This is a genomic window from Serratia sp. root2, assembly GCF_031931805.1.
Classification (GTDB): domain Bacteria; phylum Pseudomonadota; class Gammaproteobacteria; order Enterobacterales; family Enterobacteriaceae; genus Serratia; species Serratia inhibens.
Window position 1 is genome coordinate 56,616 of sequence record NZ_JAUJXB010000008.1, and the last position, 57,671, is coordinate 114,286.

General features: G+C 57.0%; 48 protein-coding genes (2 of these 48 cut by a window edge). 24 read left to right on the forward strand and 24 right to left on the reverse strand.

Going from position 1 to position 57,671, the window contains the following annotated elements; translation table 11 throughout:
• The 5 genes from QZQ97_RS23030 to QZQ97_RS23050 form a co-directional block, all read right to left on the reverse strand.
• Nucleotides 1-489: the 5' portion of a YqgE/AlgH family protein gene (locus QZQ97_RS23030; protein WP_065506517.1), read on the reverse strand. The gene continues 75 nt to the left of window position 1, outside the view; the window shows 489 of its 564 coding nt (coding positions 1-489); its start codon is at nucleotides 487-489; its stop codon lies beyond the left edge, outside the window.
• A 318-nt stretch (nucleotides 490-807) separates the two neighbouring features.
• A complete protein-coding gene (gene gshB / locus QZQ97_RS23035) occupies nucleotides 808-1,758 on the reverse strand; it encodes a glutathione synthase (protein ID WP_311995322.1) in 951 nt (316 codons plus the stop codon).
• Nucleotides 1,759-1,768: 10 nt separating this feature from the next.
• Nucleotides 1,769-2,500 carry a 16S rRNA (uracil(1498)-N(3))-methyltransferase gene (gene rsmE, locus QZQ97_RS23040; RefSeq protein ID WP_311995323.1) on the reverse strand — a complete coding sequence of 244 codons (732 nt, stop codon included), beginning with the start codon at nucleotides 2,498-2,500 and terminating at the stop codon, nucleotides 1,769-1,771.
• Between the two features lie 184 nt (nucleotides 2,501-2,684).
• Entirely contained in the window at nucleotides 2,685-3,380 is a 696-nt protein-coding gene (endA, locus tag QZQ97_RS23045; RefSeq protein ID WP_311995324.1) for a deoxyribonuclease I, read from the reverse strand.
• Nucleotides 3,381-3,481: 101 nt separating this feature from the next.
• On the reverse strand, nucleotides 3,482-3,994 hold the full coding sequence (locus QZQ97_RS23050; RefSeq protein ID WP_311995325.1) for a SprT family zinc-dependent metalloprotease: 513 nt from the start codon (nucleotides 3,992-3,994) through the stop codon (nucleotides 3,482-3,484).
• A 546-nt stretch (nucleotides 3,995-4,540) separates the two neighbouring features.
• Between QZQ97_RS23050 and fumA the strand changes: the two genes are divergently transcribed.
• Both fumA and QZQ97_RS23060 read left to right on the forward strand, forming a co-directional pair.
• Complete coding sequence (fumA, locus tag QZQ97_RS23055; RefSeq protein ID WP_311995326.1) at nucleotides 4,541-6,187, forward strand: class I fumarate hydratase FumA; 1,647 nt, start codon at nucleotides 4,541-4,543, stop codon at nucleotides 6,185-6,187.
• A gap of 169 nt (nucleotides 6,188-6,356) precedes the next feature.
• On the forward strand, nucleotides 6,357-7,223 hold the full coding sequence (locus QZQ97_RS23060; protein ID WP_311995327.1) for a helix-turn-helix domain-containing protein: 867 nt from the start codon (nucleotides 6,357-6,359) through the stop codon (nucleotides 7,221-7,223).
• Here the strand turns inward: QZQ97_RS23060 and QZQ97_RS23065 are convergent.
• Both QZQ97_RS23065 and QZQ97_RS23070 read right to left on the reverse strand, forming a co-directional pair.
• A complete protein-coding gene (locus QZQ97_RS23065; RefSeq protein ID WP_311995328.1) occupies nucleotides 7,159-8,196 on the reverse strand; it encodes an XdhC family protein in 1,038 nt (345 codons plus the stop codon). The two genes, QZQ97_RS23060 and QZQ97_RS23065, sit on opposite strands and share 65 nt — an antisense overlap.
• Nucleotides 8,197-8,204: 8 nt before the next feature.
• Nucleotides 8,205-8,789 (reverse strand): nucleotidyltransferase family protein, encoded by a 585-nt coding sequence (locus QZQ97_RS23070; RefSeq protein ID WP_311995329.1) that lies wholly within the window; start codon nucleotides 8,787-8,789, stop codon nucleotides 8,205-8,207.
• 203 nt (nucleotides 8,790-8,992) lie between these two features.
• On the opposite strand from QZQ97_RS23070, the gene QZQ97_RS23075 reads away from it, so the two are divergent.
• Genes QZQ97_RS23075 through QZQ97_RS23085 form a run of 3 tightly spaced genes read left to right on the forward strand, consistent with a single transcriptional unit; the run spans nucleotide 8,993 to nucleotide 13,571 of the window.
• Nucleotides 8,993-11,782: a xanthine dehydrogenase family protein molybdopterin-binding subunit gene (locus QZQ97_RS23075; RefSeq protein ID WP_311995330.1), complete on the forward strand. Its 2,790-nt coding sequence runs from the start codon at nucleotides 8,993-8,995 to the stop codon at nucleotides 11,780-11,782.
• On the forward strand, nucleotides 11,779-12,333 hold the full coding sequence (locus QZQ97_RS23080; RefSeq protein WP_311995331.1) for a (2Fe-2S)-binding protein: 555 nt from the start codon (nucleotides 11,779-11,781) through the stop codon (nucleotides 12,331-12,333). The genes QZQ97_RS23075 and QZQ97_RS23080 overlap by 4 nt, the downstream gene beginning before the upstream one ends.
• Nucleotides 12,330-13,571 (forward strand): cytochrome c, encoded by a 1,242-nt coding sequence (locus QZQ97_RS23085; RefSeq protein WP_311995332.1) that lies wholly within the window; start codon nucleotides 12,330-12,332, stop codon nucleotides 13,569-13,571. Before QZQ97_RS23080 ends, QZQ97_RS23085 begins: the two co-directional genes overlap by 4 nt.
• Before the next feature lie 39 nt (nucleotides 13,572-13,610).
• Here QZQ97_RS23085 and QZQ97_RS23090 read toward each other — a convergent pair whose 3' ends face one another.
• The 3 genes from QZQ97_RS23090 to QZQ97_RS23100 all read right to left on the reverse strand — a co-directional run bounded on the left by QZQ97_RS23090 (nucleotide 13,611) and on the right by QZQ97_RS23100 (nucleotide 17,545).
• The gene (locus QZQ97_RS23090; protein ID WP_311995333.1) at nucleotides 13,611-14,561 is read right to left on the reverse strand and encodes a glycoside hydrolase family 43 protein; all 951 of its coding nucleotides are present in this window, start codon (nucleotides 14,559-14,561) and stop codon (nucleotides 13,611-13,613) included.
• A gap of 10 nt (nucleotides 14,562-14,571) precedes the next feature.
• The gene (locus QZQ97_RS23095) at nucleotides 14,572-15,972 is read right to left on the reverse strand and encodes an MFS transporter (protein WP_311995334.1); all 1,401 of its coding nucleotides are present in this window, start codon (nucleotides 15,970-15,972) and stop codon (nucleotides 14,572-14,574) included.
• Between the two features lie 196 nt (nucleotides 15,973-16,168).
• Complete coding sequence (locus QZQ97_RS23100; protein WP_311995335.1) at nucleotides 16,169-17,545, reverse strand: amino acid permease; 1,377 nt, start codon at nucleotides 17,543-17,545, stop codon at nucleotides 16,169-16,171.
• Nucleotides 17,546-18,178: 633 nt separating this feature from the next.
• Between QZQ97_RS23100 and pdhR the strand changes: the two genes are divergently transcribed.
• The 4 genes from pdhR (at nucleotide 18,179) to lpdA (ending at nucleotide 25,334) form a co-directional block, all read left to right on the forward strand.
• Nucleotides 18,179-18,943, forward strand: a complete 765-nt coding sequence (gene pdhR, locus QZQ97_RS23105) for a pyruvate dehydrogenase complex transcriptional repressor PdhR (protein ID WP_004947949.1) — start codon at nucleotides 18,179-18,181, stop codon at nucleotides 18,941-18,943.
• 165 nt (nucleotides 18,944-19,108) lie between these two features.
• Nucleotides 19,109-21,772: a pyruvate dehydrogenase (acetyl-transferring), homodimeric type gene (gene aceE, locus QZQ97_RS23110; RefSeq protein ID WP_311995336.1), complete on the forward strand. Its 2,664-nt coding sequence runs from the start codon at nucleotides 19,109-19,111 to the stop codon at nucleotides 21,770-21,772.
• Nucleotides 21,773-21,785: 13 nt separating this feature from the next.
• Complete coding sequence (gene aceF, locus QZQ97_RS23115) at nucleotides 21,786-23,675, forward strand: pyruvate dehydrogenase complex dihydrolipoyllysine-residue acetyltransferase (protein ID WP_311995337.1); 1,890 nt, start codon at nucleotides 21,786-21,788, stop codon at nucleotides 23,673-23,675.
• Between the two features lie 234 nt (nucleotides 23,676-23,909).
• Nucleotides 23,910-25,334, forward strand: coding sequence for a dihydrolipoyl dehydrogenase (lpdA, locus tag QZQ97_RS23120; protein WP_004947933.1), 1,425 nt, complete (start codon nucleotides 23,910-23,912; stop codon nucleotides 25,332-25,334).
• 99 nt (nucleotides 25,335-25,433) lie between these two features.
• On the opposite strand, the gene QZQ97_RS23125 is transcribed toward lpdA, so the two are convergent.
• Nucleotides 25,434-25,556: a hypothetical protein gene (locus QZQ97_RS23125; protein WP_006327883.1), complete on the reverse strand. Its 123-nt coding sequence runs from the start codon at nucleotides 25,554-25,556 to the stop codon at nucleotides 25,434-25,436.
• 910 nt (nucleotides 25,557-26,466) lie between these two features.
• Here QZQ97_RS23125 and acnB point away from each other — a divergent pair.
• Both acnB and yacL read left to right on the forward strand, forming a co-directional pair.
• Nucleotides 26,467-29,064, forward strand: a complete 2,598-nt coding sequence (gene acnB, locus QZQ97_RS23130; protein ID WP_311995338.1) for a bifunctional aconitate hydratase 2/2-methylisocitrate dehydratase — start codon at nucleotides 26,467-26,469, stop codon at nucleotides 29,062-29,064.
• 138 nt (nucleotides 29,065-29,202) lie between these two features.
• On the forward strand, nucleotides 29,203-29,565 hold the full coding sequence (yacL, locus tag QZQ97_RS23135) for a protein YacL (protein WP_311995339.1): 363 nt from the start codon (nucleotides 29,203-29,205) through the stop codon (nucleotides 29,563-29,565).
• A 41-nt stretch (nucleotides 29,566-29,606) separates the two neighbouring features.
• Here yacL and speD read toward each other — a convergent pair whose 3' ends face one another.
• The 3 genes from speD to QZQ97_RS23150 form a co-directional block, all read right to left on the reverse strand.
• Complete coding sequence (speD, locus tag QZQ97_RS23140) at nucleotides 29,607-30,401, reverse strand: adenosylmethionine decarboxylase (protein ID WP_004947924.1); 795 nt, start codon at nucleotides 30,399-30,401, stop codon at nucleotides 29,607-29,609.
• 26 nt (nucleotides 30,402-30,427) lie between these two features.
• Nucleotides 30,428-31,291 (reverse strand): polyamine aminopropyltransferase, encoded by an 864-nt coding sequence (speE, locus tag QZQ97_RS23145; RefSeq protein ID WP_004947920.1) that lies wholly within the window; start codon nucleotides 31,289-31,291, stop codon nucleotides 30,428-30,430.
• Between the two features lie 111 nt (nucleotides 31,292-31,402).
• Nucleotides 31,403-31,750 carry a YacC family pilotin-like protein gene (locus QZQ97_RS23150; protein WP_311995380.1) on the reverse strand — a complete coding sequence of 116 codons (348 nt, stop codon included), beginning with the start codon at nucleotides 31,748-31,750 and terminating at the stop codon, nucleotides 31,403-31,405.
• Nucleotides 31,751-32,019: 269 nt separating this feature from the next.
• Between QZQ97_RS23150 and cueO the strand changes: the two genes are divergently transcribed.
• On the forward strand, nucleotides 32,020-33,654 hold the full coding sequence (cueO, locus tag QZQ97_RS23155) for a multicopper oxidase CueO (protein ID WP_311995340.1): 1,635 nt from the start codon (nucleotides 32,020-32,022) through the stop codon (nucleotides 33,652-33,654).
• An 87-nt stretch (nucleotides 33,655-33,741) separates the two neighbouring features.
• The gene (gene hpt / locus QZQ97_RS23160) at nucleotides 33,742-34,278 is read left to right on the forward strand and encodes a hypoxanthine phosphoribosyltransferase (protein ID WP_004947911.1); all 537 of its coding nucleotides are present in this window, start codon (nucleotides 33,742-33,744) and stop codon (nucleotides 34,276-34,278) included.
• A gap of 50 nt (nucleotides 34,279-34,328) precedes the next feature.
• On the opposite strand, the gene can is transcribed toward hpt, so the two are convergent.
• A complete protein-coding gene (gene can / locus QZQ97_RS23165; protein ID WP_013814459.1) occupies nucleotides 34,329-34,991 on the reverse strand; it encodes a carbonate dehydratase in 663 nt (220 codons plus the stop codon).
• Between the two features lie 189 nt (nucleotides 34,992-35,180).
• Here can and QZQ97_RS23170 point away from each other — a divergent pair, with 189 nt between their 5' ends.
• The 3 genes from QZQ97_RS23170 (at nucleotide 35,181) to QZQ97_RS23180 (ending at nucleotide 38,327) form a co-directional block, all read left to right on the forward strand.
• Nucleotides 35,181-36,104: an ABC transporter ATP-binding protein gene (locus QZQ97_RS23170; protein WP_004947905.1), complete on the forward strand. Its 924-nt coding sequence runs from the start codon at nucleotides 35,181-35,183 to the stop codon at nucleotides 36,102-36,104.
• Nucleotides 36,101-36,871, forward strand: coding sequence for an ABC transporter permease (locus QZQ97_RS23175; protein ID WP_006321086.1), 771 nt, complete (start codon nucleotides 36,101-36,103; stop codon nucleotides 36,869-36,871). The genes QZQ97_RS23170 and QZQ97_RS23175 overlap by 4 nt, the downstream gene beginning before the upstream one ends.
• Nucleotides 36,872-37,046: 175 nt before the next feature.
• Nucleotides 37,047-38,327: a polysaccharide deacetylase family protein gene (locus tag QZQ97_RS23180; RefSeq protein ID WP_311995341.1), complete on the forward strand. Its 1,281-nt coding sequence runs from the start codon at nucleotides 37,047-37,049 to the stop codon at nucleotides 38,325-38,327.
• 161 nt (nucleotides 38,328-38,488) lie between these two features.
• Here QZQ97_RS23180 and panD read toward each other — a convergent pair whose 3' ends face one another.
• The 3 genes from panD to panB all read right to left on the reverse strand — a co-directional run bounded on the left by panD (nucleotide 38,489) and on the right by panB (nucleotide 40,800).
• The gene (gene panD / locus QZQ97_RS23185) at nucleotides 38,489-38,869 is read right to left on the reverse strand and encodes an aspartate 1-decarboxylase (protein WP_004947897.1); all 381 of its coding nucleotides are present in this window, start codon (nucleotides 38,867-38,869) and stop codon (nucleotides 38,489-38,491) included.
• Between the two features lie 259 nt (nucleotides 38,870-39,128).
• Complete coding sequence (gene panC / locus QZQ97_RS23190; RefSeq protein ID WP_311995342.1) at nucleotides 39,129-39,983, reverse strand: pantoate--beta-alanine ligase; 855 nt, start codon at nucleotides 39,981-39,983, stop codon at nucleotides 39,129-39,131.
• A gap of 22 nt (nucleotides 39,984-40,005) precedes the next feature.
• Nucleotides 40,006-40,800 (reverse strand): 3-methyl-2-oxobutanoate hydroxymethyltransferase, encoded by a 795-nt coding sequence (gene panB / locus QZQ97_RS23195; RefSeq protein WP_311995343.1) that lies wholly within the window; start codon nucleotides 40,798-40,800, stop codon nucleotides 40,006-40,008.
• A gap of 159 nt (nucleotides 40,801-40,959) precedes the next feature.
• On the opposite strand from panB, the gene qseB reads away from it, so the two are divergent.
• Together qseB and qseC are read left to right on the forward strand one after the other, a co-directional pair.
• Nucleotides 40,960-41,622, forward strand: coding sequence for a quorum sensing response regulator transcription factor QseB (qseB, locus tag QZQ97_RS23200; RefSeq protein WP_311995344.1), 663 nt, complete (start codon nucleotides 40,960-40,962; stop codon nucleotides 41,620-41,622).
• Nucleotides 41,619-42,977, forward strand: coding sequence for a quorum sensing histidine kinase QseC (gene qseC / locus QZQ97_RS23205; RefSeq protein WP_311995345.1), 1,359 nt, complete (start codon nucleotides 41,619-41,621; stop codon nucleotides 42,975-42,977). Before qseB ends, qseC begins: the two co-directional genes overlap by 4 nt.
• Before the next feature lie 30 nt (nucleotides 42,978-43,007).
• Here the strand turns inward: qseC and folK are convergent, their stop codons facing one another.
• The 6 genes from folK to thpR form a co-directional block, all read right to left on the reverse strand.
• The gene (gene folK, locus QZQ97_RS23210; protein WP_311995346.1) at nucleotides 43,008-43,499 is read right to left on the reverse strand and encodes a 2-amino-4-hydroxy-6-hydroxymethyldihydropteridine diphosphokinase; all 492 of its coding nucleotides are present in this window, start codon (nucleotides 43,497-43,499) and stop codon (nucleotides 43,008-43,010) included.
• Nucleotides 43,499-44,818: a polynucleotide adenylyltransferase PcnB gene (gene pcnB, locus QZQ97_RS23215; RefSeq protein ID WP_311995347.1), complete on the reverse strand. Its 1,320-nt coding sequence runs from the start codon at nucleotides 44,816-44,818 to the stop codon at nucleotides 43,499-43,501. The genes folK and pcnB overlap by 1 nt, the downstream gene beginning before the upstream one ends.
• 295 nt (nucleotides 44,819-45,113) lie before the next feature.
• A complete protein-coding gene (gene gluQRS, locus QZQ97_RS23220; RefSeq protein ID WP_311995348.1) occupies nucleotides 45,114-46,013 on the reverse strand; it encodes a tRNA glutamyl-Q(34) synthetase GluQRS in 900 nt (299 codons plus the stop codon).
• A 195-nt stretch (nucleotides 46,014-46,208) separates the two neighbouring features.
• Nucleotides 46,209-46,664, reverse strand: coding sequence for an RNA polymerase-binding protein DksA (gene dksA, locus QZQ97_RS23225; RefSeq protein ID WP_006321065.1), 456 nt, complete (start codon nucleotides 46,662-46,664; stop codon nucleotides 46,209-46,211).
• A gap of 182 nt (nucleotides 46,665-46,846) precedes the next feature.
• A complete protein-coding gene (gene sfsA / locus QZQ97_RS23230) occupies nucleotides 46,847-47,554 on the reverse strand; it encodes a DNA/RNA nuclease SfsA (protein WP_311995349.1) in 708 nt (235 codons plus the stop codon).
• Nucleotides 47,551-48,093, reverse strand: coding sequence for an RNA 2',3'-cyclic phosphodiesterase (gene thpR, locus QZQ97_RS23235; protein WP_311995350.1), 543 nt, complete (start codon nucleotides 48,091-48,093; stop codon nucleotides 47,551-47,553). The genes sfsA and thpR overlap by 4 nt, the downstream gene beginning before the upstream one ends.
• Before the next feature lie 56 nt (nucleotides 48,094-48,149).
• Between thpR and hrpB the strand changes: the two genes are divergently transcribed.
• The 6 genes from hrpB to fhuB all read left to right on the forward strand — a co-directional run.
• Nucleotides 48,150-50,612: an ATP-dependent helicase HrpB gene (hrpB, locus tag QZQ97_RS23240; RefSeq protein WP_311995351.1), complete on the forward strand. Its 2,463-nt coding sequence runs from the start codon at nucleotides 48,150-48,152 to the stop codon at nucleotides 50,610-50,612.
• 221 nt (nucleotides 50,613-50,833) lie between these two features.
• A complete protein-coding gene (mrcB, locus tag QZQ97_RS23245) occupies nucleotides 50,834-53,332 on the forward strand; it encodes a bifunctional glycosyl transferase/transpeptidase (protein ID WP_311995352.1) in 2,499 nt (832 codons plus the stop codon).
• Nucleotides 53,333-53,578: 246 nt separating this feature from the next.
• Nucleotides 53,579-55,777: a ferrichrome porin FhuA gene (gene fhuA / locus QZQ97_RS23250; RefSeq protein ID WP_311995353.1), complete on the forward strand. Its 2,199-nt coding sequence runs from the start codon at nucleotides 53,579-53,581 to the stop codon at nucleotides 55,775-55,777.
• A 47-nt stretch (nucleotides 55,778-55,824) separates the two neighbouring features.
• The gene (gene fhuC / locus QZQ97_RS23255) at nucleotides 55,825-56,622 is read left to right on the forward strand and encodes a Fe3+-hydroxamate ABC transporter ATP-binding protein FhuC (RefSeq protein ID WP_004947844.1); all 798 of its coding nucleotides are present in this window, start codon (nucleotides 55,825-55,827) and stop codon (nucleotides 56,620-56,622) included.
• Nucleotides 56,622-57,530, forward strand: coding sequence for a Fe(3+)-hydroxamate ABC transporter substrate-binding protein FhuD (gene fhuD / locus QZQ97_RS23260; protein ID WP_311995354.1), 909 nt, complete (start codon nucleotides 56,622-56,624; stop codon nucleotides 57,528-57,530). Before fhuC ends, fhuD begins: the two co-directional genes overlap by 1 nt.
• Nucleotides 57,527-57,671: the 5' end (the start) of a Fe(3+)-hydroxamate ABC transporter permease FhuB gene (gene fhuB / locus QZQ97_RS23265; RefSeq protein ID WP_311995355.1), read on the forward strand. Its footprint extends 1,844 nt past the window's final position; 145 of the gene's 1,989 nt are visible here — the first part of the coding sequence; its start codon is at nucleotides 57,527-57,529; its stop codon lies off the right edge, out of view. Before fhuD ends, fhuB begins: the two co-directional genes overlap by 4 nt.

Here is a 57,671-nt window from a genome sequence, read left to right on the forward strand (position 1 = left end):
GGCGATTGGCGTATGGAACAGAATGTCGGTGTCGGCTTCGATGGTCAGCCAGGCGTTTTCCAGCACTTCCTGTTCCAGTTGGCCTTTTTCCCAGCCGGCGTAGCCGAGCGCCACCAGTACGTCATCCGGCTGCTCCGGGGTGCCGAGCGTTTCCAGCACGTCTTTCGAGGTGGTGATCATGGTATCCGGCGAGATCTGGATGCTGGAGCCGAAACCACTGCGCGGCGTATGCAGGATAAACCCGCGATCGTCCGCCAATGGGCCGCCGGCGAATACCGGTTTATCCAGGCTGATGGCCGGATTGCGAGCGGGCGGCATGATCTTCAGCTTGCTCAGCACCGTTTCCACCGTGAACTGTTCCACCGGTTTGTTGATCACCAGGCCCATGGCGCCGTCTTCATTGTGCTCGCAGACGTAAATCACCGAGCGTTTGAAGCGAGGATCCTGAAGAGATGGCATGGCGATAAGAAAATGGTGCTGTAAATTCATGGCGTTATTTAAGGTAATTGAGTGGTGAGAAGTTAAACAGCCGCCAGTATGCGGCTATACCCGTCGCCTTTCAAGCCGCAGCGTTGTTGGCTGCACGCGCTCACCTCAGTTACTTACTCGAGTAAGCGCCTGAGGATGAGCGAGCTGGCCGCCTAGCTGCAACTCGAAATCCATAGGGTATATACCCGTCGCCTTTCAAGCCACAGCGGTGTTGGTCGTATTTGCCAACCCCGGTTACTTACCTGAGTAAGTGCCCGGGTAGGGCCGTGCCGTTCTGAAAGGTCAGGATTGCGGGCGACAGCGCCGCCCGCATGGCGATTACTTGGCTGCCAGACGCTTTTCGATCGCGTCCATCAGCATGCCGGTGATGGAAACCGGGAAGGCCGCTTCGATTTCGCGTGCACAGGTTGGGCTGGTGACGTTGATCTCGGTCAGACGATCGCCAATCACGTCCAGGCCAACGAATATCAGGCCTTTCTCTTTCAGCGTCGGGGCCACTGCGCGGGCAATTTTCCAGTCGCTTTCGCTCAGAGGGCGCGCTTCACCACGGCCACCGGCCGCCAGGTTACCACGGGTTTCACCCTGTGCCGGGATACGCGCCAGGCAGTACGGCACCGGTTCACCGTCAACCACCAGAATGCGCTTATCGCCTTCCTTGATCGCCGGCAGGAAGTTCTGCGCCATGCAGAAACGGCTGCCATGTTCGGTCAGGGTTTCGATAATCACCGACAGGTTGGGATCGTCCTGCTTCACGCGGAAGATGGACGCGCCGCCCATGCCGTCCAGCGGTTTGAGGATGATGTCGCCGTGTTGCTGGTGGAATTTGCGGATGTGGGCTGCGCTACGGCTGACCAGGGTGTCCGGCGTGAGCTCCGGGAACCAGGCGGTGAACAGCTTCTCGTTGCAGTCACGCAGGCTCTGAGGTTTGTTGACCACCAGCGTGCCTTTCACCTCCGCGCGCTCCAGAATGTAGGTCGCGTAGATGTATTCGGTATCGAATGGCGGATCCTTGCGCATCAGAATCACGTCCAGATCCTGCAACGCCAGATCTTGTTCGGCTCCGAAGCTGAACCAGCTCTCTTTATCTTCTTTCACGCTCAGCAAGCGGGTACGGGCGCGCCCATCACCGGCGTGCAGATAGAGATCGTTCATCTCCATGTAGTGCAGTTCCCAGCCACGACGCTGCGCTTCGAGCAGCATAGCGAAGCTGGTGTCTTTCTTGATATTGATGGAGGCGATAGGGTCCATCACGATGCCGAGCTTAATCATTTTCTCTCCTTTAACCCAGATCGCCGAAACGTACCTGCAAAGCGGTAATTGCGGTGAGCGCTGTGGTTTCTGTACGCAGAACGCGTGGCCCCAGCAGGATATCAGTAAATCCGTAGCCTGTGGTCATCGCAATTTCGTCGGCGGATAACCCGCCTTCCGGCCCAATCAGCAGGCGGACATGGTCCACCGGCAGCGGCAGGGTATTGATGCTGTGGTTGGCGCGCGGGTGCAGGTTAAGCTTGAGACTGCCGTCCTGCTCGGTGCACCAGGCTTCCAGCTGCATTGCCTCGCGAATTTCAGGAATGCGGTTGCGGCCGCATTGTTCGCAGGCGGCAACGGCGATTTTCTGCCATTGCTGAATTTTTTTCGCCAGACGCTCGCCATCCAGCTTCACACCGCAGCGCTCGGAAAACAGCGGGGTGATGACGTTAACGCCCAGTTCGATGGATTTCTGAATGGTGAACTCCATCTTCTCCCCACGGGAAATCACCTGGCCCAGGTGCAGATTGAGCGGCGATTCGCGGTCTTCCAACTGGCCGGCGCTGAGTTGCACCTGCACACTTTTCTTGTCAACCCGAACGATCTCGGCGTTAAACACCCGGTTGCTGCCGTCGAACAGTTGCAACGCTTGGCCAGCGCTCATGCGCAGCACGCGCCCGACGTGGTTGGCGGCGTCTTCGCTCAGCGCGATTTCCGCATTGTCGATCAAGGGTTGCGGGTGATAAATGCGGGGTATACGCATGTGAGTATTCGATCCTGACTAAAGGGGTAGGCAGCTTGATAGAGAGAGGCTATACCCTATGAATTTCGAGTTGCAGCTAGGCGCCCAGCTCGTTCATCCCCAGGAGCTTACTTAAGTAAGTGACTGGGGTGAGCGAGTGCAGGTAACAACGCTGCGGCTTGAAAGGCGACGGGTATATAGTAGGTTAGCCTTTTCGTTGCTGGCAAGCCTGCTGAATATAGTTGTTATGGTTGCCCTGAACCTTAGCGATGCGTGCTTCGCGCAGGCATTCCCATTGGCTGACCGGATATTGGCGGTTCCACACCTCGAACAGCTGGGTTTGCTGGCGTGAAAGCCGCAATTGGTAACGGTCGCGCATATAGAAATAGGTGCGAGCGATAGCGCCACGGGCGCGGGCCGGCGGCTCAGCCTGCTTATTTTTGAAATCCACTTTCATTGGGCATTGGCCGTACTGGCCTTCGCCGCCTTTCCACTGGCTGTACATAAAGTTATTGCGATCGCCGTTCACTTCCCCGATCGCCGGCTGCAGGTTGTGCAGATCGGTTTCGATTTGGCGGTAGGCAGCGTCTTTATTGCAGTTTTTGCGACCGCCCTGCTGCCAGCATTGCAACTGGTGGCCGAACTGCCAGGCCGGCACCACGTGTTCCCATTCGATGCGCTGCGCGCGCTGGGCGTTTTTACGCGCCTGATAGCCGCAGCTGTTGAGGTCAGGAATGCCTTTTTTACCCTGCCAGTCGATCCGGCATCCGCAATAAAATGAGCCGGGCGCGTCCTGATTGATTCTGGCCGCCGCTGCCTTGGCCTGAGAGAAATTATTGATGCCGTGGGCGTGCGCGGCACCTGCAATGAAAGCCACCATAAACAAAATTTTGCGAAGCATATTCCAAAACAGCTCGAAATTGGAAAAGCAGGCAGGGTAACGGAAGTTTACGGCAGTGGCAAATGGCGATATTTACTTGTTTTAACGTATAAATCGTTTCGTTAAGGGTTTTCGCTAGCGATAAATCTCAGTCTGTCGCCACACTGGCGGCAGCGGTATTCGCTTTCACCGCGCAGCACCCGATTATGACGGCGCACGGTGAGCTGGTGCTGCTGACAACCGCACCGGTAGGGGAAGGTTTTGCTTTGCACCGAGGCGATTTCAAACTGGTGGGTGCGGCTGGCGGGCACCCGCAAGACATTTTCCATCATGTGGCGCCATTCGCGGCCATGCGGCGGTACGCGGCCAAACTGGCGGAACACCAGCAGGTGCGCCAGCTCATGCGGCACCACTTCATCGATAAACGGTTGTTGATTTTCCATTAACAGCACCGGATTCAGCCTGATTTCCCAGGCTTGCAGCCAGGCGGTGCCCGCAGTGGTACCGCGCTGCTGGTAAACGACTTTGGGTTCAGGAAACTCGACGGAAAAATGCTGGCGGGCCAGCTGAAGCTTTTCCCGCAGACAGCGCATTACCGCCTGTTGCAGCGCAATGGGGATTCTTACTTTGTTCATTGCCGCTAGCTTAAGCAAAGGCGCACCGGCTGGCAACAAGCGTATACCCATCATTCTTGAAGCTGCCTCTGTGTTGGCTGCGTTCACTCACCCGAATCACTTACTTGAGTAAGCTCATCGGGATGAGCGCTCTTGCCGCGTTACTCGGCAAAGCCTCGCCCCGTTGGGGCCAGCGCAAGCGCTGTTCAACAAAACCCTTGGTTTTGTTGTGACGCAACTCCAATTATTTTGGGTATAAGAAGTAGAGTTACGGGCGATTTTTCACCGCATTGATAACCCGATCGTCTCTGACGGATTGTAATCAATGTGTTAACTGCGGGATAATAAAGCGTGCATGCTGAGTCTGTACCCGCAGCGCTCGCCGTATGAGGTTGGAAAAAACCACCTGAAGTAATACCTTGCTAACATAGAGGTTATTATGCGATTCAGCGCAATAACCGACTGATTAAAAATACGTAAGGTGTGGGCAGTTTTTTGCCGCAGCCTGCCCCGGGCATGCTGAGTAAGTGTGAATTTAACGCAGCTGATGTTGCAAGTGAGAGATCAATGTCGAATAAACCGTTCCATTATCAAGATCCGTTCCCGCTGAAGAAAGACGATACCGAATACTATCTGCTGAGCCGCGATCACGTTTCTGTGAGTGAGTTTGAAGGCCAGGAAATCCTGAAAGTTGCCCCCGAAGCGTTAACCTTGCTCGCCCAGCATGCTTTCCATGACGCTTCGTTCATGCTGCGCCCGGCGCACCAACAGCAGGTTGCCGATATCCTTGACGATCCGGACGCCAGCGAAAACGATAAGTACGTTGCGCTGCAATTTCTGCGTAACTCAGAAATCGCCGCCAAGGGTATTTTGCCAACCTGCCAGGACACCGGCACCGCGATCATCATGGGGAAAAAGGGCCAGCGCGTCTGGACCGGCGGCGGCGATGAAGAAGCGCTGTCGCGCGGGGTATACAACACCTTTATCGAAGACAACCTGCGCTATTCGCAAAACGCCGCGCTGGACATGTACAAAGAGGTCAACACCGGCAGCAATCTGCCGGCGCAGATAGATCTCTACAGCGTGGACGGCGAAGAATACAAGTTTCTGTGCGTCGCCAAGGGCGGCGGTTCGGCCAACAAAACCTATCTGTATCAGGAAACCAAGGCGCTGCTGTCGCCGGGCAAGCTGAAAGATTACCTGGTCGATAAAATGCGCACGCTGGGCACCGCGGCCTGCCCGCCGTACCACGTGGCATTTGTCATTGGCGGTACCTCGGCTGAAGCCACGCTGAAAACCGTCAAGCTGGCGTCGACCAAGTACTACGATGGTCTGCCGACCGAAGGCAACGAACACGGCCAGGCGTTCCGCGATGTGGCGCTGGAAGAAGAGCTGCTGAAAGAAGCGCAAAATCTGGGGCTGGGCGCGCAATTTGGCGGTAAATACTTTGCGCACGATATCCGCGTGGTGCGTTTGCCGCGCCACGGCGCATCTTGCCCGGTCGGCATGGGCGTTTCCTGTTCCGCTGACCGCAACATCAAGGGCAAAATCAACCGCGACGGTATTTGGCTCGAGAAGCTGGAGCACAATCCGGGCAAATTTATCCCGCAGGAGCTGCGTCAGGCCGGAGAGGGCGAGGCGATCAAGATCGACCTCAACCGCCCGATGGTCGATATTCTCAAGCAGCTGTCGCAGTACCCGGTATCGACCCGTCTGTCACTGAGCGGCACCATCATCGTTGGCCGCGACATCGCGCACGCCAAGCTGAAAGAGCGGTTGGATCGCGGCGAAGGTTTGCCGCAGTACGTTAAGGATCACCCGATTTACTACGCCGGCCCGGCCAAAACGCCGGACGGTTACGCCTCGGGTTCGTTGGGGCCGACCACCGCCGGGCGCATGGATTCTTACGTCGATTTGCTGCAATCCCACGGCGGCAGCATGATCATGCTGGCGAAGGGGAACCGCAGCCAGCAGGTTACGGATGCCTGCAACAAACACGGCGGTTTCTATCTTGGTAGCATCGGCGGCCCGGCTGCGGTACTGGCACAGCAAAGCATCAAGAGCCTGACCTGTGTGGAATACCCGGAACTGGGGATGGAAGCGATCTGGAAAATCGAAGTGGAAGATTTCCCGGCGTTTATTCTGGTGGATGACAAAGGCAATGACTTCTTCCAGAAGATCCAGGCCGGCCAGTGTACACGCTGCGTGAAATAACCCTTCAAAAACAGTTGCCGTCCGACAGGGGCGGCAACTTTCAGACTGAATCCCAGCTTGTGTAAAGTCCTGTAGCCCGCTGGACGCCTTGTTTTAACCTGTATACCCTACGCGCAAAGCAGTAAAACGTGCACAAAGGCATATTTGTAACAGAAGGTTCGGCAAGCAAATGGGAACGCAGGAAAATCACATCAGGGATCTGCTGGTCTGGATTGAAGACAATCTGACTAATCCGCTGTCATTGGATATCGTATCCGCCAAATCAGGCTACTCGAAATGGTATCTGCAGCGGCTTTTCAAGAAGCAGACCGGGCTGACGCTGGCGTCGTATATTCGCGCACGACGTTTGTATCTGGCCGCTTTCGCTTTGCGTTTCACGCGCAAGAGCATTCTTGATATTTCCGTAGAATATCAATTTGATAATCAACAAACCTTTTCACGCTGTTTCAAAAAGCACTTTGCCGAATCCCCCAGCGTCTACCGCCATGCCCGCAAGCAGGACTTCAGCCATCTGGTGCGTTCGCTGTCCGCCGGTCAGCCTGGCGATATTAAGGTCGAACGTGTCACCGTTGATAAAGGCCAGTATCTCCTCAGAGGGAAAAGTTACGCCTATCACCTGGATATCGAGCATCTGGATAAATCGCATCTGCACCTGCGCAGCGGAATCAAAGAGAATTTCTACAAGCTGCTTGGCGGCCGTCCGTCGTTGATCTACGCGCTGACCCATTTGAGGCCGGATGGGGAACGGGTCAGGGTGGATTATGCGCTCGGTGTTGAGGCGGACAGTTCGGTCGATGCCATTCCCGAGCTGGAGCCGCTGCCGGATATCCACGGCGATTTTTGCCGCTTTTGTTATTCCGGCAAACCGGTGGCGCTGAACGACCACGTGGTGCAGATATACACTCAGGTATTGCCGGAGCTAGGCCTGGCCCGGCGGGAAGGGGCAGACCTGACGTTGTTCAGATATTCGCTCAATGAGCGGGAGGAGCTGCATCTGGAACTTCAGCACCTGGTGCCCGTAATTCCTCTGGACTGAAAGGCCGGGCTGCCGTGCGATTTTTCTGTTGCACGATATCGGCCATCACCGCCAGGGCGATTTCCGCCGGCGTTTTACTGCCGAGCGGTAACCCGATCGGTGCATGAATACGCTCCAGCTCTTGTGGGCTGAACTCGGCAATCTGCTGCAGGCGCTGGCGGCGGCGTGCGCTGTTGCGCAGCGAACCCATGGCGCCGATGTAAAACGCCGGGGTGTGTATGGCTTCCATCAGCGTCAGATCGTCCATCCGCGGGTCGTGAGTCAGCGCCACAATGGCGGTATTGGCGTGGCATCCGCCACCTTCAATAAACTTGGCCGGGAACTGGCGCAGCAGCGTCACGCCGGGTCTGAGCAGGGGGGCGAAATTATCCAGCGCCTCCGGGCGATTTTCACACACCAGCACTTCGAACCCCAACGAACTGGCGAAATCGGCGCAATACAATGCCACGCTCGACAACCCGGCAATCAGTAAGCGCGGTGCAGCGGCGATATTCAAAGTGATTTGTTGCCCATTGCGCTCCACCTGGGTGGCGCTGGCGAAGTCGGTCAGTTCCAGGCTGTGGCAGGCATCAGGTAAGATCAGGCGTTTGACCAACGCGTGATGTCCGTCCAGCGCGCCGGCGATTTTTGTCAGGTAGCCTATGCTGCCGTCACCGGCGGGAAGGCATTCAATCAGTACGTCGAGCACGCCGCCGCAGGGCAACGCCACGTTCGGCTCCAGACCGCCTTCACCGTAGCGGATCACCTGGCTGGCCGCCTGATATTCCCCGGCCGCCACGCGCCGCAGAAAATCCTCTTCCACGCAGCCACCAGACAGCGAACCGCAGTAGTCCCCGCTCTGGGTTGCCGCCAACAAGGCACCGGGCGAGCGTGGTGAGGAGCCGTAAGTATTCAGTACGGTACACAGCCACACCGGCTGCTGTTTCAGCCAGCTTATCGCCTGGCTGATTACGGTGATATCAAGATGCTGCATAGATGATTTTACTCGCTGGCCGGTAGCTGTGACGGAAGATCAATATCCTGCACGACGCTTGCCCGATCAAGCGGCAACAGATAAACCGCTTCCCCTCGCAGCAGCTCGCGTGCGCCATTATCACCGCGCAACAGGCAAAGCCTCTTGCGCAATGGAGCGGAAAAGCCGACCGGGTGGCCAGGCCGTTGGCCGAAGCAGGGGCGAGCTATCGCATGATGCTGCAGCGCATCGGCGACCAGGCGAAAGATGTCGGGTGTGACGAACGGCATATCCGCCAGATGGATCAACCAGCCTTGCCAGTGCGGCGTAGCGCCAACGCCGGCGGCAATCGAATCCCCGAGACCTGCGCTGGCGATCAGCGTGACCGGCACCTGATACGCGGCGCAAACCTGCTGTACCCACCGGTTATCCGGCCGGGTGACGACCCACACCGGCAAACCGGAGGCCAATACCTGGCGCAAGGTATGTTCAAACAACGGGCGCCGGCGACCCGTCTCATCCGCAAACTCAGCGTTTAATTTGTTGCCTTTGCCACCGGCCTGCGAGAAACGTTCCCCACGCCCGGCGGCGGCGATCACTATGCCTGTTGTCATCTGCTCAGCCCGAATTTGCGCAACTATTGATTACCTTACCGCCAATGCGTGTTTTTGATATGTGTTTTTGTTGAAAACAGGATGTTAATCATCACATAATTTTGGTTATAAGCATATGCTTATGACGTCTACGGCAAGGTCGTCAGCGTTTGCGCAACAACACCGCGAACACAAAACAACAATAAAGATGTGAAGGACTTTTTATGAGCAATTTTAACCCGTCACGGCGTCGCTTTATCAAAAGCGCCGTGATAGCGGGGGTGTCCGTCTACCTCGCGCCCCTCTACAGCCGCGCCTACGCCGCGCTGTTTGAACAAAAGATTCTTCAGGCGCCTAACTGGGACGCCCATGAGAAACGCGTACGCTTCCGTATTGACGGCCGTGCCAAGGTGATGGGGCAGAAGGTGTTCGCCCGCGATATCCGCGCGGTCGATATGCCGCACTGGCCACAAAAGCAGGCGCACGCCTTTATTCTGCGCGTGACCAAGGCTGACAGGTTGTTTGCGGGCCTTGACCTCTCGTTGTTGGGAGATGATCTGCAGCCGGATCGTCTGGTGACGGCGGAAGATTTGGCACGCGACGGCCTGGCTTTCCCAGCGTTTTATGGCGACGACATGCTGCTGCCCGTAGGCAAGACGCCGGCCTACCTGGGGCAAGCGGTGGCGATCCTGATTTATCACGACTTTGCCCGCTTCCGCTTCGCCAAGGACAAGCTGAAATTCCGTGAAGATCCCCTCAAATACGGTGCCGAGACTGGCCCGCTGGAGCGCGATCCCTGGGGCACCTTCCGCTATGTGCGGGTGGGCGGCGACCAGCCGTTCGATGACGATCGTTTCTCCAGCCTGAAAGACACGCCGATTTTCCCGGTATCGATGAAGAAACACCTGCCGGTCTGGCCGGAAGGCCGCGAAGGCGGCAAGCTGGATCAGGAAGGCATGCATTATGCCGGGGTGATTGCCGCAGAGCTGCAAACGCCGCCGGATGATTGGCTGGTGCTGTCGCGGCGCTATACCACTCAGTCTGTCGACACCTCGGCTCTGGAGCCGGACAACGCCAACGGCTGGTTCGATGAAGCGACGCAAACCCTGCATCTGGTGGTGCCGACCCAGTCGCCGCAAGAGGTGGCCGACGAAATGCCGCGTATGCTGGCCAAACGCAATCCTGCGGTGAAACAGCTGATTTTGCACCCTTGCTACACCGTCGGTTACGGTTCGAAAGATCACTATAACTTCCCCTATTACGGCGCAGTGGCGGCGATGTATGGCGACGGGCACCCGGTGCGGCTGGCCAATGACCGCTTCGAGCAGTTCCAGACGGCGCTGAAACGTCACGCCTTCGACATGAATTACCGCATTGCGGTCAACCGCCAAACCGGCGTACTGCAATCGTTCCACGGTGAGATGACGGCAGACGGTGGTGGCCGCAGCAACTTTACGCCGTCGGTGGTGATGGTGGCGGCGACGGCGGCGCAGTCGATTTACTACTTCCCGAAAAGCGATTTGTCTGCGGTGGGATTGGCTTCGCGTGCTATCGACGCCGGTTCGGCACGCGGCTACGGCACGCTGCAAAGCATGGCCGCCACTGAGATGATGGTGGATGAACTGGCTGCCGAACTGAAGATCGACCCGATCGAATTCCGTTTGCGCAACGTACTGAAGTCCGGGATGAAAAACACCCAGGGCGCTATTCCTGCAGGCGCTATTCGTGCCGATGAAGTGCTGGAGAAGGCGGCAAAGCACGAGATGTGGCTGCAACGTGCCCAGCGCAAGGCAGAGTTTGAGAGCCGGCATCCGGGCAAACGCTACGGCGTCGGCTTCGGTTGCGTGCAAAAAGACTTCGGCACCGGCGCGGAAACCTCCTTTGCGCGCGTCGAGCTGGGGGAAGACGGGCGTATCATGCTGCATCACAGCGGCGCAGAGATGGGGACCGGCATGTCGACTTCACAGTCGGTGCTGTGCGCGCAGTGGTTGGGCAAACCGGCGGATGAGGCGCACTTTTCGGTGACCGACTGGTCAGTGTTGCCGATGATCACCAGCGGCGATCCTTACATCATGTCGCAGGCCGAGCAGGATCAGTTGCAAACCAACCCAGCCTGGACGCCAAGCTACTGTTCGCCGTCCAGCGCCAGCAACTCGGCGTATTACTTTTCCCACAGCACGCGCGAAGCGGCCCGGCTGATATTCAACCACGGCCTGTGGCCGGCGGCGATGGCGCTGTGGCAGGCGGGTATCGGCGGTGGCCAGGCGGCGCCGCTGGTGGTGCGCAGAGAAGATGCGCGCTGGGTAGAAGGCGGGCTGACTGCCGCCGGCATGGCGGTGTTGAGCCTGGAGATATTGGCGAAAAAAGCCTACCAGATGGGCGGTATCACCGGTGCAGCGGTGCACGTGTTCAACCGCTGGCAGTGGGCGGAGGCGGATTTCACGCTGAGCGATAACGGCGAGCGCCTGCCGATCGACGGTTTGGCGGTACGCAATGCCAATGGCGAGTTCAAAACGCTGCCGCGCACCCAGGTCTATTATCCGCCGACCCAGCGCAATAACGCGGCGGTGACCTATTACAGCGCCGTAGGCACGTTGGCCGAAGTGGCGGTGGATATCGCCACCGGTCAGGTGGAACTGCTTAACCATCATTCGATCATGGAGTGCGGCAACCTGATTGTGCCGGAACTGGTTTCAGGCCAGTTGCAGGGCGGGCTGGCGATGGGTATCGGCCATGCGTTGCACGAATATTTACCCTTGTACGAAGACGGGCCGGGTAACGGCACCTGGAACTTTAACCGTTACCATCTGCCGCGTGCCAGCGATGTGGCGGTCTGGAAGCAGACCGGTGACATCCTGCCCGCGCTGTCGGAAACCGACCCGCCAAAAGGCATGGCCGAAGTGGTGATGATCCCGGTGGTCGCCGCGTTGGTTAACGCCATCGCCCATGCCACTGGCCACCGTTTCCGTGATTTGCCCGTCCGTGCAGAAAATATTCGTGAGGTATTACAATGAGCATTAAAACCCAGCCGATCTCCCTGACCGTCAACGATAAGCAGTATGGCCCGATCGAGGTGCCGGAAGGGCTGATGATGATCGACTTCCTGCATGAATATCTCGATCTGACCGGTTCGCGCCTGGGCTGCGGGCAGGGCATCTGTCACGCCTGCGTGGCGATTGTCGATCACCCGAGCGGCACCAGTGAGGAAGTGCGCACCTGCATTACCGGCGCGCACTTTTTCAGCGGCAAGAAAGTGCGTACCGTAGAAGGGCACGCCAAGGTGGATGAGCAAGGCGATGTCGTCGAGCTTTCACCGATCCAGCAGGCCTTTCTCGAACATTACAGCTTCCAGTGCGGCTACTGCACGCCGGGCTTCGTCAACGCCGCCACCATTTTTGTTGAAAAGCTCAAACGTGAACCCATTGCGCGCGATCGGCTGGAAAGCGCCATCGAGCAGGCGCTGGACAGCCATATCTGCCGCTGTACCGGCTATGTGCGTTACTACGAAGCGGTGCGCGACGTGGTGCTGAAGACGCCGGGCCTGGTGAAGGAGACGGCGCGATGAAAAAACGTCTCGCACTGTTGATTCTGCTGGTGGCGATTATCGTTATCGCCCTGCTGTGGTGGCGGGAAAACCGCCGCTACGAAGGTCCGGTGCAGCAGGTGACCGCCAGCTCCGAACAAATCGTCCGGGGGCGCTATCTGGCCCAGGCCGCCGACTGCGCAGCCTGCCATACCGCCAGCGGCGGCGCACCTTTGGCGGGCGGCTATCCGTTGGATACGCCGTTCGGCACAATTTATGGCAGCAACCTGACGCCGTCGGCCGACCACGGCATTGGCCGCTGGACCAAAGACGACTTCTTCCTGGCGTTGACCCAGGGCGTGGCACCGGGCGGGCGCCATCTGTACCCGGCGATGCCTTATACCTCGTATAAAGGGATTTCGCGGCAGGATGCCGATGATATTTATGCCTATTTGATGACGCGCCCGGCGGTGGACGTGGCCATTCCGGAAAACGCCATGCCGTTCCCGTTCAACCAACGTATGGCGTTGATTGGCTGGAACCTGTTGTTCCGCAATCAGGATCCTTTGCCGGCCAGTTCGCAGGGGGCTTCGGCACAGTGGCAACGTGGCCGTTATCTGGCGGATACGCTGGGCCATTGCGGGGAATGCCATACGCCACGCGGCATGCTGGGCCAGATGGATCTCGGGAAACCGATGCAGGGCGGCGAGCTGGGACGTTTTATGGCGCCGGACATTACCCCGCACGGGTTGGCGCAACGCGGCTGGACGCCGGACGACCTGAACCGCTTCCTGGCTACCGGCATTGCGCCGCAGGGCAGTGCTTTCAGCGAAATGCATATGGTGGTGGATCTCAGTACTCGCCATTTGACGCCGGAAGACCATCAGGCGTTGGCTACCTATCTGATGGGTGAGCAGCCGCCGGCCGCGGTACCGGTAAAAGTGGGGCAGGGCAGCGATGCCGGGCGCATCAGCTATCTGGATCAGTGTTCCGGTTGCCATGCACGTGAAGGCGAGGGTAAACCGCATGTGGCGGTCGCGATGCGCGATAACGCTACGCTGCGCCAGCCGGACGCTAAAAACCTGATTGTTTCAGTGCTGGACGGTTTGCCGGCGCAGCAGTTCCCCAACGGTGAAAGCATGCAGAGCATGCCGGCCTTTGGTGCGCGGCTGGATGATGCGCAGGTCGCCGAACTGGTGAACTATCTGCGTGTCACCTGGGGCGGGTTGCCGGGCGATATCACTGCCGAGCAGGTGAAGAAGCTGCGTAATAAGCCTTGATCAAGAAGGGGCTCAGCGTGCTGAGCCCCTTTTACTCTACTAGCGATTATCCGCCGGTGGTTCACCCAATACCGGCATGCCTTCTTCATTCCACGCTATCGGCTTAATCCGCGTATGACGATTGGGGTCATAGAGTGGATCGCCTTCGATTTCCGTGTAATTGCGCGCATGGTAAACCAACAGATCCCGGCCCTGCTCGTCGAGGGTAAAGCTGTTGTGTCCGGGGCCGAATTGGCGGTTTTTGGCGCTGGTGCGGAATATCGGTTGGCTGGCCTTGTGCCATTGGGCTGCGTCGGTGATGTCACTGTCGATATCGGCCCAGAGCAGCCCGATGCAGTAATTTTCATCGGTGGCGCTGGCGGAGTAGCTGATAAATATCCGTTGGCCATGAGTCATCACTGCAGGTCCTTCATTCACCTCGAAACCCACGATTTCCCAGGGGAGCTCCGGCTTGCTGAGCAGCACCGGCTTGCCCTTTAACGTCCACGGATTTTCCATCTCCGCCAGGTACAGGTTGGAGTTGCCGCTGATGGCCGGATCTTTTTGCGCCCATAAATAATAGTGTTTCCCGCGATGCTCAAAATGGGTGGCGTCGAGGGAGAAACTGTCGATGTGGCTGTATATTCTGCCTTTTTCTGTCCATTCCCCGGTTAACGGATTGTCTGCGCTGCATTCCAGCGCAAACATGCGATGCTGAAACAGGCCATCCGCAATGTCGGGGCTGTGGGCGGCGGCAAAATACAAATACCACTTGCCGTCGATAAAGTGCAGTTCCGGCGCCCAGATCAGCGCGCTCATCGGCCCTTGCTGCGGCTTTCGCCAGACTACCGTTGCCGTGGCCTGCGGCAGTTCGTTGAGGCTGCGCGCCCGGCGAAGCTCCAGGCGATCATATTCCGGCACCGAGGCGGTGAAATAGTAATAGCCATCGCTGTGGCGCAAAACAAACGGATCGGCCCGCTGTTCAATAAAAGGGTTAGGGTAGTCTCGCATTGCGCGCTCCTTACGGGTGTTTGGTTTCTAGCTGCTGCTCACGATAGTCGGCCAGCTCCTGGTAATTGACCCGGCGCTTTTCCAGATCGATCTGAATCTGCTGCATCAGTTGGCGATCGACCTTCAGCAGGCGCACTACGCCGGCGGTGATCAGATAGCCAATACCTGGGATCACGGTGAACAGCAACACAATGCTGTTGAGTGCGCTGGCGCTTTGGCTGGCCGCATCCGCCTGATAGCCGGAATACGACATCAGGAAGCCGACCATGGCACCTGCTACCGCCAGCCCGACTTTCAGGAAGAACAGATTGCCGGAGAAGCTGATGCCGGTGATGCGCTTGCCGGTTTTCCACTCGCCATAGTCGTCCACGTCGGCCATTAACGACCAGTGCAGCGGTGAGGGGATCTGATGCAAGATATTCAGCAGGAAATAGGCGACCACGATTAATGAGGTCAACTGAGGGTTGAGGAAGTAAAAACCACAGGAAAACGCCGCCAGCACGATATTGGTCCAAAAGAACACTTTCAGTTTGCAGAAGCGATCGGTCAGCGGTTTCGCCAATGCGCTGCCGATCATCATGCCGACTACACCCAGCGCGATAAACAGGCTGGCGAATGAGGTTGACTGCTGCATGACGTAGGTCACGTAATACATGGTTGCCGCCATGCGGATAAAACCGGGGCAAACGTTGCAAAAGGTCAGCAACAGAATGCGTACCCATTGATCATTTTTCCACACGTCTTTCAGATCGGACTTGAGCGCGTCGTGGGTCGGCACGGCCGGGCGTATGCGCTCTTTGACCGTGGCAAAGCAGAACAGAAACATGAACAGGGCGATCAGCGCCAGCACGCCCATCGCCATCTGATAGCCACGCGCCTTGTCGGCGCCGCCAAACCATTCGGCCATCGGTAACAGGGTTAGCGAGAGGATGAGCGTCGCAATGCCGACCAGAATAAAACGGTATGACTGGCAGGATACCCGCTCTTGCGGATCGGCGGTGATTACGCCGCCTAATGAACAGTAGGGAATGTTGATGGCGGTGTAAGTCAGCGACATCAAGAAGTAAGTGGCGAAGGCATAGACGACCTTGCTGTTGTAGCTCCATTCCGGCGTGGTAAACATCAACACGCTGAATAATACATAGGGCAGGGATACCCACAGCAACCAGGGACGAAAACGCCCCCAGCGGCTTTGGGTACGATCGGCGATGGCACCCATAATAGGATCGGTTACCGCATCCAGCACCCGAACCGAGAGCAGCAGAATGCCGACCAACGCCGGAGTCAATCCAAAGATGTCGGTATAGAAATAATTGAGAAACAACATAATCGCTCCGCCAATCATGTTGCAGCCGGCATCTCCCATGCCATAGCCAATCTTTTCTTTTATCGATAGGGCATTGCTCTTCATGGACATTTTCTCCGTGGCGGCAGGATCTGACTGAGTGGCAACGATTATTGTCCCGGCAGGCGGCGAGTTATCAGAAACTATTGGTTGTAGAGATGGACAAACCGGGCGTGGCGAGGAAACTGTGAGCCAGTTGGCAAAATTGAAGGGCAATAAAATGGCCCGCATTTGCGGGCCAAGTTGATTTCAACGCGGTTTATCAGCGGCCGACGGTACTTGCCGCACGCTGGCTGCGCTGTTTGATGACGTAGCCGATGGCCAGAACCGCCACCCATACCGGGATCAGCAGCACCGAGATTTGAATGCCCGGCGTCAGGTACATGATCACCAGAATACCGGCCATAAACGCCAGGCACAGGTAGTTGCTGAACGGATACCAGAATGCCTTGAACTTCGGCTCTACGCCTTCACGGTTCTTGGCCGCGCGGAACTTCAGGTGCGCCAGGCTGATCATCGCCCAGTTGATCACCAGCGCCGATACCACCAGCGCCATCAGCAGCTCGAAGGCACGCCCTGGGATCAGGTAGTTGATCAGCACGCAGAAGGCGGTGGCAATGGCGGATACGCCGATGGCGATCACCGGCACGCCGCGGCCGTCGACTTTCAGCAGGCTTTTCGGGCCGTTGCCCTGTTGCGCCAGGCCGTACAGCATGCGGCTGTTGCAGTAAACGCAGCTGTTATAGACCGACAGCGCTGCGGTCAGCACCACAATGTTCAGAACCGTTGCCACCACGTTGCTGTTCAGCGCGTGGAAGATCAGCACGAACGGGCTGCCGCCTTCAACCACTTTGCCCCACGGGTACAGCGACAGCAGAATGGTCAGTGAGCCGATATAGAAAATCAGAATACGGTAGATCACCTGGTTGGTGGCTTTAGGAATACTTTTCTGCGGGTTATCGGCTTCGGCTGCGGTGATGCCCACCAGCTCCAGACCGCCGAACGAGAACATGATCACCGCCATCGCCATCACCAGCCCCATGATGCCGTTCGGGAAGAACCCGCCCTGTGCCCACAGATTGGTTACGGTGGCTTCCGGGCCGCCCATGCCGCTGAACAGCAGGTAGGCGCCGAACACGATCATGCCGATAATCGCCACCACCTTGATAATGGCGAACCAGAACTCCATCTCGCCATACACCTTCACATTGGCCAGGTTGATGGCGTTAATGGCCAGGAAGAATACCGCGGCGGATACCCAGGTCGGGATTTCCGGCCACCAGTACTGAACATAGATGCCGACCGCGGTCAGTTCCGCCATCGCCACCAGCACGTACAGCACCCAGTAGTTCCAGCCGGAAGCGAAGCCGGCGAAGTTACCCCAGTATTTATAGGCGAAATGGCTGAAGGAACCGGCAACCGGCTCTTCCACCACCATTTCCCCCAGTTGGCGCATAATCAGAAACGCGATGAACCCGCCAATGGCATAGCCGAGAATGACCGACGGGCCGGCCATTTTTATTGTTTGAGCGATACCGAGAAACAGCCCGGTACCAATTGCGCCACCTAGGGCTATAAGCTGAATATGGCGGTTTTTCAGGCCGCGCTTCAGCTGGTCGCCTTGCTGTTGACCATCCATCAATGAAACCCTCTGTCGTTGCAAAATACTCACATGCTGTAAAGCAGTGGTTACGATGTGTGTTTTGTTTTATTTACGGCGTTATAGCTATTAATTCCACGGAGCCGCTACCGTTTGGAAAAGAATAATGTTATGCGCGCCAGTTTGCACCTGCTTTATTCTGTGAGTGATTAAGATTTCAGCAGTTTAGGAAACAAAATGCGGGTTGTGTGACGACAGGGGGGATTCAATGCACGAAATAAGCAGCAAATCACATAATGCGCAGAAATAACTTAGATATGAATCATTGGTGGTGGTGAAATAGTAATCAGCTTGATGCCGGGTACAGGATGCAAATAGCTATTCGTTAAAGCTTCATAAACATGCAATAAAATTCTGTCTTTGACGCTTCAGTCTTCCTGACGGGAGGTTTCGCAAACGTTAAATCAGAAATCTACCTCGTAAATGGTATTACCAACCCTCAGTTATCGGTGTGCAGCAGACCTGATATCGAGGTGTTAAAATGTGCGGGGAATCATGATTTCGAACGAGGCCCATATGGACACGAGGTGAATACTTTGTTACTTTACCGTCACGTTTTTGAAATTGGTATTACCAATTGACTCCGCGCCATTCGCAGAGAAGAATTCACCCATGGCCTACAGCAAAATCCGCCAACCCAAGTTGTCAGACGTTATCGAGCAGCAGCTCGAACACCTGATCCTCGAGGGAACGTTGCGTCCAGGCGAAAAGTTGCCACCGGAGCGCGAGCTGGCGAAACAATTTGATGTTTCCCGTCCTTCTCTGAGAGAGGCCATCCAGCGCCTGGAAGCTAAAGGGCTGCTCCTGCGCCGTCAGGGCGGCGGCACCTTTGTACAAACTAATCTGTGGCAGAGCTTCAGCGATCCGCTGGCTGAACTGCTGGCCGACCATCCTGAATCACAATTCGATCTGTTGGAAACTCGTCATGCTCTCGAAGGCATCGCTGCCTATTATGCGGCGCTGCGCGGGACCGACGAAGATCTGGCGCGCATCCGCGATTGCCATATTGTGATTCAGCAGGCCCAGGACAGCGGCGATCTCGACGCCGAAGCCGACGCGGTCATGCAATACCAAATCGCCGTGACCGAAGCTGCCCACAACGTTGTGTTACTGCACCTGTTACGCTGTATGGGACCGATGCTGGAACAGAACGTGCGTCAGAACTTTGAATTGCTCTACTCGCGCCGTGAGATGTTGGCAAAAGTGAGCAGCCACCGCGCCGGGATTTTTGAGGCGATTGTGGCACGCGAGCCGGAAAGGGCCCGCGAAGCTTCGCACCGCCATTTGGCGTTTATCGAGGAAATATTGCTGGATCTCAGCCGGGAACATACCCGGCGCGAGAGATCGCTGCGGCGTCTCCAGCAACGCAAGGATTAAGAACGGTTCTCTTCAGGGTACACCAGCCTGCGGGGTTTACGTTCGGAATGCTTATTTAAGCATTTAAGCGGCAACTAAACTGATGGGCCTGTCTTCGTGTGTTTTGCTTCAGAACACAGGAAGACAGGCTCCAAACAAACCATTAGACAGATAAGGAATACCACCATGTCAGAACGTTTAAACAATGACGTGGATCCGATCGAAACCCGCGACTGGCTGCAGGCGATCGAATCGGTCATCCGTGAAGAGGGTGTTGAGCGAGCTCAGTTTCTGATTGATCAGGTATTGGGTGAAGCCCGTAAAGGCGGTGTTAGCGTTGCAGCCGGTGCTGCTGCCAACAACTACGTCAACACCATCGCGGTGGAAGACGAACCTGCTTACCCAGGCAACCTGGATCTGGAACGTCGAATCCGTTCAGCAATCCGCTGGAATGCGGTAATGACCGTTCTGCGTGCTTCCAAGAAAGATCTGGACCTGGGCGGCCACATGGCTTCCTTCCAGTCTTCCGCGACCTTCTATGAAGTCTGCTTCAACCACTTCTTCCGTGCGCGCAACGAGCAAGACGGCGGCGATCTGGTTTACTTCCAGGGCCACATCTCTCCAGGCGTTTACGCACGTGCCTTCCTTGAAGGCCGCCTGACCGAAGACCAAATGAACAACTTCCGTCAGGAAGTTCACGGCAAAGGCCTGTCTTCTTACCCGCATCCGAAACTGATGCCGGAATTCTGGCAGTTCCCGACCGTTTCCATGGGCCTGGGCCCAATCAGCGCCATCTATCAAGCTAAATTCCTGAAATACCTGGAACACCGTGGCCTGAAGAACACCTCTGCTCAAACCGTTTACGCCTTCCTGGGCGACGGCGAGATGGACGAACCTGAATCCAAGGGCGCGATCACCATCGCTACCCGCGAGAAACTGGACAACCTGGTCTTCGTCATCAACTGCAACCTGCAGCGTCTGGACGGCCCGGTCACCGGTAACGGCAAGATCATCAACGAGCTGGAAGGCATCTTCGCCGGTGCAGGCTGGCAGGTTCTGAAAGTGATTTGGGGCGGACGTTGGGATGAACTGCTGCGTAAAGACACCAGCGGCAAACTGATCCAGCTGATGAACGAAACCCTGGACGGCGACTACCAGACCTTCAAATCCAAAGACGGCGCTTACGTACGCGAGCACTTCTTCGGCCGCTTCCCGGAAACCGCTGCTCTGGTCAAAGACATGACCGACGACGAAATCTGGGCGCTGAACCGTGGTGGTCACGATCCGAAGAAAGTCTTTGCCGCACTGAAAAAAGCGCAGGACACCCAAGGCAAACCAACCGTTATCCTGGCCCATACCATCAAAGGTTACGGCATGGGTGAAACTGCGGAAGGTAAAAACATTGCTCACCAGGTGAAGAAAATGAACATGGAAGGGGTTCACCACTTCCGCGATCGTTTCAACGTGCCGGTTGCCGATGCTGACATCGAAAAACTGCCGTACATCACCTTCGAGAAAGAGTCTGACGAGTACAAATACCTGCACGAACGCCGTCAGGCGCTGAAAGGTTATGTGCCGACTCGTCTGCCTGCCTTCACCCAGAAGCTGGAAATGCCGGCTCTGGAAGACTTCAGCTCATTGCTGGAAGAGCAGAACAAAGAAATCTCCACCACTATCGCTTTCGTACGTGCCCTGAACGTGATGCTGAAGAACAAGTCGATCAAAGATCGCCTGGTGCCAATCATCGCCGACGAAGCCCGTACCTTCGGTATGGAAGGTCTGTTCCGTCAGATCGGTATCTACAGCCCGAACGGCCAGCAGTACACTCCGCAGGACCGTGAGCAGGTTGCTTACTACAAAGAAGACGAGAAAGGCCAGATCCTGCAGGAAGGCATCAACGAACTGGGCGCAGCTTCTTCATGGCTGGCCGCAGCGACTTCCTACAGCACCAACGATCTGCCAATGATTCCGTTCTACATCTACTATTCGATGTTCGGTTTCCAGCGTATCGGTGACCTGTGCTGGGCAGCGGGCGACCAACAGGCGCGTGGCTTCCTGATCGGCGGGACTTCAGGCCGTACTACCCTGAACGGCGAAGGTCTGCAGCACGAAGACGGCCACAGCCACATTCAGTCTCTGACTATTCCTAACTGTATCTCTTACGATCCGGCTTATGCGTACGAAGTGGCTGTAATCATGCATGACGGCCTGGTCCGCATGTACGGCGACGCGCAGGAAAACGTCTACTACTACATCACGACGCTGAACGAAAACTACCACATGCCGGCCATGCCGCAGGGTGCAGAAGAAGGTATCCGTAAAGGTATCTACAAGCTGGAAACTCTGGAAGGCAGCAAAGGCAAAGTGCAGTTGCTGGGTTCAGGTTCCATTCTGCGTCACGTGCGCGAAGCTTCGCAGATCCTGGCGAAAGACTACGGCGTGGGTTCTGACATCTACAGCGTGACTTCCTTCACCGAACTGGCGCGCGATGGCCAGGATTGTGAGCGTTGGAACATGCTGCACCCAACCGAAACCCCACGCGTGCCTTACATCGCTCAGGTGATGAACGATGCGCCTGCGGTTGCGTCTACCGACTACATGAAGCTGTTCGCAGAACAGGTTCGTACTTACGTTCCAGCCAGCGATTATCGCGTTCTGGGTACTGACGGCTTCGGTCGTTCAGACAGCCGCGAAAACCTGCGCCACCACTTTGAAGTTGATGCTTCTTACGTTGTGGTTGCTGCTCTGGGTGAACTGGCTAAACGCGGTGAAATCGAAGCTTCTGTGGTAGCTGATGCGATTAAGAAATTCGACATCAACCCAGAAAAAGTCAACCCGCGTCTGGCATAAGAGGTACAGAAGAATGTCTATCGAAATCAAGGTGCCGGACATCGGTGCAGACGAAGTGGAAATCACCGAAATTCTGGTGAAAGTGGGCGATAAAGTTGAAGCTGAACAATCGCTGATCACCGTTGAAGGTGACAAAGCTTCCATGGAAGTCCCGTCCCCGCAAGCGGGCGTGGTGAAAGAGATCAAGGTTTCCGTCGGTGATAAAACCGAAACCGGCAAACTGCTGATGATCTTTGAAGCAGAAGGTGCGGCAGCTGCCGCACCAGCCGCCAAAGCGGAAGAAAAACCGGCCGCAGCACCTGCTGCTGCACCGGCTGCCGCTGCTGCCAAAGACGTTGCGGTACCGGACATCGGTGCCGACGAAGTTGAAGTGACCGAGATCCTGGTGAAAGTGGGCGACAAGGTGGAAGCCGAGCAGTCCCTGATCACCGTGGAAGGCGACAAGGCTTCAATGGAAGTCCCTGCACCGTTCGCGGGCACCGTGAAAGAGATCAAAATCGGCGCCGGCGACAAAGTGAAAACCGGTTCCCTGATCATGGTCTTCGAAGTGGCCGGCGCAGCTTCTGCTGCCGCCCCGGCTGCGGTTGAAGCCCCTGCGGCCCCAGCCGCACCGGCTGCCGCCGCTGCCAAAGACGTTGCCGTGCCGGACATCGGCGGCGATGAAGTAGAAGTGACCGAAGTGATGGTGAAAGTGGGCGACAAAGTTGCCGCTGAGCAGTCGCTGATCACCGTTGAAGGTGACAAGGCTTCTATGGAAGTGCCGGCGCCGTTTGCAGGTACCGTGAAAGAAATCAAAATCAGCGCCGGCGACAAAGTGAAAACCGGCTCCCTGATCATGGTGTTCGAAGTTGAAGGTGCGGCACCCGCTGCCGCTCCGGCCCAGAAAGCAGAAGCTGCACCGGCTCCGGCCAAGCAGGAAGCCACTGCGGCGGCTCCGGCTGCCAAAGCGGAAAGCAAAGGCGAGTTCGCAGAGAACGACGCTTATGTGCACGCAACCCCGGTCATCCGTCGTTTGGCGCGTGAATTCGGCGTAAACCTGGCGAAAGTGAAAGGCACCGGTCGTAAAGGCCGCATCCTGCGCGAAGATGTCCAGACTTACGTGAAAGACGCGGTCAAACGTGCGGAAGCGGCCCCGGCTGCTGCTGCCGGTGGCGGTCTGCCAGGCATGCTGCCATGGCCGAAAGTGGACTTCAGCAAGTTCGGTGAGATCGAAGAAGTCGAACTGGGCCGCATCCAGAAGATTTCGGGTGCCAACCTGAGCCGCAACTGGGTGATGATCCCGCACGTGACTCACTTCGACAAAACCGATATCACCGATCTGGAAGCGTTCCGTAAGCAACAGAACGACGAAGCTGCCAAACGTAAGCTGGATGTGAAGTTCACCCCTGTGGTGTTCATCATGAAGGCTGTCGCAGCCGCTCTGGAGCAGATGCCGCGCTTCAACAGCTCTCTGTCCGAAGATGGCCAGAAGCTGACGCTGAAAAAATACATCAACGTGGGTGTGGCGGTCGATACGCCAAATGGCCTGGTCGTTCCGGTGTTCAAAGATGTGAACAAGAAAAGCATCACCGAACTGTCCCGCGAACTGATGGCCATCTCCAAAAAAGCGCGTGACGGCAAGCTGACCGCAGGCGAAATGCAGGGTGGGTGTTTCACCATCTCCAGCCTGGGCGGTATCGGGACAACTCACTTCGCGCCGATTGTTAATGCGCCGGAAGTGGCTATCCTGGGCGTCTCCAAGTCTGCAATGGAGCCAGTCTGGAACGGTAAAGAGTTCGTGCCGCGTCTGATGATGCCAATGTCGCTCTCCTTCGACCACCGTGTTATTGATGGTGCAGATGGTGCGCGCTTTATCACCATCATCAACAACATGCTGGCTGACATCCGCCGTCTGGTGATGTAATGAAAAAAGGGCGCAGCATGCTGCGCCCTTACTACTTCAGTAGCAGTTTTGTCGGATTTTGCATGACTCGACAAAATTGTTGAGACACGGGTCACTTCGAACGCGCTTTGCAGATTATTAACAATTCTGTAAACTGCTCGCGGTGTAAGCGTCCCGGTGGATGAAGGGCGTTATGAGATCGATTAGCAATAAAAATGACGTCTGACCCGCCGGACAATCAATTAAGAGGTCATGATGAGTACTGAAATTAAAACTCAGGTCGTGGTACTTGGGGCGGGCCCGGCAGGTTACTCTGCTGCCTTTCGTTGCGCTGACTTAGGTCTTGAAACCGTTCTGGTTGAACGTTATTCCACGCTGGGCGGGGTTTGCCTGAATGTGGGATGTATCCCTTCCAAAGCACTGCTGCACGTTGCCAAAGTGATCGAAGAAGCCAAAGCGCTGGCCGAGCACGGCATCGTTTTCGGTGAGCCGAAAACCGACATCGACAAAGTGCGCGTCTGGAAAGAAAAAGTCATCAATCAGCTGACCGGTGGTCTGGCTGGCATGGCTAAGGGCCGTAAAGTTAAAGTCGTTAACGGTCTGGGCAAGTTCACCGGCGCTAACACCCTGGTCGTTGAAGGCGAAAATGGTCCTACTACCATTAACTTCGACAACGCCATCATTGCCGCAGGCTCCCGTCCGATCCAACTGCCATTCATTCCTCATGAAGACCCGCGCGTGTGGGACTCTACCGATGCGCTGGAACTGAAAACCGTCCCAGAACGTCTGCTGGTGATGGGCGGCGGTATTATCGGCCTGGAAATGGGTACCGTATACCATGCGTTGGGTTCACAGATCGACGTGGTCGAGATGTTTGACCAGGTGATCCCGGCTGCCGACAAAGACGTGGTGAAAGTCTTCACCAAACGTATCAGCAAGCAGTTCAACCTGATGCTGGAAACCAAAGTGACTGCGGTAGAAGCCAAAGAAGACGGCATCTACGTCACTATGGAAGGTAAAAAAGCGCCTGCAGAACCACAGCGTTACGACGCGGTGCTGGTGGCTATCGGCCGTGTGCCGAACGGCAAACTGCTGGAAGCGGGCAAAGCCGGTGTGGAAGTTGACGAGCGTGGCTTTATCCGCGTCGACAAACAGCTGCGCACCAACGTGCCGCACATCTTCGCTATCGGCGACATCGTCGGTCAACCGATGCTGGCGCACAAAGGCGTGCATGAAGGCCACGTTGCCGCGGAAGTTATCGCCGGTATGAAGCACTATTTCGACCCGAAAGTGATCCCATCAATCGCTTACACCGAGCCGGAAGTTGCATGGGTGGGTCTGACCGAGAAAGAAGCGAAAGAGAAAGGCATCAGCTACGAAACGTCCACCTTCCCGTGGGCAGCTTCCGGCCGTGCTATCGCTTCCGATTGTGCAGACGGCATGACCAAACTGATCTTCGACAAAGAAACTCACCGTATCATCGGTGGCGCGATTGTCGGCACCAACGGCGGTGAGCTGCTGGGCGAAATCGGTCTGGCTATCGAGATGGGTTGCGACGCAGAAGACATCGCACTGACTATCCATGCTCACCCAACCCTGCACGAATCCGTAGGCTTGGCGGCAGAGATCTTCGAAGGCAGCATCACCGATCTGCCAAACCCGAAAGCCAAGAAGAAGTAATTCTGCTGGTTTGACCGGTTAACGAACGGCTCCTGAAAAGGGGCCGTTTTTTTATGGATGGCATTCAGGTAAAAGGCCGCTCAATGAGCGGCCAGTAGCTTACTTGTTCTGGAATATCACGTTCAACGTGAGGCTGTTGCCGTTAACCGACCAACCGCCTTTGCTCACGCCAAACGCCGATCCCAGTACAATGAGCAGGATAAACAAAGAACTCCCTTTCATTGCGCGATCCTTGTGGAACCACGACCACCGCGACTTCACCGGAAAAATCCCGGCGGAACAAGCGCCCGGTAGCGCCTGTATCGCAGTAGTTGCAGCGCTGTTCTCAAGCCCGATGACCGACTGCTAAACCGGCAGAACAGACCCGGCTAAATATTACGTTGAAATGAATTTTCAGACATTCTTTTTGTTGATTTTTTAATCATCGTTGCGCACAATGTTTTGGCTCGGTAGCGCTTGTATCGTTCTTTAACGATGTAAGAAATCCATGAGGTGCCTGCTAACACCGAACGGAACAACAGAACCGCCTTAACGGCGGTTTTTTTGTGCCTGTCGTTCCCAATCTTTGATATTCGCACTCAATAACCATTGCAAATGAAAGGGTATCGTGTTGTGCTCTTAAAGCTGGATTTCCGTTTCCCGCAGCCGGGCCTACGAGCCCGGCTAGCCTGCGTTGCAGCCGATTACTCTGTACTCAACGATTCAGCAAAGATTTAATGTTGCTTTTATGTGAACGAATTAACAACCAATTCAAATCCTGATATGCTGGCTGAGCGGAACCGGGCACTGTACCTTACAGGCCAGGACATCGACAGCAGTGCCCCGTCAGGATCAATGGCACCAACACCGTGGGCACCAACACCGTGCGCTAAACCCGGTTTGAACATATGCCCTATGGCTTTCAAGTTGCAGTTAGGCGCCCAGTTCGTTCATCCCCAGGCGCTTACTTAGGTAAGTAACTGGGGTGACAAATCTGCCGGGAGCAGATTTGAACGCTGCTCGCAGCGGCCCCGAAGGGGTGTGGCCCATGGACGGGCCACATAACTGAACGCAGGTAACAACACTGCGGCTTGAAAGACGACGGGTATAAACGCCAGGCACAATAAATGACAATGAGAGCGAGGAGAATGTCGTGCTAGAAGAATACCGTAAGCACGTAGCCGAGCGTGCTGCAGAGGGCATCGTCCCTAAGCCGTTAGACGCCACCCAAATGGCAGCGCTGGTTGAATCATTAAAAAATCCGCCAAAAGGCGAAGAAGAATTCCTGTTAGACCTGCTGATTAACCGTGTTCCACCGGGCGTCGACGAAGCCGCCTACGTCAAAGCAGGTTTCCTGGCGGCCATCGCCAAAGGTGAAGCGACCTCTCCCCTGATTACCCCCGAGAAAGCCGTAGAACTGTTGGGCACCATGCAGGGCGGTTATAACATTCATCCGTTGATCGACGCGCTGGATAACGAAAAACTGGCCGCTATTGCCGCCAAAGCGCTTTCTCATACGCTGCTGATGTTTGACAACTTCTACGACGTGGAAGAGAAAGCCAAGGCGGGTAACCCGCACGCCAAACAGATTATGCAGTCCTGGGCCGATGCCGAGTGGTATCTGTCACGCCCGAAACTGGCGGAAAAAATCACCGTTACCGTATTCAAAGTCACCGGCGAAACCAACACCGACGATCTGTCGCCGGCACCGGATGCCTGGTCACGCCCGGACATCCCATTGCATGCCCTGGCGATGCTGAAAAACGAACGTGAAGGCATAGTGCCGGATCAACCGGGCAGCGTTGGCCCGATCAAGCAGATTGAGCTGCTGAACAAGAAAGGTTTTCCGTTGGCCTACGTCGGTGACGTGGTCGGTACCGGTTCTTCCCGTAAGTCCGCCACCAACTCTGTGCTGTGGTTTATGGGCGACGACATCCCGTATGTGCCGAACAAGCGCGGTGGCGGTGTGGTGCTGGGCAGCAAAATTGCGCCTATCTTCTTCAATACCATGGAAGATGCCGGCGCGTTGCCGATTGAAGTAGACGTTTCTGACCTGAACATGGGCGACGTGATCGACGTTTATCCGTACAAAGGCGAAGTGCGTAACCACGAAACCGGCGAACTGATCGCCAACTTCGAACTTAAAACCGACGTATTGCTGGATGAAGTGCGCGCCGGCGGCCGTATCCCGCTGATTATCGGCCGTGGCCTGACGACCAAGGCGCGTGAAGCGCTGGGCCTGCCACACAGCGATGTGTTCCGTATCGCCAAAGAAGTTGCCTCCAGTAACAAGGGCTTCTCGCTGGCGCAGAAAATGGTGGGCCGCGCCTGTGGCGTTGCCGGCGTGCGTCCAGGTGAATACTGCGAGCCGAAGATGGCCTCCGTAGGTTCTCAGGACACCACCGGCCCGATGACCCGTGATGAACTGAAAGACCTTGCATGCCTGGGCTTCTCCGCCGATCTGGTCATGCAGTCGTTCTGTCACACCGCCGCGTACCCGAAACCGGTTGATGTGACCACTCACCACACGCTGCCTGACTTTATCATGAACCGTGGCGGCGTATCGCTGCGTCCGGGCGACGGCGTTATTCACTCTTGGCTGAACCGTATGCTGTTGCCGGATACCGTCGGCACCGGCGGAGACTCCCACACCCGTTTCCCGATCGGCATTTCCTTCCCGGCCGGTTCCGGTCTGGTGGCGTTTGCCGCAGCGACCGGCGTTATGCCGCTGGATATGCCTGAGTCGGTGCTGGTGCGCTTCAAAGGCAAAATGCAGCCGGGCATCACACTGCGTGATCTGGTGCACGCCATCCCTTACTACGCGATCCAGCAGGGTTTGCTGACCGTTGAGAAGAAGGGTAAGAAGAACATCTTCTCCGGCCGTATTCTGGAAATCGAAGGCTTGCCGGAGTTGAAAGTCGAGCAGGCGTTTGAACTGACCGACGCCTCGGCCGAACGTTCCGCTGCCGGTTGTACCATCAAGCTGGATAAGGCACCGATTGAAGAGTACCTGAACTCTAACATCGTGTTGTTGAAATGGATGATCTCCGAAGGCTACGGCGATCGCCGTACGCTGGAGCGCCGTATTCAAGGTATGCAAAAATGGCTGGCGGACCCGCAACTGCTGGAAGGCGATGCGGATGCGGAATACGCTGCGGTGATCGACATCGATCTGGCAGAGATCACTCAGCCAATCCTGTGCGCGCCGAACGATCCTGACGACGCGCGCCTGCTGTCCGATGTGGCTAACAGCAAGATCGATGAAGTATTCATCGGTTCCTGCATGACCAACATCGGCCACTTCCGTGCAGCCGGCAAGCTGCTGGACCAGCACAAGGGCCAGTTGCCAACCCGCCTGTGGGTTGCGCCGCCGACCAAGATGGATGCGGCTCAACTGACCGAAGAGGGCTATTACAGCGTGTTCGGCAAGAGCGGTGCGCGTATCGAAATCCCGGGTTGTTCACTGTGCATGGGTAACCAGGCGCGAGTGGCTGACGGCGCGACGGTGGTTTCCACCTCTACCCGTAACTTCCCGAACCGTTTGGGTACCGGTGCCAACGTTTATCTGGCCTCCGCAGAACTGGCGGCGGTAGCGTCGCTGCTGGGCCGTTTGCCAACGCCGGACGAGTATCAAACGTACATGGCACAGGTCGATAAAACGGCGGCGGATACCTACCGCTACCTGAACTTCGACCAACTGGGCCAGTACACTGAAAAAGCCGACGGCGTGATCTTCCAAACCGCCGTTTAAGCCGCTATATTGCGCAGCTGTTCAACGGGAGGCCTTGGCCTCCCGTTTTATTTTGCTCAGTTGCCAACTTTGCGAGCGCTCGCTGAGTTAGTCATGAATTAATGTTTACACTAAGAAAAAGGCTCAGGAGGGCGTGCTATGGATTACGAATTTCTGCGTGACGTGACCGGACAGGTGATCGTCAGATTTTCGATGGGGCATGAAGCGATTGGCCATTGGATCAATGAGGAACTCAAAGGCGACTTCAATCTGCTGGACCGGATCGAAGCCGGGGCGGCGGAAGTCAAAGGCAGCGAGCGCCAATGGCAGCTGGAAGGCCATGAATATACGTTGCTGATGGACGGTGAAGAAGTGATGATTCGCGCCAATCTATTGGCGTTTGAAGGCGACGAGATGGAAGAGGGGATGAATTATTATGATGAAGAAAGCCTCTCATTCTGCGGCGTCGAAGACTTCCTGGCGGTACTGAAGGCCTACCGTTCTTTCATGCTCAACTATTAAATGTAAGGGCGCGGCGTGTGTATGGCCGCACCCTTAACCCATTACAAGTGCGGAATATTGCGGCCGTAATAGATTTCCTGCATCTCTTTCCACAGCAGATCGGTAATCTCTTTACGCTCGGCCTCGCTCAGGGCTTCCGGCTTGGCGTTAAACAGGTAGTGCTTCAGATCGAAATCCTTCAGCAGCATCTTGGTATGGAAGATGTTCTCCTGGTAAACGTTGACGTCCATCATATGGTACAGCGCCTTCATATCATCAGACATAAAGTTCTGGATCGAGTTGATCTCATGATCGATGTAATGCTTCACGCCATTTACGTCGCGGGTAAAGCCGCGCACACGGTAATCCATGGTGACGATGTCAGATTCCAACTGGTGGATCAGGTAATTCAGCGCTTTCAGCGGTGAAATCACGCCGCAGGTCGACACTTCAATATCGGCGCGGAAGGTACACAGCCCGCCTTCTGGGTGGCTTTCCGGATAGGTGTGAACGCAGATGTGGCTCTTGTCCAGGTGCGCGACCACCGTCTTTGAGAGGGGACCAGGCTGTTCCGAAGTATCTACATCTTTCGGGTCGACCGGCTCTTCGCTGACCAAAATGGTCACGCTGGCGCCCTGAGGCTCGTAGTCCTGACGTGCGACGTTCAGAATATTGGCGCCAATGATCGAGCAGGTCTCACTCAGGATCTCGGTCAGGCGGTTGGCATTGTATTGCTCGTCAATGTAGGCGATATAGCCATCGCGGTCATCCGCGGTTTTGGCGTAACAAATATCGTAAATACAAAAACTCAGGCTCTTCGTCAGGTTGTTGAAGCCGTGCAGTTTTAGCTTTTGCAATTGGGTTCACCTCCTTATCTTCTCGCTTAACGTGTAACGTTCAGTGCGTTGAGCAAATACTGTGGCAGGGCAAAGCTGCCCGCGTGGATCGCCGGGTTGTAATAACGGCAGTTTAGGCCGCTTTGATTAAAGCGATGTTGCAGGGCGGATAAATCGAGCTGACGCAGCGCCGGGTTTTGGCTCGCCCAGGCGAAGGTCATGATACCGCCGTAATAGGTCGGGATCGCCGCCTGATAGAAGCTGACGTCGTTGAAATACTGGCTTAGTTTGGCGTGGCTGTTGACCGCTTCGTCTTGTTGCAGGAAACAGACGCCATTCTGCGCGACGAAAATGCCGCCCTCGTTCAGGCAACGTGCGCAGCCTTCGTAGAACGCCGAGGTGAACAGGCTTTCGCCGGGGCCGATGGGATCGGTGCAGTCAGAGATAATCACATCGAATTTTTCATCGGTCTGATTAACGAAGTTGACGCCGTCGTCGATCACCAGCTTGAAGCGCGGGTCGTCGTAGGAACCGGCATTATGGTTCGGCAGGTACTGGCGGCAGAACTCCACCACTCCGGCATCGATCTCGACCATGGTGATCTGCTCTACGCCCCGATGACGGCTGACTTCGCGCAGCATGCCGCCGTCGCCGCCGCCGATGATCAATACCTTCTTCGCCTGGCCATGTGCCAGCAACGGAACGTGGGTCATCATTTCGTGATAGATGAACTCATCGCGCTCGGTGGTTTGCACCACGCCGTCGAGCGCCATCACGCGCCCCAGCACCGGGTTTTCAAAAATCACCAAATCCTGATGCTCGGTCTTCTCGCGGTACAGCACATTCTCTACCGAGAAGTACTGGCCGAAGTTGGCATGCAGCGTTTCATACCAAATTTCTTTCTGGGTCATGTGCGGGAACTCCGTAATAACGGCCATGAAAAATTGGCGCAACATCATAGCTAACTCTGCCTGATGATGCACGGCTGAATTTCAAACAGAGGTAGCGGAAAGCGGAAGGGATTAGTTGGCGTACGCCAGCAGGCTCAGCGAGTCGCGCGCCAGAGATTTGCATTTGTTGGGGGTAGGGATGGCGATGCCACTGAGATCGCGATAACTGTCTTCACCGAGCGCCTTCATGTTGTAGCTATTATAGTTGCTCAAATCCCAACGGTTTTGCTGGGCGAAGTAAACGATGGCGCGTTTGATTTGCGCGTTGGGCAAGTCGTTGTAGCCGCAATCGTTTTTCAGATAAATAAATACCGCCGTCAGATCGGCCAGATCTTCCGCCTCAGACTCATTCAGCGCCAGACTGGCATTGGAGAACCCCAGCATGGCGAGCAACAGCACCAATAACGTTGTTTTTTTCATCATGAAAATAGACCTGTTTGTTGTCAGCAGACGTTATCACACTTGCCTGTAAAGGCACCAAATTTTATTACCTGCGGATAACATAACCGGCAGCAAAGGCTTGACCTTCCGCTAAGGGGAGGGTTTAGGCTGTCCGGCATGTAAGTCATACCCGTCGTCTTGCAAGCTGCACCCTCGTTATCTGTATTAGCTCCCCGACCATACCTGGGGATGAGCGAGCTGGAACTTGGAAGCCATAGGTACATATCACTGAGAAAAGGGAGTCAGCGATGTTACGCCGTGATTTTATCAAACTGACCGCTGCGCTGGGCGCAGCAAGCACCTTACCGCTGTGGAGCCGAGGCGTGTGGGCGGCTGAGTTGCCGGCCTTACCGATCCCGCCGCTGTTGACGCCGGACGCGCAAGGAAGAATCGCGCTGGCGCTGCAAACCGGTGAAACGAACTGGCTGCCGGGCAAAATCACTCAAACCTGGGGCATCAACGGAGCGTTGCTGGGGCCTGCGGTGCGGCTGCAGCGCGGCAAACCGGTGACGGTCGATATCAAAAACGGCTTGCCGGAAGCCAGCACTGTCCACTGGCACGGGTTGGAAATTCCCGGCGATGTCGATGGTGGCCCGCAGGCGCTGATTCAGCCGGGCGCCACGCGCAGAGTGAGTTTCACTGTCGAACAGCCCGCGGCTACCTGTTGGTTCCATCCACATACCCACGGCAAAACCGGCCATCAGGTGATGATGGGGTTGGCGGGGCTGGTGCTGCTGGAAGACGACGAGAGCGGTAAACTGCCGTTGCCGAAGAGCTGGGGCCAGGATGATATTCCGGTGATCCTGCAGGACAAACGGTTGGGCAAAGACGCACAGATTGAATACCGACTGGACGTGATGAGCGCCGCAGTTGGCTGGTTCGGCGACCGTATGTTCACCAACGGTGCCCAATATCCGCAGCACGTTGCGCCGCGCGGCTGGTTGCGGTTGCGTTTTCTCAACGGTTGCAATGCACGGTCGCTGAACCTGGCGGCCAGTGATAACCGCCCGTTATACGTTATCGCCAGTGACGGCGGTTTCCTGGCCGAACCGGTGAAGCTGACCGAATTGCCGATGCTGATGGGTGAGCGTTTTGAAGTGCTGGTGGATGCCTCGGACGGCAAGCCGTTCGACATCGTCACGCTGCCGGTCAAACAGATGGGCATGACGCTGGCACCCTTCGACCAGCCGTTGCCGGTGTTGCGCATTCAACCTTCGTTGGCGCAGGGTATCAAGACGATGCCGGACAGCCTGGTGAAACTGCCGGTACTGCCGCCGATGGCCGGCATTCAGGAGCGCTGGCTGCAACTGATGATGGATCCGCAGTTGGACAAGCTGGGCATGCAGGCATTGATGGATCGTTATGGTCATCAGGCGATGGCCGGGATGAGCATGGATCATGGCGGCATGGGCAACAGCGATGGCGGAATGGCCGGCATGGATCACGGCAATATGCAGGGCATGGATCATGGCAGCATGAAAGGCATGGATCACGGCAACATGAAGGGTATGGATCATGGCGCCAAGCCTTTCGACTTCAGCCACGGCAATAAGATCAACGGCAAGGCCTTCGATATGACCAAACCGGCGTTTGAAGCCAAACGCGGCAAGTACGAGAAATGGACCCTGTCCGGCGAAGGCGACATGATGCTGCACCCGTTCCATATCCACGGCACCCAGTTCCGCATCCTGTCGGAGAACGGCAAGCCGCCGGCGGCTCACCGCAGCGGCTGGAAAGACACGGTGCGGGTCGAGGGTTGGCGTAGCGAAGTGCTGGTGCGTTTTGATCATCTCGCTAACAGCGAACATGCCTATATGGCGCATTGTCACCTGTTGGAGCATGAGGATACCGGCATGATGATGGGCTTTACCGTAGCCGACTAGAGCAGAAGTGGCGACGCGCTCGCGTCGCCAGCGGCCTCAGGCTATGCTAAACTCTGCGCCCTTCTTCCGGCAACTGACCTGAAACCTATGAAACACACTGTAGACGTAATGATTTCCGAGCAGGAAGTTAAGACCCGTATCGCCGAACTTGGCCGTCAAATCACCGAACATTATCGCGATAGCGGCAGTGATATGGTGTTGGTCGGGCTGCTGCGCGGTTCCTTCATGTTCATGGCCGATCTGTGCCGCACGATTGAAGTGCCGCACGAAGTCGACTTTATGACCGCCTCAAGCTACGGCAGCGGCATGTCCACCACTCGCGACGTGAAAATCCTCAAGGATCTCGATGAAGACATCCGCGGCAAAGACGTGCTGATCGTGGAAGACATCATTGATTCCGGCAATACGCTGAATAAGGTACGCGAAATTTTGGCGCTGCGTGGGCCGAAATCTCTGGCGATCTGCACCTTGCTGGACAAACCTGAGCGCCGTGAGGTAGAGGTGCCGGTGGAGTTCGTCGGTTTCTCGATCCCGGACGAGTTCGTGGTGGGCTATGGCATTGACTACGCTCAGCGTTACCGTCACTTGCCGTACGTCGGCAAAGTGGTGCTGCTGGACGAGTAATCGGCAGGGGCGCGGCTTGTCCGCGCCCACACAGAGAGCAGGACAACGCTCTAGGCTTTTACGCCCTTGTCCTGCTGCAGTTTGGCCATCGCCTTGCGATACCCCATTTCCAGGCTCTCGCGGCTGGTGGCGGCCACTTCCAGATCGCGCAGGCGTCCGTCCTGAATCCCGTACACCCAACCGTGAATCGTCACTTTCTGGCCGCGTTTCCAGGCCGATTGCATAATGGTGGAGTGGCCCAGGTTGTAGACCTGCTCGATCACGTTGATTTCACACAGTACGTCGAGGCGCTGTTCCGGTTCCAGTTCACCCAGCAGTGAGCTGTGCTTGTACCACAGGTCGCGGATATGCAGCAGCCAGTTGTTGATCAGCCCCAGCTCCGGGTTTTCCACCGCGGCTTCTACGCCGCCGCAGCCCAGATGGCCGCAGATGATGATATGTTCAACTTCCAGCACATCCACCGCATACTGCACGACCGACAGACAGTTAAGATCGGTGTGAACCACCAGGTTTGCCACATTGCGATGGACAAACAGTTCGCCTGGCTCCAGGCCGGTCAAACGTTCTGCTGGAACACGGCTGTCTGAGCAACCTATCCATAAAAAGCGGGGCTTTTGCGCCTGGGATAAACGTTCAAAAAAGTCTGGATCTTCCTGGTTGATATTGGCCGACCAGGCTTTGTTGTTGGCGATCAGCGTTTCGATTTCTTTCATGGAGGGTTATAGACCTGTAACAAACAGATTGCGTTGGGCTAATATAGGACAAGCGTCACAATTTGGAAATCGGAACAGTCACGCTTTTTTCCGCACGGATTCGCCTCAGTGAAATCGCTGCTGATGATAAGATCATCACTATTACAATACGCGGCAGCATACTCATCGCTACAAGGTACTTTCTAACTTATGAATTATGCACTGGAATTAGCGCAGTTGACCAAGACCTACGCGGGTGGCGTCAAGGCATTGCGCGGGATTGATCTTAACGTCGAAGCGGGGGATTTTTATGCCCTGCTGGGGCCGAACGGTGCCGGTAAATCCACCACCATAGGCATTATCAGCTCGCTGGTTAACAAAACGGCCGGCAGCGTGCGGGTGTTTGGCTACGACATCGATAAAGATATCGTTAACGCCAAGCGTCAACTCGGGCTGGTGCCGCAAGAATTCAATTTTAACCCGTTCGAAACCGTCATGCAGATTGTGGTCAATCAGGCGGGTTACTACGGTGTGACCCGGCGCGAAGCGCTGGCGCGTGCGGAAAAATACCTGACCCAGTTGGATCTGTGGGGCAAGCGCGATGAACGCGCGCGCATGTTGTCCGGCGGCATGAAACGCCGTCTGATGATCGCCCGCGCCCTGATGCACCAGCCAAAGCTGTTGATTCTCGATGAACCGACCGCCGGGGTGGATATCGAACTGCGCCGCTCCATGTGGGGCTTCCTGAAAGAGCTGAACGCCCAGGGCACCACCATTATCCTCACGACCCACTATCTGGAAGAGGCGGAAATGCTCTGCCGCAATATCGGCATCATCCAGAACGGGGAACTGGTGGAAAACACCTCAATGAAAGGGTTGCTGGCCAAGCTGAAGTCCGAAACCTTTATCCTCGATCTGGCGGCCAAAAGCCCCTTGCCGAAGCTGGATGGTTATCGCAACCGCCTGACGGATACTTCAACGCTGGAAGTGGAAGTGATGCGCGAGCAGGGCTTGAACGGCTTGTTTGCTCAGCTCAGCGCGCAGGGGGTGCAGGTATTGAGCATGCGCAATAAGGCTAACCGACTGGAAGAACTGTTTGTCACCCTGGTTAACGGTAATGGAGAAAAAGCATGACGCGTTTGTATTGGGTGGCTTTGCAGAGTATCTGGGCCAAAGAGATCAACCGTTTTGCCCGTATCTGGATCCAGACCCTGGTGCCGCCGGTGATCACCATGACGCTGTATTTCATCATCTTCGGTAACCTGATTGGTTCGCGTATTGGCGATATGCACGGTTTTGATTACATGCAGTTTATCGTTCCCGGCCTGATTATGATGGCGGTGATCACCAACTCATACGCCAACGTTGCATCGTCGTTCTTCAGCGCCAAGTTCCAGCGCAATATCGAAGAGCTGCTGGTGGCTCCGGTGCCGACTCATGTGGTGATTGCCGGTTACGTCGGCGGCGGCGTGGCGCGCGGTATTTGCGTCGGCGTGCTGGTGACGGTGATCTCGCTGTTCTTTGTGCCGCTGCAGGTGCATGCCTGGTGGGTGATTGTGGTCACGCTGCTGCTGACGGCAATCCTGTTCTCGCTGGCGGGCCTGATCAACGCGGTGTTCGCCACCACCTTTGACGACATCAGCCTGATCCCGACTTTCGTGCTGACGCCGCTGACCTATCTGGGCGGGGTTTTCTATTCGCTGACGCTGCTGCCGCCGTTCTGGCAAGCGGTGTCCAAACTGAACCCGATCGTCTATATGATCAGCGGTTTCCGCTATGGCTTCCTCGGCATCAGTGATGTGCCGCTGGTGCTGACCATGGCGGTGTTGGTGGCGTTTATCCTGGTGTTCTATCTGCTGTCCTGGTACCTGATAGAGCGCGGTCGTGGCCTGCGCACCTGATGTACTGACGCCCCCGGACCCGCGTTCGGGGGCGCTGTTATCGATCTGAAGCCAGCATCACATAAATCAATAGAATTGCTCACATAACCCCTTTCTCCCCGATGTTCAAATCGTGCTATGCTGGCGCTCCACATTTTCTCCATTTTTATCACGCACTCGTAAGCAGAACATAACCATGCGGCCTCAACACAAGATAGCGGCTGGGCTACTCGGCATCCTGATGTCACTCGCTTCTCCGGCGACGCTGGCAAATTTGTTGTCGGAAGACAGCGCTGTTAAATCTGAATATATGGAAGCGCAACGCGACAGCGAGGTTTATTCGCTGATTGGCGAGCATGTTATCCCGGTCGGTGAAGTGAAGCAGGGGCAGCTGATTCAGGTGTTCCCGGCGGATGCGGAATATTACGAATTCAAGTTTGGCCACGGCACGGGTTTTATCGATAAAGACGACGTGCGCAACCTCAAAAAATCACGCAAGGTGCAAGACGATCTCGGCGAACTGAATAAGCCGCTGACCAATCAGAACCTGATCACGCAGAAGGCGATCAACGTCTATACTGAGGCGGATAACGCCAGCGAAGTGTTCGGCGTGCTGGAAGAGAACCTGCGTTATCCGATCATCGGCAAACTGAAGGATCGGCTGAACAATACCTGGTATGAGATCAATATTGGCGATCGTCTGGGCTATATCAGCGAGCTGGACTGCGAAATCGACACTGGCGTTCCGGTGCTGACCTACCATCATCTGTTGAAAAACGAAGAGAACAAGCGTTTCCGCCATACCTCGACCACCACTTCGGACGTGGCGTTCAGCAACCAGATGACCTACCTGAAGCAGGCAGGTTATGACACCATTTCCCTGTACCAGTTGGAAGCCTACCTGAAGAATCAGATCAACCTGCCGGGCAAGGCGGTGGTACTGACTTTTGATGACGGGTTGAAGTCGGTGTATCGCTATGCTTACCCGGTGTTGAAGGACTACGGCTTCCGCGCAACGGCGTTCATTATTTCTTCGCGCATCAAACGGCATCCGCAGAAATGGAACCCGGACTCGTTGCAGTTTATGAGCATTTCAGAACTCAAGCAGATCCAGGATGTGTTCGACGTACAGTCGCATACGCATTTCCTGCACCGTACCGACGGCAACCGCCAGCCTATTCTGCTGAGCCGTTCGCTGCACAATATCGAATTCGATTTTGAGCGCTCGCGCCGCGCGCTGTCGCAGTTTAATCCGCATGTATTATACGTATCCTATCCGTTCGGCGGCTACAACCAGCGGGCAATACAGGCGGCGAAAGACGCCGGTTTCCATATGGCGGTGACCACGGTGCAGGGTAAGGTAAAGCCGGGGGATAATCCGTATACGCTGAAGCGGTTGTATATTTTGCGCACCGATTCGATTCAGACCATGGCGGACAGAATAGCCAACAAGCCGGGAACGGTGGTGGTGCAATAATACTCGTCATATTTCAAGCTGCATCTTTGTTGGCTACGCTTGCTCACCCGAATCACTTACTTCAGCAAGCTCATCGGGCCTCGCTCCCTTGCCGCCGCGATGCAACTCGAACTATTTAGCGTATCGAGTGAAACGGGCGCCGAATGCGCCCGTTTTTACTCTCAGGCTACCTGAACCGGCACGGCTTTCGCTTTGCGTTGCAGGTTGTTGTCACCTTCGAAATAAGCGACTTTCGGATGGTGCTGGCGGGCATCGGCATCGCTCATCTGCACGTAGGAGCAGATGATCAGTTTGTCGCCTACGCAGGCGCAGCGCGCCGCCGCGCCGTTGACCGAAATGATGTGCGAACCGCGTTCGGCGGCGATGGCGTAGGTCGAGAAACGCTGACCGTTATCAACGTTATAAATATCTATAGCTTCATATTCCAGAATGCCTGCGGCTTCCAGGAAATCCTGATCGATGGCGCAGGAGCCTTCATAGTGCAAGTCGGCCTGAGTCACTTTCACCCGATGCAGTTTTCCTTGCAGCATAGTACGTATCATAACTTTACCTAACTGAATATCCGCCTATCCCCGTCATACTTGACGTTGCATCTGTATGGGCTGCACCGATCACCTCTGTCGCATGGTTGTCTATGCTCCCGGGGATTGATGGGCTTGCCGCCATGACGCAACTCCAATTATTTAGGGTATATAGAAGCGATTGGGGTTGAACATCCATCCGGTGTTTATCGTCACCGATAACGCCACCCTTGTCTACTTTCGGGTGGGCTACAACAGTGACGATTGCACAAAAAGTAACTTATAGCGTCAGATCAACCTGCTGATTGTCGATCAGTCGCGCCTTGCCCAGCCAGGCAGCCATCAGTACCACTGCGCGTTGGCTTTCGACTCCCAGCGGTTGCAGGCTGTCGGCGTCACGGATAAACAGTTCGTCCGGGGTGAAACCGGCGGCGCGCAGGTGCGCGGCGGTTTGCTCCAGCAGATCGTCAACGTGGCGCTCGCCGTTGCTGAGCTGTTCTGCCAATGCATTCATGATCTTGCTGAGCTGAGGCGCGATTTTGCGTTCTTCTGCGGTCAGGTAGCCGTTGCGCGAGCTGAGCGCCAGGCCGTCTTTAGCGCGCACGGTCGGTACGCCGACGATATCGATGTCGTACCCCATGTCCGCCACCATCTTGCGGATCAGCGCCAGTTGTTGATAATCCTTCTCGCCAAAACAGGCCAGATCCGGCTGCACCAGATTGAACAGTTTGCTGACGATGGTGGCGACGCCGCGGAAATGACCAGGGCGGCTGGCGCCTTCCAGCATGGTGGAAATGCCCGGCACGTCGACATAGGTGTGCTGCTCCAGCCCCTGTGGGTAGACATCGGCCGGCGCGGGTGCGAACACCAGGTCGACGTTGCGGCGGGTCAGCTTTTCGCTGTCCTCCTGCAAGGTGCGCGGGTAGCGTGCCAGATCGTCAGGGCGTTCGAACTGCATCGGATTCACGAAAATGCTGACCACCACGATATCGGCACGCGCTCGGGCTTCATCAACCAGCGTCATATGGCCTTCGTGCAGGTTGCCCATGGTAGGGACCAACGCGATGCGTTTGCCGTCCTGGCGCCAGCGGCGGATCTGCTGACGCAGCAAAGGCAGGGTTTCGATAATAATCATTGATAGCTCCTGGAACGATCGCTTAATTAAAAGAGTGTTCTTCAGCGGGGTAAGCGCCTTGCTCCACTTCCTGCATATACTGTTGTACCGCCAGGCGGATATCGCCGCTTTGCGCCAGGAAATTTTTAGCGAATTTCGGCGTATGGCCGCCGGTAATGCCAAATGCGTCGTGCATCACCAGGATCTGGCCGTCGGTCACGTTGCCGGCGCCAATGCCGATCACCGGAATGGACAGCGCTTCGGTGATCTTGCGTGCGAGTTCGGTCGGTACGCACTCCAGCACCAGCAGTTGCATGCCGGCCAGCTCCAGATTTTGCGCATCTTCCAGCAGTTGTTTGGCGGCGAGCTCGTCACGGCCTTGCACCTTGTAGCCCCCGAATACGTTCACCGACTGCGGCGTCAGGCCGAGATGGCCGCACACCGGCACGGCGCGCTCGGTGAGCATTTTCACCGTTTCGCACAGCCAACTGCCGCCCTCCAGCTTCACCATATTGGCACCGGCCTGCATCAGCTCGGCTGCGTTGGCGAAGGCCCGTTCCGGGGTGGCGTAACTCATGAAAGGCATGTCAGCCAGCAGCAGGCAGGCCGGGGCACCACGGCGCACGGCCCGGGTATGGTAGGCGATGTCGGCGACGGTGACCGGCAGAGTGGAGTCGTGGCCCTGCAGCGTCATGCCCAGCGAATCGCCCACCAGCAGTACTTTAACGCCTTGCTCTTCAAACAGTTTGGCAAAGCTGGCATCGTAGGCGGTCAGTGAAGCAAACTTGCGTTGCTCCTGTTTCCACTGGCGCAAATGGGTCACGGTGGTGGGTTTCATCACTACGTCTCCTGAATAGAGCCACGCGATACGCGCAGGGCCCTGGCTGCAAAAAAGTGCTGTCATTCTACTGTAACCCCAACGGGGTGGGTAGCGCAGATCATGAAGCTTAAGGGGTTCTTAAGAACCTTGTGATGTAATAGCGAAAAAGGGGCGAGCATGCGAATTCTGCTGATAGAAGATGACAAGTTAATCGGTGACGGCATCAAGGCCGGGTTGACCAAGCTCGGTTTTAATCTGGACTGGTTTACCGACGGGCTGGTCGGTAAAAATGCGCTGGAAAGCGCGCCTTACGATGCGGTGATTCTCGATCTCAGCCTGCCGGGCCTGGATGGGCTGGATCTGTTGCGCCAGTGGCGCCAGGCCGGTCATGACGTGCCGGTGCTGATCCTTACCGCGCGCGATGCGCTGGAACAGCGAGTCAGCGGCCTGCAGAGCGGCGCCGATGATTATCTGTGCAAACCTTTCGCCCTGGCGGAAGTCGCGGCGCGCCTGCAGGCGTTGATCCGCCGCCGTCATGGTCAACTGATGCCGCAGTTGGTGCATGGCAACCTAGTGTTTGACTCCGCCACTCGCAGCGTGAGCTTCAACGGCGAACCGGTAACCTTGACGCCGCGTGAGCTGGCGGTGCTGGAGCTGTTCCTGCATAACAAGGGGCGAGTGCTGGCGCGGCCGCTGATCCAGGAAAAACTGTACAACTGGGATGATGAAGTCAGCAGTAATGCCGTGGAAGTGCATATCCATCACCTGCGGCGCAAGCTGGGTAACGGTTTTATCCGCACCATTCACGGCGTGGGCTATACGTTGGGGGAGGCACCGTGAAACATCTCAGCCTGCGATTGCGGTTGATCCTGATTTTCAGCCTGCTGGCGCTGGTGACCTGGTGTGCCGCCAGTATGGTGGCGTGGATGATGACGCGCGACAACATCAATGAAGTGTTTGATACCCAGCAGATGTTGTTTGCCAAGCGCCTGGCGACCGCCAATCTGGGTGATCTGCTGGCCGACGAAAGCGTGCGCAGCCTGCCGAAAACCAAGAAGTTGGTGCATCACGGCAAGCGGGGCAAGCAGGATGACGACGCGTTGGCGTTCGCCATCTTCGACCGTAACGGCAAGATGGTGCTCAACGACGGTGAAAACGGCGCGGATTTCCGCTTTGACGGCGAGCGCCAAGGTTTTACCGATGGCGAACGGCGAGGCGACGACGACAGCTGGCGGCTGCTGTGGCTGACCAGCCCGGATGGCCGTTATCGTATCGTGGTCGGGCAGGAGTGGGATTACCGGCGGGATATGGCGCTGGGCATGGTAACCGGGCAACTGCTGCCGTGGCTGGTGACGTTGCCGATTTTGATGCTGTTGATCGCGCTGATGGTGGGGCGTGAACTGCGGCCATTGCGCGCGGTGGCCGCCGGGCTGCGCAAACGCGCACCGGACGACGCTACGCCATTGGATGCGCGTCAGGTACCGACCGAAGTCAGGCCGTTGGTGGATGCACTGAACGCGTTGTTTACGCGCATCAATGCGCTGCTGGTGCGTGAGCGGCGTTTTACCTCAGACGCCGCCCATGAGCTGCGCAGTCCGTTGGCGGCGCTGCGGGTACAGACGGAAGTGGTGCAATTGGCCGGTGACGATGAGCCGATGCGCGAGCACGCGCTCGACAACCTGACGGTGAGCATCGATCGCGCTACCCGGCTGGTGGATCAGTTGCTGACACTGTCGCGGCTGGATTCACTGTCAGATCTGGCCGATTTGGAGCCGATCGACTGGAGCCGGCTAGTGCCGATGACCCTGGCGGAGCAGGATCGCCATGCTTATGCCGCCGGCGTCACACTGCGTTACGAACAGCAGGGCATGCCGGCGCCGTTACAGGGGCAAGCGTTGCTGCTGTCGCTGCTGGTGCGTAATTTGGTGGACAATGCGGTACGTTACACGCCTGCGGGCGGCACCGTCACTGTGAGGCTTACAGAGCGCTTGCTGACGGTTGAAGACAATGGGCCGGGAGTCACTACGGAACATCTGGCGCGGCTGGGGGAGCGTTTCTATCGTCCGCCGGGTCAGGAGCAAACCGGCAGCGGGTTGGGGCTGTCTATCGTGCAGCGCATCGCCGGCTTGCACGGGCTGCATATCAGCTTTGCCAATCGGACAGAAGGCGGGTTTATTGCCAAGGTGATGTTGTAGGGCGCACATGCTGCGCCCGATTCAGGCTTTTTACTTGGGCTGATGCCACAGTTCCATGCCATTCTTCGGTACGCGTTTCAGGCAACTGGCCAGCGACTCACCGTCCGGGAACACCAACTCGGGGGCGATTTCCGCCAGCGGGTAGAGCATAAACTCGCGTTCTTTCAGGCCGTAATGCGGCACTGTCAGGCGATCGGTATGAATAACCTGCTCGCCATACAGCATGATGTCCAGATCGAGGGTGCGCGGGCCCCAGCGCTCATCTTTGCGCACGCGGCCCTGATTGCGTTCTATCGCTTGGGTATGATCGAGCAGTTGTTCGGCGGGCAGCAAGGTATCCAGCGCCACCACCGCATTGAGAAAGTCCGGCTGGTTCTGCGGCCCCAGCGGCTTGGTGCGGTAAAACGACGAACAAAGGATCAACCGGGTGCGCGGGAGATGCTCCAGCGCCTCCAGTGCGGCTTTTACCTGTTGCAGCGGTTGCGCCAGGTTACTCCCCAGCGCGATATAAACGCGGATCATTATGCTCCTTCTTTACGCGGCGTCCGGCGGCGAGGGCGACGCTGACGCGCGCGGCGCGGCGCGGGGTCGTCACCCAAAGTGCTCAACATGGTTTTTTGACGCGCCGGCGTGGCTTCCTGGAACTCGCCCCACCATTCGGTCAGACGCAGCATTTCCTGGTTTTCTTCCACTTCGGCGCGCAGCGCCAGCAGATCGTAAGCGGCGCGGAATTTCGGATGTTCCATCAACTTGTGCGCACGCTTGCCCTGACGGCGAGACAGACGCAACTGCAATTGCCAGATATCACGAACCAATGTGGTGATGCGTTTCGGGATCGCCAGTGAACGACACTGTTCGTCCAGCACGTCATTCATCGCCAACGCGAAGGCGTCGTAATACGCCAGCCCGCTTTCTTGCGCCAGTTTCTGCGCATGCTCCAGCAGCGGATACCAAAGCATAGCAGCAAACAGGAACGCCGGATTGACGCGCATGTCGTTCTGCAACCGATAATCGGTGTTTTTCAGCACCTGCACCAAAATACGCTCCATCGGCGTGTCGTGGGTAGGCGTAAAGTGGCGTGCTATCTGCGGGAACAGCGGCTGGAACAGCTGGTATTCGCACAGCTTCAAATAGGTTGGATAACCGTAACCTGCCTGCAGGAGCTTGAGCGATTCCTCAAACAGACGCGCCGGCGGGATTTCATGCAGTAACGAAGCCAGGCGCGGGATAGGCTCGGCGGTTTCGTCACTGATGCTCATGTCCAGCTTGGCGGCAAAGCGCACCGCGCGCAGCATGCGCACCGGATCTTCGCGGTAGCGGGTTTCCGGATCGCCGATCAGGCGAATCACGCCCTGCTGCAGGTCACGCATACCGTCGACGTAATCACGCAGGGTGAAGTCCGCCACGCCGTAATACAGGCTGTTGATGGTGAAGTCGCGGCGCTGAGCATCTTCTTCGATCGAACCGAAGATGTTATCGCGCAGCAGCATGCCGTTTTGGGCTTGCTGGGACGAGTTTTTGTCAGATTCCTGCGTTTGCTGCTCGTGGTGGCCGCGGAAGGTGGCGACCTCAATGATTTCCGGCCCGAACATCACATGCGCCAGACGGAAACGGCGGCCGACCAGGCGACAGTTGCGGAACAGCTTGCGCACCTGATCCGGCGTGGCGTTGGTGGTGATGTCGAAATCTTTCGGCTTTTTACCGAGCAACAGATCACGCACGCCGCCACCGACCAGATAGGCTTCGTAGCCGGATTTGTTCAGGCGGTACAATACTTTCAGCGCATTCTCGCTGATGTCTTTGCGTGAGATTGAATGCTGATCTCGTGGGATCACGGTCATGGGGCCGGTACCCTCTGCGGCGGGAAAAGGGGGGCGCTTACGCGGCGCAGGCCGGCGGGCAGGGGTTTCTCTGCCGCTTTCGGCACGCCGAGGTTGTTGCTGCGCGGCAGGCTGTTCAGCGGCCACGCTTTCTTCGCGGACTACGTTTTTATCGCTGGCCGGCGCATCATCGCGGGGCAGCTTGTCATCGCGGATTAGTACCTTACGGCAGAAATTGGCTACTCGGGTAAAAATGGTACACCTCGATAGTGACTGATAAAAATGGAGCTAACAAAAAATAGCGGCTAATCATAGCTCACCATGGCTCCTTTGAGAATGCCGATGTGTTTTCATCCACCTGGCGCGGCACATTTTCTAACGTCCAGTGTGCTATAGCCCAGCTCAATAATAACGACAGGTCAAGATCTTGCCAGCTTTCCGGCAGCGGTTGACGCAGAAATTTCAGCGCGGCGATCAACACCGGGCGCGGATCGCCTTCAGGCAGCGCGGGCGCATGATTTTGCTTCGACAGCTTGATGCCGTTTGCACCCAGCGCCAGCGGCAGATGCACATAGGCGGGGAGCGGCGCCTGCAACTGATGATACAGCGCAATCTGGCGCACCGTCGGTTCAATCAGATCGGCGCCGCGTACGATTTCGGTCACGCCCTGGAAATGGTCGTCAACCACCACTGCCAAATTATAGGCAAACAACCCATCACGTCGGCGAATGATAAAATCTTCCCGCGCCAGCGCCGGATCGGCCCGCAACTCGCCCTGAAGGCGATCGTGAAAGGCGTAAACCGGGGCGGATTGACGTAAACGGATAGCGGCGCCCTGCGGGCCAAGATGCAAATCGCGGCAGTGGCCGTCATACAGACCGCCAATTTGCTGGATACGACTGCGGGTGCAATTGCAGAAATAGCTAAGCCCCTGTCGTTGCAGCTGATCCAGGGTTGCGCGGTAGGCTTCGTGACGTTGGGACTGATAGATGACCTGGCCGTCCCAGAGGAGACCATAGCGTTCCAGTGCGGATAAGATACGGACGGCCGCACCGGCGACTTCGCGCGGGGGGTCAATATCTTCAATGCGAACCAGCCACTGCCCGCGTTGGGCACGAGCCTGGAGGTAGCTTCCCAGAGCGGCAATCAGCGAGCCGAAATGCAGATCTCCGGAAGGCGATGGGGCAAAGCGCCCCACATAATGACTTTCTTGCATATCAGAGGGGAAACTTTCCCTTTTCTCTGTGTGGCGCACGTTGGAGCGTGCGCCACAGCGGTAACATACTCGTTATACTTGAAACTGCATCGGTGTTGGCTGCGCTTGCTTACCCGAATCACTTACCGAAGTAAGCTCATCGGGATGTGCAATCTTGCCGCCTTGATGCAGCTCCAATCATTTAGAGTAGCGGTATTAGCCGGCCATCTGCTTTTCGCGGATTTCTGCCAGGGTCTTGCAGTCGATGCACAAATCGGCAGTCGGACGCGCTTCAAGGCGACGAATGCCAATCTCCACGCCGCAGGATTCGCAGTAGCCGAAATCTTCGTCTTCTACTTTCTTCAGCGTTTTCTCGATCTTTTTGATCAGTTTGCGTTCACGGTCGCGGTTACGCAGTTCAAGGCTGAACTCTTCTTCCTGTGCGGCACGATCTACCGGATCCGGGAAGTTGGCCGCTTCGTCTTGCATATGCGATACAGTACGGTCCACTTCGTCCCTGAGCTGGTTGCGCCACGCTTCAAGAATAAGCTTGAAATGCTTCAACTGGGCGACGTTCATGTACTCTTCGCCCGGCTTCTCTTGGTACGGCTCCACCCCAGCGATGGCGAGAATGCTCAAGGACGAGGTTTTACGGGTTTGCCCTTCTTGCATGTTGCTTCTCCTACATACACACGCACTATCGAATCCCCAATGCGGGGGAAAAACAGGCCGCTATAAATAACAGATGGAAGGTAGGTTGGCAATTATTCCTGTCGCCTGCTTGACAATGGTGTGAAGGAAGGCGTATTTGGCGACGCGATGACCGGTTGTTGAATTATTGGTGCCCGATGCCGCTAATCGATAAAAAACGGTAACTTATCGCAGAGAGATATACCGTCAGGTGATAATTTAGCCCCATAACAAACGACTTCTACTCCCAACTGCCGAACCTGTGCCAACAGTGCCGCATAACGCTCATCTATATGATGTGCCGGTGCGACCTGTCCGATTCCGCTATGTAACACGGCAAAAAACAAAACCGCCCGCTGCCCGCTTTCAACCACACTGAGCAACTCACGCAGGTGCTTTTGTCCTCTGAGCGTTACTGCATCAGGGAAGTAACCACGTTGTTGTTGCAGTAATGTGACTGACTTAACTTCAATATAGCAGTTAACCCTGTTTTCTGCCTGTAATAACAAATCGATACGGCTGTTTTCACTGCCATATTTCACTTCGCCGATGATTTTACTGTAACCGGATAATTCATTGATTAAATTCCGTTCAATGGCTTCGCGCACCAATCCGTTGGCGCGCAGGGTGTTGACGCAGATCCAATCCCCTTGTTGGGTGTGCGTCAGCTCCCAGCTGTGGGCGTATTTGCGTTTTGGGTTGTCCGAGGTGGAGTACCAAACAGTATCGCCGGGCGTAGCGCAGCCGGTCATGGCCCCCGTGTTGGCGCAGTGCAGGGTGAAGATTTCACCTTCAGGGGTGATCACATCGGCCAGAAAACGTTTGTAACGTTTAATCAGCGTGGCGCAACGCAGCGGTGGGGTGAAAATCATGGGGTATCCTGATGGGCTAAAGGCCATTGTTCAAGCGGGTGATAACGCGTGCGGCCGTTCTCAAATACCGATTGGTACAGGGCGAAGGAGTCAGCGCTGAAGATCCAGCCCGGCGTAGCGGGCGGAACGGCTACGGGTTGCGTCGCAGAGCGCAGCAGGGTGATGTGCGGATGAAACGGCATCGGGCTTTGATAGCAACCGCTGCGGGCCGCCTGCGATCGCAACAATTCGGCAAGCTGCAAGACCCCTCGCGGCGCGCGGCGCGTGCCAAGCCACACCACGCCAGGACGCGGCCAGTGGCCAAGATCGTCCAGCACCAGGCTGAAGCCGGGTTGGATAATGCGACCGGCCAACTTTTTCAGCGCCGTTTCCTTTTGAGCGCTGACGTCACCGAGAAACGCCAGCGTCAGGTGCAGGTTAGCCGCGGCGACCGGCCGACCGGCTTCAGGCGTGAAGGCTTCGGCGCGCCAGCGGATCACCTGTTGCTGTAGCGCATCAGGCAAGGTCAGGGCGAAAAACAGGCGGCGCGAATTGGACATAGATACCCGGCAAGTGAATGAAACGCAGAGTCTAATGCTACAATGTGCGCCGCCCAATGTTAACCACCACGGAGAGTTCTGTGTCTTCACTGCCCGTCAGTGCAGTTCTTGATGAATTGCTCACTGCGCTGCAATCCGCCCCGCAGGTGTTGCTGCACGCGCCCACCGGCGCAGGCAAATCGACCTGGTTGCCGCTGCAGATCCTGGCTAAAGCCGGGCTGCCGGGCCGCATCATCATGCTGGAGCCGCGCCGGTTGGCGGCGAAAAACGTGGCGTACAGGTTGGCGCAACAGTTGGGGGAAGAGCCGGGCCAGACCGTGGGTTACCGCATGCGCGCCGAAAGCAAAAGCGGGCCGCATACCCGGCTGGAGGTGGTAACCGAAGGCATTCTCACCCGCATGCTGCAGCAGGACGCCGAGCTGCAGGGCGTCTCGCTGGTGATCCTCGATGAATTCCATGAACGCAGCCTGCAGGCCGATCTGGCGTTGGCGCTGTTGCTGGACGTGCAACAGGGGCTGCGAGACGATCTCAAACTGCTGATTATGTCGGCGACGCTGGATAATGCTCGTATGACACAGCTGCTGCCGCAAGCGCCGGTGGTGGTGTCCGAGGGGCGCAGCTTCCCGGTTGAACGCCAATATCAGCCATTGGCCAGTCATCAACGGCTGGAGGACGGTGTGGCGGCGGCAGTGAAACGTCTGCTGTCCGAACAGGGCGGATCGCTGCTGCTGTTCCTGCCCGGCGTGGCGGAAATCAATCGGGTGCTGGAACGGCTGAACGGTGAAGTGGCGGCCGATACCGACCTGTGCCCGCTGTATGGTGCATTGCCGCTGGCGCAGCAACAAAAAGCGATTCAACCGTCGCCGGCCGGGCGCCGCAAGGTGGTGCTGGCGACCAATATTGCAGAAACCAGCCTGACCATCGAAGGGATTCGGCTGGTAGTGGACAGCGGGTTGGAGCGCGTGGCGCGTTATGACGTGCGTAACGGCCTGACGCGGCTGGTGACGCAGCGCATCAGCCAGGCGTCGATGATCCAGCGCGCCGGCCGTGCCGGGCGCTTGGAGCCGGGTATTTGCTGGCACCTGTTTGCCAAAGATCAGGCTGAACGCGCAGCGGAACACGCCGAACCGGAAATCCTGCAAAGCGATCTCGCCGGTTTCTGGCTGGAGCTGTTGCAGTGGGGCTGCCATGACGTTGGGCAACTGATCTGGCTCGATCGGCCGCCTGAAACGGCGCTGGCAGCGGCCAAAAGGCTGCTGCAGCGTCTCGGCGCTACCGACGGGGCCGATAAATTAACCGCACGGGGCCGGCAGATGGCTATGCTGGGCTGCGAACCCCGGCTGGCGGCGATGCTGACCTACGGCACTGAGCAGGGAGCGGATGGGGTGGCGACGGCGGCCGCGCTGGCGGCGTTGCTGGAAGAGCCACCGCGCAGCGGGCAGATGGATATCGGCTACTGGCTGAGCCGTCCGCAGCCGAACTGGCAGCGCCGTGCCGCCCAGTTAGCGCGGCGTTTGCAGCCGCGCAGCGGGCAGATTGACGTCGAGATGGCTCCGCGCCTGCTGGCGTTGGCGTTTACCGATCGCATCGCCCAGCGACGCGGTCAGGATGGCCGTTACCTGCTGGCCAACGGCATGGGCGCGGCGATGAATCAGGATGAGGCGCTGTCGCGTGCGGCGTGGCTGATCGCGCCAAGTCTGCTGCAGGGCCACAACAGTCCCGATGCGCGCATTCTGCTGGCGCTGCCGGTGGAAATTGATGCACTGGCGGCGCAACTGCCGGCGATCGTTTCCCAGCAGACCGCGGTGGAGTGGGATGAAGAAAAGGGCACGTTGCGCGCCTGGAGGCGCCAGCAGATTGGCCGCCTGACGCTGCGGGCGCAGCCGTTGGCCAAACCGGCCGACGAAGAGTTGCAACTGGCGCTGCTCAATTGGGTACGGGCTCAGGGTATCGCGGTGCTCAACTGGGATACCGCCGCCGAACAGCTGCGTTTGCGTTTGCAGTGCGCGCAAAATTGGTTGCCGGACGCCACCTGGCCGCCGGTCGATGACGAGTCGCTGCTGGATCGGCTGGAGCAATGGTTGCTGCCCTCCCTGAGCGGCGTACGAGATATGCGCGGGTTGAAGCAGGTCAATATCGCCGACGCCCTTGCGCGCCTGCTGGACTGGCAGCAAAAGCAGCGGCTGGATAATGCGTTGCCCACTCATTACACTGTGCCGACCGGCAGCCGTTTGCCGATTCGCTATGATGCCGGCAAACCGCCGGCGCTGGCGGTGCGTTTACAGGAAGTGTTCGGGGAACAGCGCAGCCCAATGCTGGCCGAGGGTCGCATCCCGGTGGTGCTTGAGTTACTCTCACCGGCACACCGACCGCTGCAAATCACCGGCGATTTGGCGGCGTTTTGGCAAGGTGCCTATCGAGAAGTGCAGAAAGAGATGAAAGGGCGCTACCCGAAGCACGTGTGGCCGGATGATCCGGCGAATACCGCCCCCACGCGGCGCACGAAAAAATATCAGTAACCCCCGTCATACTTGACGCCGCATCTGTGTTGGCTGTGCTCACTTACCCGAATCACTTACTAGAGTAAGCTCATCGGGATAAGCTCTCTTGCCACCTTGATGCAACGCCAATTATTTAGGGGGAGAATTCAGATGTTTCTTCTGTTCAGCGGCCTGGCGTCGGGACAGATTAAGCGACTAATAATGGCCGGCAGTGCCGCCAAGTCTGGAGAATGACAGCAATGGCTGGGGATGACCGCGAGCCCATCGGGCGCAAAGGGAAACAACCGAAACGCACCGCGTCGGGCAAGCCGCCGCGCCGTCGCCGAGACGACGATTATGATGATTACGAGGAAGACGAGCAGCAAGATGATGAATATGAAGACGAGGAGGAAAGCGTGCCGCGTAAGGTAAAAGCGACTCCGCCGCGTAAAAAACGCCGTTGGCTTGGCCTGCTTATCAAACTGATTCTGGTGGTCGCGGTTCTGTTGGCGATCTACGGCGTGTACCTGGATTCGCAGATCCGCAGCCGCATTGACGGCAAGGTCTGGCAGTTGCCAGCGGCGGTCTATGGCCGCATGGTCAACCTGGAACCGGGCATGCCGTACAGCAAGAAGGAAATGGTCGATCTGCTGGAAGGCATGCAATACCGTCAGGTTAGCCGCATGACCCGTCCGGGCGAATTTACCGTGCAGGCCAACAGCATCGAGATGCTGCGCCGCCCGTTTGACTTCCCGGATGGTAAAGAGGGGCAGATCCACGCACGCCTGGATTTCCAGAACAACCGTTTGGCGAAAATCGAGAACATGGAGAACCAGCGCAGCTTCGGGTTCTTCCGTCTCGATCCGCGCCTGATCACCATGTTGCAGTCACCGAACGGCGAACAGCGTCTGTTCGTGCCGCGCGCCGGTTTCCCGGACCTGCTGGTGGATACGCTGATTGCCACCGAAGACCGTCATTTCTACGAGCATGACGGCATCAGCCCGTACTCCATCGGCCGTGCGGTGCTGGCGAACCTGACCGCCGGTCGCGCGGTACAGGGCGGCAGTACCCTGACGCAGCAGTTGGTGAAGAACCTGTTCCTGACCAATGAACGCTCGCTGTGGCGTAAGGCCAACGAAGCCTATATGGCGCTGCTGGTAGATTACCGTTACAGCAAGGACCGTATTCTTGAGCTGTATCTGAACGAGGTGTACCTCGGCCAGAGCGGCAGTGATCAGATCCGCGGTTTCCCGTTGGCCAGCCTGTATTACTTCGGTCGCCCGGTGGATGAACTGAGCCTGGATCAGCAAGCGTTGCTGGTGGGGATGGTGAAAGGTGCGTCGCTGTATAATCCGTGGCGCAACCCGACGCTGGCGCTGGAGCGCCGTAATCTGGTGCTCAAGCTGCTGCAAAACCAGGGGGTGATCGACGCCGAGCTGTACAACATGCTCAGCGCGCGGCCACTGGGCGTGCAGCCGAAAGGTGGGGTGATCACGCCGCAGCCAGCGTTTATGCAGATGGTGCGTCAGGAACTGCAGGCCAAGTTGGGCGACAAGGTGAACGACCTGTCCGGAGTGAAAATCTTCACTACGCTGGATCCGGTTTCTCAGGATGCGGCGGAAAAAGCGGTCGAAGACGGCATTCCGGCGCTGCGTGCCGCTCGCCACGTGAAAGATTTGGAAGCGGCGATGGTGATTGTCGATCGCTTCAGTGGTGAAGTGCGCGCCATGGTCGGCGGTGCAAATCCGCAGTTCGCCGGTTTTAACCGCGCGATGCAGGCGCGCCGCCTGGTCGGGTCGCTGGCCAAGCCGCCAACCTACTTGACCGCGCTTTCCGAGCCGGACAAATACCGCCTGAATACCTGGCTGGCGGATCAGCCGCTGTCGCTGAAACAACCGAATGGCAGCGTGTGGCAGCCGAACAACTACGACCGTAAATTCCGCGGACAGGTGATGCTGGTGGATGGCCTGGCCTTCTCGCTCAACGTGCCGACGGTGAATCTGGGTATGGCGGTCGGGCTGGATCAAATCAGCGCCACCTTGCAGCGCCTGGGTATTCCGAAAGCGGAAATCAATCCGGTGCCTTCGATGCTGTTGGGGGCGATTGGCCTCACGCCGATGGAAGTGGCGCAGGAATACCAAACCATTGCCAGCGGCGGTAACCGTGCGCCGCTGTCTGCCGTGCGTTCGGTGATCGCGGAAGATGGTTCGGTGCTGTACCAGAGCTTCCCGCAGGCGGAACGCATGGTGCCGGCTCAAGCCGCTTACCTGACGTTGTACGCCATGCAACAGGGCGTAGCGCGCGGGACCTCCCGTTCTCTGTCGGTGAAGTTCCCCAACTACAACCTGGCGGCGAAAACCGGTACCACCAACGATCTGCGCGACAGCTGGTTTGCCGGTATCGACGGTAAAGAAGTGGCTATCGCCTGGGTTGGCCGTGATAATAACGGCCCGGCCAAGCTGACCGGTGCCAACGGCGCGTTGACTCTCTATCGCCGCTACCTGGAAAACCAGACGCCGCTGCCGCTGATGCTGCAGCCGCCGGAAGGCATCAACCAGATTGGCATCGACGCCGGCGGTAACTTTGTCTGTGGCGGCGGTGGGCGTAGCATCCCGGTGTGGACTGATAATCCGCAAGGGCTGTGCCAGGCAAGCCAGGCTGCTCAGCAGCAGCAACAACAGCAACAACAGGCGGGTGAGCAAAAAGACGGCGACGGCGTCGCCGGCTGGATCAAGGACATGTTCGGCCAAGGGCAGTAAGTTGGCGAGCGGCTAATCCCCGTTGCAGAAAAGTTTTTTGTTGCAGGCCCGTAACTTCAGTTGCGGGCTTTTTTATTTTTGCGCGCTTTATTTCCACTCGGTTAATGCGGCTAAACGGTGAATCCCCAACTATTTACTGGCTGAATTCGACTTGCAGTTTAATTTGGCTTCTGCATAAAATGCGTCGCTTATAATAATTATTATCGTTTACATTCGTTATCAAATAATTCATCAGAGAAACCACCTATGCCGACCAAGCGTCCAACTTCATCACGGGCCATGAAGGGCCGTTCTCCCATTAGTGGGTTAGCGATCACTATCGCTACCGCGCTGGGTACGCTGGCGATGCCGGCATTTTCTGCCGAAGCCAATCCGGCAACCAAGGAAGACACTCTTACCGTGGTGGGCAGCAGCCAGCCGCAACAGGAAAGCGCCTGGGGGCCGGTCGGCACCTACGTGGCCAAGCACAGCGCCACCGGTACCAAAACCGATACGCCGATTGAAAAGAATCCGCAGTCGGTTTCCGTAGTCACGCGTGAAGAGATGGACATGCGCCAGCCGGATACGGTGAAAGGCGCGCTGGCTTATGCGCCAGGGGTTTACGCCAGCCGTGGCAGCTCCACCACCTATGATTCGGTGGCCATTCGCGGTTTCCCGGCGGTAAACACCAACCAGTATCTGGATGGGCTGCGTCTGCAGGGCGATAACTACAGCGAGGCTTCCATCGATCCGTATTTCCTCGAGCGCGCCGAACTGTTGCGCGGGCCGGTGTCGGTGCTGTATGGCAAAAGCAGCCCTGGCGGCCTGGTTTCGATGGTCAGCAAGCGGCCAACGACCGAACCGCTGCGCGAAATCCAGTTTAAAATGGGCACCGACAATCTGTTCCAGACCGGTTTCGATTTCAGCGATGCGCTGGACGATAACGGGGTCTATTCCTATCGTCTGACCGGCTTGGCAAAAGACAGTGACGCGCAGCAGAATATGAGCAAAGAGAAGCGTTACGCGATTGCGCCTTCCTTTAGCTGGCGTCCCGATGACAAGACCAACTTCACGCTGTTGGCCAACATTCAAAACGATCCTTACACCGGTTATTACGGCTGGCTGCCGAAGCAGGGCACGTTGATCCCGCTGCCGGACGGCAGCAAATTGCCGACAGATTTCAATGAAGGCGAAGCCAGCAACTACACCTCACGCAAGCAGCGGATGATCGGCTACAGTTTCGAACACGCCTTCAACGATACCTGGGCGGTGCGTCAGAATCTGCGCTATATGCAGTTGGAAACCGACCTGAAGAGCATTTACGGCAGCGGCGTTTCCGCCGCAACGCCGACGACGATCAACCGCGCTTATGTCCAGTCGAAGGAACATCTGAACAGCTTCTCGGTGGATACTCAAGCGCAGGCCAAGGTGAAAACCGGCGATGTCGATCATACGTTGTTGTTCGGCGTGGATTACATGCGCATGCGTAATGACATCAATTCCGGCTTTGGCACGGCAGACAGCCTGAGCATGACCCATCCGCAGTATGGTAACGACGGCTATGCCATTACTTTCCCTTATAATTATCTGAACCGTCAGGAACAGACCGGCCTGTATGTGCAGGAACAAGGCGAGTGGAACCAGTGGGTGCTGACGCTGGGCGGCCGTTACGACTGGGCGAAGACCTCCGCCTTTAACCGCAACCTGGGCACGACGGATGAACAAACCGACGGGCAGTTCACCTGGCGCGGTGGCTTGAACTACCTGTTTGATAATGGCATCACGCCGTACTTTAGCTACAGCCAATCGTTCGAACCTAATTTAGGCACCACCGCCGGCGGCAGCACCTTTAAGCCTTCGATCGGCAAACAATTTGAAACTGGTGTGAAATACGTGCCGAAGGATCGCCCGATCGTCCTGACGGCGGCGCTGTACCAGCTGACCAAAAATAACAACCTGACGACCGATCCGGATAATATTTTGTTCAGCACGCAGAGTGGGGAAATTCGTTCGCGCGGTGTAGAGCTGGAGGCCAAGGCGGCGCTGAACGCCAACGTCAACCTGATCGCGTCTTATACCTATACGGATGCCAAGTACACCGAAGATACCAACTTCCAGGATAAGCCGACGCCGGAAATTCCCAAACATATGGCCTCTTTGTGGGCGGACTACACCTTCCACGAAACGGCGGTCAGCGGCCTGACGTTGGGCTCCGGCGTACGTTATGTCGGCACCAGTTCCAGCTTCAACAGCGCCGACAACAGCACCTTTAAAGTACCGGATTACACGCTGGTGGATGCGACCATCAAATACGATCTGGCGCGCTTTGGCCTGCCGGGTTCTTCAGTTGGCGTCAATATCAACAACCTGTTTGACAAGACCTACGTTTCAAGCTGTTATCGCGACTACGCCTGCTATTGGGGCGCAGAACGTCAGGTGGTCGCCACCGCAACCTTCCGTTTCTAACCGGGTAATCGGGGCGGCGGATCGCCGCTCCGAACAGAGTAGGGCCTATGCAGGATAAACACCTCGATCACGACGCCACTTTCGCGTTAGACAACGTCAGTTTTGCCGTTCCCGGCCGCGTGCTGTTACAGCCGCTGTCGCTGACCTTTCCTCAGGGCAAAGTCTGCGGGTTGATCGGCCACAATGGTTCCGGCAAATCCACCTTGCTGAAAATCCTTGGTCGCCACCAGAACCCGACCGCCGGCAGCGCGCAGCTTAACCGACGCCCGCTGGCGCAATGGGACAGCAAAGCCTTTGCGCGTCAGGTCGCTTATCTGCCCCAGCAACTGCCTGCCGCAGAAGGCATGACGGTACGCGAGCTGGTGGCGATCGGCCGCTATCCGTGGCACGGCGCGTTGGGCCGCTTTGGCGTGAACGACCGTGAACAGGTGGAGGAGGCGATAGCGCTGGTTGGCCTGAAGCCTTTCGCCAACCGCCTGGTGGACAGCCTGTCCGGCGGCGAGCGTCAACGCGCCTGGCTGGCGATGATGGTGGCGCAGGACAGCCGTTGTCTGCTGTTGGACGAGCCGACCTCCGCGCTGGACATTGCGCACCAGGTTGAGGTGTTGGCGCTGATTCAACGTCTGAGCCATGAACGCGGCCTGACGGTGATTGCGGTGCTGCACGACATCAATATGGCGGCGCGCTACTGCGACCATTTGGTGGCGTTGCGCGGCGGCGAGATGATTGCGCAAGGCGCCCCGCTGGAGCTGATGCAAGGCCCGGTGCTGGAGCAAATTTATGGTATTCCAATGGGCACGCTGGCGCATCCGAGCGGCGGTGCTCCGGTGAGTTTTGTCTACTGATGTCTGCTTCCTCCGATTTTCAACACGATCCCGTACGTCGCCGCCTGCTGACCGCCATGGCGCTGTCGCCGCTGCTGTTTTCTCTACCAGGGCGCGCGGCGGTGACGCCGCCCGATCTCACGCGCATCGTGGCGCTGGAATGGCTGCCGATTGAGCTGCTGCTGGCGCTGGGCGTCACGCCGCTGGCGGTGGCGGATATCCATAACTACAACCTGTGGGTGGAAGAGCCGAAAATGCCGGCGTCGGTTATCGACGTGGGCCAACGCACCGAACCAAACCTGGAGTTGCTGCAACAACTCCAGCCTTCGCTGATGCTGCTGTCAAAAGGGTACGGGCCAACGCCGCAAAAATTGGCTCCCATAGCGCCGACGATGAGTTTTGGCTTCAACGACGGCAGCGGCAAGCCGCTGACGGTGGGCCGGAATTCGTTGCAGCAACTGGCACAGCGGCTGGGGCTTGAGGCACGCGCTGAACGGCATCTGATGCAGTTCGACCGGTTTATTCAGGATGCACGCCAACGTCTGCATTCTTACACCAAACAGCCGCTGTTGTTGTTCTCCTTGCTGGATACGCGGCATGTGCTGATTATCGGCCAGAAAAGCCTGTTCCAGGAGGTGATGGAGCAGCTTGGCATCCAGAATGCCTGGGAAGGGGAAACCAACTTCTGGGGCACGGCGGTAGTGGGCATCGAGCGCCTGATTGCGGTGAAAAATGCGCGGGCGATTTATCTCGATCACGGTAACCAGGCGATGATGGAAAAAGTCAGTTCGACGCCGTTGTGGCAGGCTTTGCCTTTTGTGCGTCAGAACCAACTGCGGCAGGTGCCGGCGGTCTGGTTCTACGGCGCGACGCTGTCGGCGATGCGTTTTTGCCATCTGCTGGAGCAGACGCAGGAGAGCTATTCATGAGCGCGCGCATCCGGGTATTACCGCTGACGTTGATCTTGTTATTGCTGGCGACGGCGGGCGGTTTGACGATCTACAACCTGTTGCAACAGCTGCCTTGGGCGCTGTGGGCGCAGGCGATGCGCGCGCCGAATCACGACGATG

Excerpts from the sequence above, each read along its gene's own strand:
- fhuC (WP_004947844.1), top strand. The coding sequence starts at position 55,825 with ATGCAGGATAAACACCTCGATCACGACGCCACTTTCGCGTTAGACAAC.
- aceF (WP_311995337.1), top strand. The coding sequence starts at position 21,786 with ATGTCTATCGAAATCAAGGTGCCGGACATCGGTGCAGACGAAGTGGAA.
- panD (WP_004947897.1), bottom strand. The coding sequence starts at position 38,869 with ATGATACGTACTATGCTGCAAGGAAAACTGCATCGGGTGAAAGTGACT.
- thpR (WP_311995350.1), bottom strand. The coding sequence starts at position 48,093 with ATGTCCAATTCGCGCCGCCTGTTTTTCGCCCTGACCTTGCCTGATGCG.
- dksA (WP_006321065.1), bottom strand. The coding sequence starts at position 46,664 with ATGCAAGAAGGGCAAACCCGTAAAACCTCGTCCTTGAGCATTCTCGCC.
- folK (WP_311995346.1), bottom strand. The coding sequence starts at position 43,499 with ATGATCCGCGTTTATATCGCGCTGGGGAGTAACCTGGCGCAACCGCTG.
- gshB (WP_311995322.1), bottom strand. The coding sequence starts at position 1,758 with ATGATTAAGCTCGGCATCGTGATGGACCCTATCGCCTCCATCAATATC.
- can (WP_013814459.1), bottom strand. The coding sequence starts at position 34,991 with ATGAAAGAAATCGAAACGCTGATCGCCAACAACAAAGCCTGGTCGGCC.
- pdhR (WP_004947949.1), top strand. The coding sequence starts at position 18,179 with ATGGCCTACAGCAAAATCCGCCAACCCAAGTTGTCAGACGTTATCGAG.
- fhuD (WP_311995354.1), top strand. The coding sequence starts at position 56,622 with ATGTCTGCTTCCTCCGATTTTCAACACGATCCCGTACGTCGCCGCCTG.
- QZQ97_RS23065 (WP_311995328.1), bottom strand. The coding sequence starts at position 8,196 with ATGCAGCATCTTGATATCACCGTAATCAGCCAGGCGATAAGCTGGCTG.
- QZQ97_RS23100 (WP_311995335.1), bottom strand. The coding sequence starts at position 17,545 with ATGGATGGTCAACAGCAAGGCGACCAGCTGAAGCGCGGCCTGAAAAAC.
- rsmE (WP_311995323.1), bottom strand. The coding sequence starts at position 2,500 with ATGCGTATACCCCGCATTTATCACCCGCAACCCTTGATCGACAATGCG.
- endA (WP_311995324.1), bottom strand. The coding sequence starts at position 3,380 with ATGCTTCGCAAAATTTTGTTTATGGTGGCTTTCATTGCAGGTGCCGCG.
- fhuA (WP_311995353.1), top strand. The coding sequence starts at position 53,579 with ATGCCGACCAAGCGTCCAACTTCATCACGGGCCATGAAGGGCCGTTCT.
- QZQ97_RS23095 (WP_311995334.1), bottom strand. The coding sequence starts at position 15,972 with ATGAAGAGCAATGCCCTATCGATAAAAGAAAAGATTGGCTATGGCATG.
- QZQ97_RS23070 (WP_311995329.1), bottom strand. The coding sequence starts at position 8,789 with ATGACAACAGGCATAGTGATCGCCGCCGCCGGGCGTGGGGAACGTTTC.
- QZQ97_RS23050 (WP_311995325.1), bottom strand. The coding sequence starts at position 3,994 with ATGAACAAAGTAAGAATCCCCATTGCGCTGCAACAGGCGGTAATGCGC.
- QZQ97_RS23175 (WP_006321086.1), top strand. The coding sequence starts at position 36,101 with ATGACGCGTTTGTATTGGGTGGCTTTGCAGAGTATCTGGGCCAAAGAG.
- lpdA (WP_004947933.1), top strand. The coding sequence starts at position 23,910 with ATGAGTACTGAAATTAAAACTCAGGTCGTGGTACTTGGGGCGGGCCCG.
- cueO (WP_311995340.1), top strand. The coding sequence starts at position 32,020 with ATGTTACGCCGTGATTTTATCAAACTGACCGCTGCGCTGGGCGCAGCA.
- gluQRS (WP_311995348.1), bottom strand. The coding sequence starts at position 46,013 with ATGCAAGAAAGTCATTATGTGGGGCGCTTTGCCCCATCGCCTTCCGGA.
- speE (WP_004947920.1), bottom strand. The coding sequence starts at position 31,291 with ATGACCCAGAAAGAAATTTGGTATGAAACGCTGCATGCCAACTTCGGC.
- QZQ97_RS23150 (WP_311995380.1), bottom strand. The coding sequence starts at position 31,750 with ATGAAAAAAACAACGTTATTGGTGCTGTTGCTCGCCATGCTGGGGTTC.
- aceE (WP_311995336.1), top strand. The coding sequence starts at position 19,109 with ATGTCAGAACGTTTAAACAATGACGTGGATCCGATCGAAACCCGCGAC.
- QZQ97_RS23125 (WP_006327883.1), bottom strand. The coding sequence starts at position 25,556 with ATGAAAGGGAGTTCTTTGTTTATCCTGCTCATTGTACTGGGATCGGCG.
- panB (WP_311995343.1), bottom strand. The coding sequence starts at position 40,800 with ATGAAACCCACCACCGTGACCCATTTGCGCCAGTGGAAACAGGAGCAA.
- sfsA (WP_311995349.1), bottom strand. The coding sequence starts at position 47,554 with ATGATTTTCACCCCACCGCTGCGTTGCGCCACGCTGATTAAACGTTAC.
- qseB (WP_311995344.1), top strand. The coding sequence starts at position 40,960 with ATGCGAATTCTGCTGATAGAAGATGACAAGTTAATCGGTGACGGCATC.
- QZQ97_RS23085 (WP_311995332.1), top strand. The coding sequence starts at position 12,330 with ATGAAAAAACGTCTCGCACTGTTGATTCTGCTGGTGGCGATTATCGTT.
- QZQ97_RS23075 (WP_311995330.1), top strand. The coding sequence starts at position 8,993 with ATGAGCAATTTTAACCCGTCACGGCGTCGCTTTATCAAAAGCGCCGTG.
- QZQ97_RS23180 (WP_311995341.1), top strand. The coding sequence starts at position 37,047 with ATGCGGCCTCAACACAAGATAGCGGCTGGGCTACTCGGCATCCTGATG.
- hrpB (WP_311995351.1), top strand. The coding sequence starts at position 48,150 with ATGTTAACCACCACGGAGAGTTCTGTGTCTTCACTGCCCGTCAGTGCA.
- QZQ97_RS23170 (WP_004947905.1), top strand. The coding sequence starts at position 35,181 with ATGAATTATGCACTGGAATTAGCGCAGTTGACCAAGACCTACGCGGGT.
- panC (WP_311995342.1), bottom strand. The coding sequence starts at position 39,983 with ATGATTATTATCGAAACCCTGCCTTTGCTGCGTCAGCAGATCCGCCGC.
- hpt (WP_004947911.1), top strand. The coding sequence starts at position 33,742 with ATGAAACACACTGTAGACGTAATGATTTCCGAGCAGGAAGTTAAGACC.
- pcnB (WP_311995347.1), bottom strand. The coding sequence starts at position 44,818 with ATGACCGTGATCCCACGAGATCAGCATTCAATCTCACGCAAAGACATC.
- mrcB (WP_311995352.1), top strand. The coding sequence starts at position 50,834 with ATGGCTGGGGATGACCGCGAGCCCATCGGGCGCAAAGGGAAACAACCG.
- yacL (WP_311995339.1), top strand. The coding sequence starts at position 29,203 with ATGGATTACGAATTTCTGCGTGACGTGACCGGACAGGTGATCGTCAGA.
- QZQ97_RS23060 (WP_311995327.1), top strand. The coding sequence starts at position 6,357 with ATGGGAACGCAGGAAAATCACATCAGGGATCTGCTGGTCTGGATTGAA.
- QZQ97_RS23080 (WP_311995331.1), top strand. The coding sequence starts at position 11,779 with ATGAGCATTAAAACCCAGCCGATCTCCCTGACCGTCAACGATAAGCAG.
- fumA (WP_311995326.1), top strand. The coding sequence starts at position 4,541 with ATGTCGAATAAACCGTTCCATTATCAAGATCCGTTCCCGCTGAAGAAA.
- QZQ97_RS23090 (WP_311995333.1), bottom strand. The coding sequence starts at position 14,561 with ATGCGAGACTACCCTAACCCTTTTATTGAACAGCGGGCCGATCCGTTT.